51 protein-coding genes and 1 rRNA gene are annotated in these 57,671 nt (G+C 50.5%); 11 read left to right on the forward strand and 41 right to left on the reverse strand.

The annotated features are described in order from the left end of the window. Positions 1 to 84: ribosomal RNA gene (locus tag HFP08_RS22710) — 16S ribosomal RNA — on the reverse strand; the annotation flags it as partial. 366 nt (positions 85 to 450) lie between these two features. Here HFP08_RS22710 and glsA point away from each other — a divergent pair. After that, on the forward strand, positions 451 to 1,413 hold the full coding sequence (gene glsA / locus HFP08_RS22715; RefSeq protein WP_168122916.1) for a glutaminase A: 963 nt from the start codon (positions 451 to 453) through the stop codon (positions 1,411 to 1,413). On the opposite strand, the gene HFP08_RS22720 is transcribed toward glsA, so the two are convergent. The 4 genes from HFP08_RS22720 to HFP08_RS22735 form a co-directional block, all read right to left on the reverse strand. Then, positions 1,410 to 2,327, reverse strand: a complete 918-nt coding sequence (locus HFP08_RS22720) for an ArsR/SmtB family transcription factor (protein ID WP_168122917.1) — start codon at positions 2,325 to 2,327, stop codon at positions 1,410 to 1,412. The two genes, glsA and HFP08_RS22720, sit on opposite strands and share 4 nt — an antisense overlap. Before the next feature lie 86 nt (positions 2,328 to 2,413). After that, complete coding sequence (gene arfA / locus HFP08_RS22725; protein WP_168122918.1) at positions 2,414 to 3,919, reverse strand: arabinosylfuranosidase ArfA; 1,506 nt, start codon at positions 3,917 to 3,919, stop codon at positions 2,414 to 2,416. A 179-nt stretch (positions 3,920 to 4,098) separates the two neighbouring features. Then, positions 4,099 to 5,466 (reverse strand): ATP-binding protein, encoded by a 1,368-nt coding sequence (locus tag HFP08_RS22730; RefSeq protein WP_168122919.1) that lies wholly within the window; start codon positions 5,464 to 5,466, stop codon positions 4,099 to 4,101. 194 nt (positions 5,467 to 5,660) lie between these two features. Then, positions 5,661 to 6,719 (reverse strand): M42 family metallopeptidase, encoded by a 1,059-nt coding sequence (locus HFP08_RS22735; RefSeq protein ID WP_168122920.1) that lies wholly within the window; start codon positions 6,717 to 6,719, stop codon positions 5,661 to 5,663. Positions 6,720 to 6,898: 179 nt separating this feature from the next. On the opposite strand from HFP08_RS22735, the gene HFP08_RS22740 reads away from it, so the two are divergent. Then, entirely contained in the window at positions 6,899 to 8,350 is a 1,452-nt protein-coding gene (locus tag HFP08_RS22740; RefSeq protein WP_168122921.1) for a SpoVR family protein, read from the forward strand. A gap of 188 nt (positions 8,351 to 8,538) precedes the next feature. On the opposite strand, the gene HFP08_RS22745 is transcribed toward HFP08_RS22740, so the two are convergent. The 3 genes from HFP08_RS22745 to HFP08_RS22755 form a co-directional block, all read right to left on the reverse strand. Next, positions 8,539 to 9,864: an ABC transporter substrate-binding protein gene (locus HFP08_RS22745; RefSeq protein ID WP_240941761.1), complete on the reverse strand. Its 1,326-nt coding sequence runs from the start codon at positions 9,862 to 9,864 to the stop codon at positions 8,539 to 8,541. 137 nt (positions 9,865 to 10,001) lie between these two features. Continuing rightward, the gene (locus tag HFP08_RS22750; RefSeq protein WP_168122922.1) at positions 10,002 to 10,838 is read right to left on the reverse strand and encodes a carbohydrate ABC transporter permease; all 837 of its coding nucleotides are present in this window, start codon (positions 10,836 to 10,838) and stop codon (positions 10,002 to 10,004) included. Continuing rightward, on the reverse strand, positions 10,838 to 11,725 hold the full coding sequence (locus HFP08_RS22755; RefSeq protein WP_168122923.1) for a carbohydrate ABC transporter permease: 888 nt from the start codon (positions 11,723 to 11,725) through the stop codon (positions 10,838 to 10,840). The genes HFP08_RS22750 and HFP08_RS22755 overlap by 1 nt, the downstream gene beginning before the upstream one ends. Positions 11,726 to 11,860: 135 nt before the next feature. Here HFP08_RS22755 and HFP08_RS22760 point away from each other — a divergent pair, with 135 nt between their 5' ends. After that, positions 11,861 to 13,687: a cache domain-containing sensor histidine kinase gene (locus tag HFP08_RS22760; RefSeq protein WP_168122924.1), complete on the forward strand. Its 1,827-nt coding sequence runs from the start codon at positions 11,861 to 11,863 to the stop codon at positions 13,685 to 13,687. Beyond that, positions 13,687 to 14,958 carry a response regulator transcription factor gene (locus tag HFP08_RS22765; protein ID WP_168122925.1) on the forward strand — a complete coding sequence of 424 codons (1,272 nt, stop codon included), beginning with the start codon at positions 13,687 to 13,689 and terminating at the stop codon, positions 14,956 to 14,958. The genes HFP08_RS22760 and HFP08_RS22765 overlap by 1 nt, the downstream gene beginning before the upstream one ends. Positions 14,959 to 15,017: 59 nt before the next feature. Here HFP08_RS22765 and HFP08_RS22770 read toward each other — a convergent pair whose 3' ends face one another. From HFP08_RS22770 to HFP08_RS22780, 3 genes are read right to left on the reverse strand one after another with little or no spacing between them, the layout of a single operon-like run. Next, on the reverse strand, positions 15,018 to 15,467 hold the full coding sequence (locus tag HFP08_RS22770) for a lipid-A-disaccharide synthase N-terminal domain-containing protein (protein WP_168122926.1): 450 nt from the start codon (positions 15,465 to 15,467) through the stop codon (positions 15,018 to 15,020). Between the two features lie 3 nt (positions 15,468 to 15,470). Beyond that, positions 15,471 to 16,175, reverse strand: coding sequence for a glycosyltransferase family 2 protein (locus tag HFP08_RS22775; protein ID WP_168122927.1), 705 nt, complete (start codon positions 16,173 to 16,175; stop codon positions 15,471 to 15,473). Continuing rightward, entirely contained in the window at positions 16,144 to 17,205 is a 1,062-nt protein-coding gene (locus HFP08_RS22780; protein ID WP_168122928.1) for a GDP-mannose 4,6-dehydratase, read from the reverse strand. Before HFP08_RS22780 ends, HFP08_RS22775 begins: the two co-directional genes overlap by 32 nt. A gap of 330 nt (positions 17,206 to 17,535) precedes the next feature. On the opposite strand from HFP08_RS22780, the gene HFP08_RS22785 reads away from it, so the two are divergent. Then, a complete protein-coding gene (locus HFP08_RS22785; protein ID WP_168122929.1) occupies positions 17,536 to 18,123 on the forward strand; it encodes a TetR/AcrR family transcriptional regulator in 588 nt (195 codons plus the stop codon). Positions 18,124 to 18,267: 144 nt separating this feature from the next. Further along, positions 18,268 to 18,720 carry a WGxxGxxG family protein gene (locus HFP08_RS29375; RefSeq protein WP_240941763.1) on the forward strand — a complete coding sequence of 151 codons (453 nt, stop codon included), beginning with the start codon at positions 18,268 to 18,270 and terminating at the stop codon, positions 18,718 to 18,720. Between the two features lie 67 nt (positions 18,721 to 18,787). Here HFP08_RS29375 and HFP08_RS22795 read toward each other — a convergent pair whose 3' ends face one another. The 5 genes from HFP08_RS22795 to HFP08_RS22815 all read right to left on the reverse strand — a co-directional run bounded on the left by HFP08_RS22795 (position 18,788) and on the right by HFP08_RS22815 (position 24,839). Then, positions 18,788 to 19,228 carry a hypothetical protein gene (locus HFP08_RS22795; protein ID WP_168122930.1) on the reverse strand — a complete coding sequence of 147 codons (441 nt, stop codon included), beginning with the start codon at positions 19,226 to 19,228 and terminating at the stop codon, positions 18,788 to 18,790. A gap of 86 nt (positions 19,229 to 19,314) precedes the next feature. After that, positions 19,315 to 20,223 carry a transglutaminase family protein gene (locus HFP08_RS22800; RefSeq protein WP_168122931.1) on the reverse strand — a complete coding sequence of 303 codons (909 nt, stop codon included), beginning with the start codon at positions 20,221 to 20,223 and terminating at the stop codon, positions 19,315 to 19,317. Then, positions 20,220 to 21,212, reverse strand: a complete 993-nt coding sequence (locus tag HFP08_RS22805) for an alpha-E domain-containing protein (RefSeq protein WP_168122932.1) — start codon at positions 21,210 to 21,212, stop codon at positions 20,220 to 20,222. Before HFP08_RS22805 ends, HFP08_RS22800 begins: the two co-directional genes overlap by 4 nt. 16 nt (positions 21,213 to 21,228) lie before the next feature. Then, positions 21,229 to 22,686: a circularly permuted type 2 ATP-grasp protein gene (locus tag HFP08_RS22810; RefSeq protein WP_168122933.1), complete on the reverse strand. Its 1,458-nt coding sequence runs from the start codon at positions 22,684 to 22,686 to the stop codon at positions 21,229 to 21,231. Positions 22,687 to 22,943: 257 nt separating this feature from the next. Next, the gene (locus HFP08_RS22815) at positions 22,944 to 24,839 is read right to left on the reverse strand and encodes a PrkA family serine protein kinase (protein ID WP_168122934.1); all 1,896 of its coding nucleotides are present in this window, start codon (positions 24,837 to 24,839) and stop codon (positions 22,944 to 22,946) included. A 245-nt stretch (positions 24,840 to 25,084) separates the two neighbouring features. Between HFP08_RS22815 and HFP08_RS22820 the strand changes: the two genes are divergently transcribed. After that, on the forward strand, positions 25,085 to 25,804 hold the full coding sequence (locus HFP08_RS22820) for a DUF2161 family putative PD-(D/E)XK-type phosphodiesterase (RefSeq protein ID WP_168122935.1): 720 nt from the start codon (positions 25,085 to 25,087) through the stop codon (positions 25,802 to 25,804). Here HFP08_RS22820 and HFP08_RS22825 read toward each other — a convergent pair. The 3 genes from HFP08_RS22825 to trmL all read right to left on the reverse strand — a co-directional run bounded on the left by HFP08_RS22825 (position 25,788) and on the right by trmL (position 28,184). Further along, complete coding sequence (locus HFP08_RS22825) at positions 25,788 to 26,984, reverse strand: aminotransferase-like domain-containing protein (protein ID WP_168122936.1); 1,197 nt, start codon at positions 26,982 to 26,984, stop codon at positions 25,788 to 25,790. The genes HFP08_RS22820 and HFP08_RS22825 overlap by 17 nt on opposite strands. Before the next feature lie 359 nt (positions 26,985 to 27,343). After that, entirely contained in the window at positions 27,344 to 27,592 is a 249-nt protein-coding gene (locus tag HFP08_RS22830) for an AbrB/MazE/SpoVT family DNA-binding domain-containing protein (protein ID WP_206109308.1), read from the reverse strand. Positions 27,593 to 27,719: 127 nt separating this feature from the next. Next, entirely contained in the window at positions 27,720 to 28,184 is a 465-nt protein-coding gene (trmL, locus tag HFP08_RS22835) for a tRNA (uridine(34)/cytosine(34)/5-carboxymethylaminomethyluridine(34)-2'-O)-methyltransferase TrmL (RefSeq protein ID WP_168122938.1), read from the reverse strand. A gap of 118 nt (positions 28,185 to 28,302) precedes the next feature. Here trmL and HFP08_RS22840 point away from each other — a divergent pair, with 118 nt between their 5' ends. After that, on the forward strand, positions 28,303 to 29,019 hold the full coding sequence (locus HFP08_RS22840; RefSeq protein WP_168122939.1) for a response regulator transcription factor: 717 nt from the start codon (positions 28,303 to 28,305) through the stop codon (positions 29,017 to 29,019). Between the two features lie 57 nt (positions 29,020 to 29,076). Here HFP08_RS22840 and serC read toward each other — a convergent pair whose 3' ends face one another. From serC to thrS, 15 genes are all read right to left on the reverse strand, one after another. Beyond that, positions 29,077 to 30,162 carry a 3-phosphoserine/phosphohydroxythreonine transaminase gene (gene serC / locus HFP08_RS22845; protein WP_168122940.1) on the reverse strand — a complete coding sequence of 362 codons (1,086 nt, stop codon included), beginning with the start codon at positions 30,160 to 30,162 and terminating at the stop codon, positions 29,077 to 29,079. Between the two features lie 204 nt (positions 30,163 to 30,366). Further along, the gene (gene glnA / locus HFP08_RS22850; RefSeq protein ID WP_168122941.1) at positions 30,367 to 31,791 is read right to left on the reverse strand and encodes a type I glutamate--ammonia ligase; all 1,425 of its coding nucleotides are present in this window, start codon (positions 31,789 to 31,791) and stop codon (positions 30,367 to 30,369) included. Positions 31,792 to 32,067: 276 nt separating this feature from the next. Continuing rightward, entirely contained in the window at positions 32,068 to 33,129 is a 1,062-nt protein-coding gene (aroF, locus tag HFP08_RS22855; RefSeq protein ID WP_168122942.1) for a 3-deoxy-7-phosphoheptulonate synthase, read from the reverse strand. Positions 33,130 to 33,334: 205 nt separating this feature from the next. Then, entirely contained in the window at positions 33,335 to 34,315 is a 981-nt protein-coding gene (locus HFP08_RS22860) for a 4-hydroxy-3-methylbut-2-enyl diphosphate reductase (RefSeq protein WP_168122943.1), read from the reverse strand. 29 nt (positions 34,316 to 34,344) lie between these two features. Then, positions 34,345 to 35,865: a sensor histidine kinase gene (locus HFP08_RS22865; protein ID WP_168122944.1), complete on the reverse strand. Its 1,521-nt coding sequence runs from the start codon at positions 35,863 to 35,865 to the stop codon at positions 34,345 to 34,347. Between the two features lie 6 nt (positions 35,866 to 35,871). Then, a complete protein-coding gene (locus HFP08_RS22870) occupies positions 35,872 to 36,564 on the reverse strand; it encodes a response regulator transcription factor (RefSeq protein WP_168122945.1) in 693 nt (230 codons plus the stop codon). A gap of 72 nt (positions 36,565 to 36,636) precedes the next feature. Further along, positions 36,637 to 38,244 (reverse strand): S1C family serine protease, encoded by a 1,608-nt coding sequence (locus HFP08_RS22875; RefSeq protein ID WP_168122946.1) that lies wholly within the window; start codon positions 38,242 to 38,244, stop codon positions 36,637 to 36,639. A 222-nt stretch (positions 38,245 to 38,466) separates the two neighbouring features. Then, the gene (locus HFP08_RS22880; RefSeq protein ID WP_168122947.1) at positions 38,467 to 38,877 is read right to left on the reverse strand and encodes a YugN family protein; all 411 of its coding nucleotides are present in this window, start codon (positions 38,875 to 38,877) and stop codon (positions 38,467 to 38,469) included. Positions 38,878 to 38,970: 93 nt separating this feature from the next. Then, the gene (locus tag HFP08_RS22885; protein ID WP_168122948.1) at positions 38,971 to 39,633 is read right to left on the reverse strand and encodes a response regulator; all 663 of its coding nucleotides are present in this window, start codon (positions 39,631 to 39,633) and stop codon (positions 38,971 to 38,973) included. Next, positions 39,630 to 40,664, reverse strand: a complete 1,035-nt coding sequence (locus HFP08_RS22890) for a sensor histidine kinase (protein ID WP_168122949.1) — start codon at positions 40,662 to 40,664, stop codon at positions 39,630 to 39,632. The genes HFP08_RS22885 and HFP08_RS22890 overlap by 4 nt, the downstream gene beginning before the upstream one ends. Positions 40,665 to 40,671: 7 nt before the next feature. Next, complete coding sequence (gene liaF, locus HFP08_RS22895; RefSeq protein ID WP_168122950.1) at positions 40,672 to 41,742, reverse strand: cell wall-active antibiotics response protein LiaF; 1,071 nt, start codon at positions 41,740 to 41,742, stop codon at positions 40,672 to 40,674. 209 nt (positions 41,743 to 41,951) lie between these two features. Beyond that, on the reverse strand, positions 41,952 to 43,337 hold the full coding sequence (locus HFP08_RS22900) for a methyl-accepting chemotaxis protein (RefSeq protein WP_168122951.1): 1,386 nt from the start codon (positions 43,335 to 43,337) through the stop codon (positions 41,952 to 41,954). 139 nt (positions 43,338 to 43,476) lie between these two features. Beyond that, the gene (locus HFP08_RS22905; protein ID WP_168122952.1) at positions 43,477 to 43,662 is read right to left on the reverse strand and encodes a hypothetical protein; all 186 of its coding nucleotides are present in this window, start codon (positions 43,660 to 43,662) and stop codon (positions 43,477 to 43,479) included. Positions 43,663 to 43,723: 61 nt separating this feature from the next. Further along, positions 43,724 to 44,242 carry a 3D domain-containing protein gene (locus HFP08_RS22910; RefSeq protein WP_168122953.1) on the reverse strand — a complete coding sequence of 173 codons (519 nt, stop codon included), beginning with the start codon at positions 44,240 to 44,242 and terminating at the stop codon, positions 43,724 to 43,726. A 95-nt stretch (positions 44,243 to 44,337) separates the two neighbouring features. Further along, positions 44,338 to 46,272, reverse strand: a complete 1,935-nt coding sequence (gene thrS, locus HFP08_RS22915; RefSeq protein WP_168122954.1) for a threonine--tRNA ligase — start codon at positions 46,270 to 46,272, stop codon at positions 44,338 to 44,340. Between the two features lie 513 nt (positions 46,273 to 46,785). On the opposite strand from thrS, the gene HFP08_RS22920 reads away from it, so the two are divergent. Beyond that, a complete protein-coding gene (locus HFP08_RS22920; protein WP_168122955.1) occupies positions 46,786 to 47,559 on the forward strand; it encodes a glucosamine-6-phosphate deaminase in 774 nt (257 codons plus the stop codon). Positions 47,560 to 47,561: 2 nt separating this feature from the next. Continuing rightward, positions 47,562 to 48,725, forward strand: coding sequence for an N-acetylglucosamine-6-phosphate deacetylase (locus tag HFP08_RS22925; protein ID WP_168122956.1), 1,164 nt, complete (start codon positions 47,562 to 47,564; stop codon positions 48,723 to 48,725). On the opposite strand, the gene HFP08_RS22930 is transcribed toward HFP08_RS22925, so the two are convergent. From HFP08_RS22930 to HFP08_RS22940, 3 genes are all read right to left on the reverse strand, one after another. Further along, on the reverse strand, positions 48,707 to 49,909 hold the full coding sequence (locus HFP08_RS22930; RefSeq protein ID WP_168122957.1) for an ROK family transcriptional regulator: 1,203 nt from the start codon (positions 49,907 to 49,909) through the stop codon (positions 48,707 to 48,709). The genes HFP08_RS22925 and HFP08_RS22930 overlap by 19 nt on opposite strands. Before the next feature lie 115 nt (positions 49,910 to 50,024). Continuing rightward, on the reverse strand, positions 50,025 to 50,879 hold the full coding sequence (gene fba, locus HFP08_RS22935) for a class II fructose-1,6-bisphosphate aldolase (RefSeq protein ID WP_206109306.1): 855 nt from the start codon (positions 50,877 to 50,879) through the stop codon (positions 50,025 to 50,027). Positions 50,880 to 50,881: 2 nt separating this feature from the next. Further along, the gene (locus tag HFP08_RS22940; RefSeq protein ID WP_168122958.1) at positions 50,882 to 51,694 is read right to left on the reverse strand and encodes a DeoR/GlpR family DNA-binding transcription regulator; all 813 of its coding nucleotides are present in this window, start codon (positions 51,692 to 51,694) and stop codon (positions 50,882 to 50,884) included. 158 nt (positions 51,695 to 51,852) lie between these two features. Between HFP08_RS22940 and HFP08_RS22945 the strand changes: the two genes are divergently transcribed. After that, on the forward strand, positions 51,853 to 52,902 hold the full coding sequence (locus tag HFP08_RS22945; protein WP_168122959.1) for an SIS domain-containing protein: 1,050 nt from the start codon (positions 51,853 to 51,855) through the stop codon (positions 52,900 to 52,902). 150 nt (positions 52,903 to 53,052) lie between these two features. Here the strand turns inward: HFP08_RS22945 and ytxC are convergent, their stop codons facing one another. The 4 genes from ytxC to metA all read right to left on the reverse strand — a co-directional run bounded on the left by ytxC (position 53,053) and on the right by metA (position 57,611). Then, positions 53,053 to 53,988: a putative sporulation protein YtxC gene (ytxC, locus tag HFP08_RS22950; protein ID WP_168122960.1), complete on the reverse strand. Its 936-nt coding sequence runs from the start codon at positions 53,986 to 53,988 to the stop codon at positions 53,053 to 53,055. Between the two features lie 206 nt (positions 53,989 to 54,194). Next, entirely contained in the window at positions 54,195 to 55,331 is a 1,137-nt protein-coding gene (mqnC, locus tag HFP08_RS22955) for a cyclic dehypoxanthinyl futalosine synthase (RefSeq protein ID WP_168122961.1), read from the reverse strand. A 154-nt stretch (positions 55,332 to 55,485) separates the two neighbouring features. Then, positions 55,486 to 56,643 (reverse strand): PLP-dependent transferase, encoded by a 1,158-nt coding sequence (locus HFP08_RS22960; protein WP_168122962.1) that lies wholly within the window; start codon positions 56,641 to 56,643, stop codon positions 55,486 to 55,488. Positions 56,644 to 56,693: 50 nt separating this feature from the next. Then, positions 56,694 to 57,611: a homoserine O-acetyltransferase MetA gene (gene metA / locus HFP08_RS22965; protein ID WP_168122963.1), complete on the reverse strand. Its 918-nt coding sequence runs from the start codon at positions 57,609 to 57,611 to the stop codon at positions 56,694 to 56,696. Positions 57,612 to 57,671: the final 60 nt, after the last annotated feature.

Consider the following 57,671-nt stretch of genomic DNA (forward strand, 5'->3'; position numbering starts at 1 on the left):
CCCGAAGGCATAACTCCGCTCGACTTGCATGTATTAGGCACGCCGCCAGCGTTCGTCCTGAGCCAGGATCAAACTCTCCATAAAGGGAGTTTTCGTACTTGGCAAAGCCAATGCGAAAAGCTCCAAGGGTAGTTCGACTTGCTCATTTTTTTTCGCTTTTTCATTATCTCAACGAAGCAAGCTTCGTTCATGTAATGAGGCAGTTTCACTCGTTGTTCAGTTTTCAAAGAACAATCACATTCTCACCCGAGCCTTGTTTATCTCTCGGCCGGAATTAGAATATACCACGGATGTATTTAAATGGTCAAGCTTTTATCAAAAAAAATTAATTTCTATTGATTTAGTTGAAAATCATCATCATGTTTGTTGAAGCAGGCTCTAACCATTATAATTTAAATCGAGGTGGTAACAGTATCGCAGCTGTTAAACTCTATGAAAGGCGGTGCGCCCATGAACAACCATAGCCATAAAAACAACAATGATGAAATCAATCTTATAAAACAGCAACTGCCTGACTGGTTGGCAAATAGCCGTAAACGATGCGCAGACGGCAAGGTCGCGGGATATATACCGGAATTGGCGAAAGCGAACTCCGATTCGCTGGGCATTCACATTATAGACGCCGCAGGCAATTCCATAACCGCAGGCGATTGCGGAATTCCCTTCACCATGCAGAGTATCTCGAAGGTATTCACCCTGTTGCTTGCCTTGATGGATAACGGCGAAGACCTTGTGTTCGACAAAGTAGGAATGGAGCCGACAGGAGATCATTTCAACTCCATGCTGAAGCTGGAGCTCGTTCAACCAAGCATCCCCTTCAACCCTCTCATTAACGCAGGAGCCATTGCCATCTCGTCTCTTATTAAAGGCGAAAATGCCGGTGAGAAAAACAATCGAATTCTCGATTTTTTCAAACAGTTAGCGAATAACGATTCCCTCGCATACAACGACGCCGTCTTTCAATCCGAATCCCATACGGCAGACTTGAACCGTTCCATGGCATATTTTCTGAAAGATAAAGGGATTCTTAGGGGCAATGTGGACGACATTCTTAACGTATACTTTCGACATTGCTCGATCGATGTCACCTGTGCAGATCTCGCTCGAATGGCTCTTGTGCTGGCATTCGACGGAAAAGATCCGTTGAGCGGCATCCAACACATCCCGCGCAGATATGTTCAAATTGCCAAAACGTTCATGGTTACATGCGGCATGTACAATGCGTCTGGACAATTCGCCATTCAGGTCGGATTGCCCGCCAAAAGCGGCGTAGCCGGGGGCATTCTCACCTTGGTGCCGGGCAAATTCGGCATCGGAGTTGCCGGCCCTGCTCTGAACGCAAAGGGGAACAGCATTGCCGGCGTTCATTTGCTCGAAACACTCTCTCAAAATCTGAAATGGAGTTTATTCTAGACACGCGCCGTTTCATAATAGACTTTAAACAAAATATCATGATTGTAATTGCCGAATCCTTTGCCGTACAGCGTCAAGCCGCCGATATGCTCCGCATCGGGTTTGACGCCGAGACGGAATGTCCAATAATTCCTTTCCAGCGCGATATCGTGAATCGTCGAGGCGGATAAGGGCTGTCCATCGAGGTATGTGCCGTCCTCCTGAATTCGAATTCGCTTAAGCAATCCGTATTGATTAATATAGTCCGGCCACCAATTAGGAGAAAATCTGCCGCGATGCTTCCCATAATCTCCGGGACTTGTCCACGATCCGATTTCACAGCCATTGATCTCGAAGCTGATGTCGGAAGGCCAGTTATCGCTAATACCGGGAGCCTCGGAGCCAATCTCGAGCGTAATTTCCAAAGCTGAGGGCCGTTGACCCGTCAGCAGATAGTTGGGGAGCTTGTATTCCACATAGCCTCGGCCAAACCACAATATACCGGCGTTCATCCGCTCCGGTTCCATGAAATAGCGCGGATCGTCATACTGGCCGATAAGATGCTCGGATGTTGCGATTCCGCAGGTCGGAAAAATTTCATATTCGGTATAATGGCCGACAGGCACACTTGTTTCGTGGTATTTCGACTTGTCAGAGTCCTTCTGCGGCAGCTCTATCGTTATGGAACGTTCGGCGAGCTCGCACATTTTGTGGGTTCCGCCGTCTTTGCGGACCTTTGCGGTTTTCACCAAACCGGCTTCTTCCAGTTTGCGAATATGCATCGTAACGATAGCGCTGCTAAGTCCCAAAGCGCTAGCAATATCCTTCACATTCATCGTAGCGTTCGCAAGAAGCTTTACGATTGCGAGCCTGACCTCGCTGGCCAACGCTTCATAAAGCGGCAGCCACCTCGAATCCGTATTTGCCTCTATCATTATGCCACTCCTTCATAATTCCGCCCTATTTTATGAAATAAGGATGTCGCAAAGGCTGCCGGAGCAGCAATTGGACATCCTTGCTGTTAAACCTTAATGCGGATAACATTCCATGAAGCTTTGCCGAGCGACGCGGTAATCTTACCCTCCTGGGTCATTGCCGCGTTGCCCGAGGAATGCGGCTGTACCCGATTCGGCATTTCGGCGGTGTTCGTTGCTTTCAGATCCTCATGCTCCAGCACGATATGTTCCATTATACGACCCCCTCCGAAGCTGCGCAAATCAATTTCGAAGAGCATCGCTTCCTCAAGATGACGATTGACAGCGAATACGACAACCTCCGATTTCTCTTCACTATGAATCGCAACGGTCTCCACGTAAGGAACATCAGTGAACTCGGAGCTGTCATACTTCGGCGACTTTACAAGCGGCACGAGGACCTCTCCTCTACCGAAAACACTGGCGTGCATGTAAGGGTAATAGATCGTTTGCTTCCAGGCAGATCCGCCGTTCTCCGTCATAATCGGAGCAATGACATTGACAAGCTGCGCGATGCAAGCCATCTTCACGCGATCCGCCCGCTTCAGCATACTAATCAACATACAGCCGACCAGCAGCGCATCTTCATGCGTATAGATGTCCTCAAGCTGCGGCGGAGCAATCGTCCATGGCTCGAGCTGTTTATCCTGCTCGTGAGAGTGGAACCAAACATTCCATTCGTCAAAGGAGAGATGAATTTTTTTCTTGCCCCTCTTCTTCGCCTGGATATAATCGCAGGTCGAAATAACCGTATGAATATAATCGTCCATGCCGACCGATTGCGCCAAGAAATTCGGCGTATCGTTCTTCTGGTTGCCATAGTATTGGTGTATGGACAAATAATCGACCGTTTCATAAGCCAGGTCCAGCACCGCAGCTTCCCATTCCGGGAACGTGGCCATTCCCCTGTTAGAGCTTCCGCAAGCTACCAGCTCAATCGTCGGATCCACCCACTTCATCACTTTGCCTGCTTCGTTCGCAATCCGCCCATACTCCGTTGCAGTCTTATGGCCAATCTGCCAAGGTCCGTCCATCTCATTGCCAAGACACCATGTTTTCACGGCATGCGGATCCTTGTAGCCGTGAGACACTCTCAGATCGCTCCAATAGCTTCCTGAAGGATGATTGCTGTATTCGACCAAATTGCGAGCTTCGTCTACACCTCTTGTCCCTAAATTTACGGCCATCATCGCTTCTGTATTCGCTTTCTTGCACCAATCGATAAATTCATTGAATCCGATCCAATTCGGTTCAATTGTGCGCCAAGCGAGTTCGAGCCTTCTTGGCCTTTCGTTAAGCGGGCCAACACCGTCCTCCCAATTGTATCCGGAAACAAAGTTCCCTCCAGGATAACGAACAATCGGAACTTGAAGTCCCTTTACCAGCTCCAGCACATCGGCACGAAAGCCTTGTTCGTCCGCGGTCGGATGATTCGATTCATAGATACCTCCGTAAACGGCCCTGCCTAAATGTTCGATAAAAGAACCATAAATGCGTTCATCCACTTTCCCCACAACAAAATCCTTATCCACAATCATTGAAGCCTTATTCATTAGGAAGGCACCTCGCAGCACGTATTTGGAAACCAATATGCAATTATTCCATAGCATAATTAAACAATAGTTATTGAATTAATTCAATAGCAATTTTAAAATGTTAGAATTAATATTTATATTAATCTAATAAACATTAAAAAAGCCAGCAATTGCTGCTTGGCTTAATCGATTACGATTTAATTCGAATTCGTTGTCCCTGTAAGTCCGGAGGGCGCAGCAGGTTTCGATTCTTCATTCCAATCCTTCTTATCTGCCGTTTCCTTGTCTTTTATTTCAGACGCATCAACTCTATGAAAATGCAATTCGCAGATTGTGCCTTGATTCAGCTTGCTTCGAAAGAAGATTTTGCCGTCCATCGCCTTCACCAGGTTCATGACGACCATTAGTCCAAGCCCTGTTCCCTTGTCCTTCATTGAGAAATAAGGCGTGCCAATCTGCTTCAATTGTTCGCTGCTCATCCCAATACCCGTATCTCTGATCAGAATTTGAATCTGGCCTTGCTCCAGCCTTGAGTGAACTGTCAACAATCCTCCGTCAGCCATTGATTCGATCGCATTCTTCATAATATTAAGCATGCACTGCTGAAATTGCTTTGGCTGCGCATGAATATACAACGCTTCATGGGACAAATGATGAGTGACGATTGACACATTTTTCTGTGCAGAAAACGGCTGCAGCCATAACACCACGCTTTCCAGCTCCTCCTTCACATTCAACGCTCTTGGAGTTTCTATACTGGGCTTCGAGAAATTCAGGTAATCGGTAATAATATTATTCGCATGGTCCAAGCCTTCGAATGCATACTTCCTGTATCGCTCGAAATTTTCTTTGCTGAGCTTGTCCACATTCATCAACTGCAAAAAACCGCGAGTCGTCGTAAGCGGATTCCTAATCTCATGCGAGATAGAAGCCGCAAGCTGAGCGACACTTTGATATTTCTCCGAGAGCACGAGATCACGTTGCAGCCGCAATTGATTTTTGATGAAAAAATAGACAAATGTAATCGATTGCGAAGCAAGAAGCGTTGACCATACCAACCATATATGAAGATCGAGAGGCAATTTCTTGCCGTAGAAATAGTAATCCATCTGCATATACACAATGAGGTAGACGGCCGACATGGATATGGAAAAAAGGGAAAGCCGCCACTTCGATTGAATCGGATAGTTTCTATGGAACAGACAGCTGACTGCAAAAGCAAACAGACAGCTTGCCATAATCGCTATCCAATCTCCCTTAAGCTCATATATGCCAATACCTGCAAGAAAGATAAAGTTAATAACCGTTGATGTTCGCTTGTTATGCAACAATGTAGCTGTCCATACGACCGGCAGCATAAAGAGCGCATATACTTCGGGCTGAGCGAATTCCAGCCCAAGATAAAGCGCGGCGGTTACAATGGCGATGCCGCTGAATTGAAACTCCCGCCATCTCTGGCGGGCAAGACTGGCAGGCGACACGATCAGGAAGAGCAGGCTGGCTGCAAGCAAATATAAGAACCCATGCAGAATAGGTGACCATACCGTAGGGAACAAGTTCTTCAATCCCTTCGCATCTTCTTAGTCAAGATACAATATTATCCATTGTTAGACTTTATTCGACAAGAACCCCCTTTCTCCTTCTTCCATAAATAATATTGAATAAAAAAATAGACGAGATTGACTCTCGTCGCTATTATTGTAAACCAATATATTCATATTCAATTCGATCTATCACTCCAACCATAAACGCTGGCTTCTTAATGAATCGGCGTCATCACATAGGCGAGCAGCAAAGCCGCGGTGTTCACTACCGCATCCTTGTGCGTTCGCTCCATGCCGTGCGAAGCGTGCACGCCCGGTCCGAGCAAAGCTGCGCGGATATTGCTTCCGCCTCTTAGAGCCGCAGAAGCATCGGAGCCGTAATACGGATAGATATCGACTGCGTACGGCAGCTCTTCGCGCTTTGCAAGCTCGATCAATTTGGTCGTCATCCCATAATCATAAGGACCTGACGAATCCTTGGCACAGATCGACACGTTCTGCTCGGAACCGGACAAATCGTCGCCAAGCGCGCCCATATCCACCGCCAGCAGCTCCGTTATATCAGCTGGAAGATAAGAGCTGCCGTGACCTACTTCTTCATAGGTGGAGATGATGATTTTCAGCGTGTGGGCCGGCGTTTTATTTTCCCGTTTCAGCCATTCCATCAATCCAAGCACGGACGCTACGCAAGCTTTGTCATCCAGATGGCGCGATTTGATCCAGCCGTTATCCAGCATCCGGGTCCTTGGGTCCCATGAGATGAAGTCGCCGACCGATATGCCCAGCTTCTCTGTATCCTCCTTCGAGCTTACCATCTCGTCAATGCGAATTTCCATATTAGCTTCCTCGCGCTTCATATCTCTGGCATCGCTGTATACATGGACGGATGGATGAGTCGTTAATACCGTTCCTTCATACTCGTGCCCGTCTCGCGTATGAATCATACAATATTCTCCTTCAACCGTAGCCATGGCATACCCGCCAATCGGGGTAAAGCGCAGCATCCCATTCCCTTTGATCGAACGCACCATCGCTCCGAGCGTGTCCACATGAGCGGAAATGCCGATGGTTTGCGAATCATCCTGACCTGGAATTGTGATGATTCCTGTTCCTTTGGGCGTTTGCTCCAGTGAATAACCAAGCTTTTCCGCTTCCTCTTCCATATAACCCATAATCCTCATGCAAAAGCCGCTTGGACTCGGAATGGCAAGGAGCGATTGCAGTTGAGCCATCATATAAGCAGCGTCGAGCTCCGGATTACATTTTTTTGACATGAGTCTCGCTTCCTTTCGCTAATTCGTCTATTCAAGCTATATAAGGAATCTTCTATCCATTGTATAGCCTTCCCAAAGCATATTCAACGATATCCGGAATGTCTCTCCCTTATCATAAGTTGCCCCGTGTCCACATACATATGGTATGAATCGTACTTATTCGCACGGAGGGATGAAGGATGAATCAGGATGACATACGCGAACTGGAGAGATCCATTGATGAAATCACGGAAATCGCCAGCGGCTTCGGGCTCGACTTCTATCAAATGCGATACGAGATCTGCCCCGCCGATATTATCTACACCTTCGGTGCCTACGGCATGCCGACCCGCTTCAGCCATTGGAGCTTCGGCAAGACCTTCAACAAGATGAAGATGCAATACGACTTCGGGCTTAGCAAAATTTACGAGCTCGTCATTAATTCGAATCCGTGCTACGCCTTCTTGCTCGAAGGCAACTCGCTCATTCAGAACAAGCTGATTGTCGCCCATGTGCTCGCCCACTGCGATTTCTTCAAGAATAACGCTCGCTTCGGCGTATCCAATCGGAATATGGTCGAGAGCATGTCCGCCACGGCTGACCGCATTCATCAATACGAGATGGAGCATGGCACGGAAGCAGTCGAGAAATTCATCGACGCGATTCTTGCTATTCAAGAGCATGTCGATCCAACCCTGATCAAGCCTTACCAGTTGGATAAGAAGCGGTATATCGAGATGAGCAGCAAGGAGCTCGAACGAAACAAAGGTATTCATCAGGCAAGCAAGTATGATGAACTATGGGATCTCGATACGGAGGTTCGGGCCGAAGAGAAAGCGGCAGCCGAGGCCAAGGCGGAAGAAGCCAAGCGCTTCCCCCCGCGTCCCGAGAAGGATATTATTTGGTTCATCGAAGAATACTCGCCTATACTGAAGGACTGGCAGCGGGATATTCTGTCGATGCTGCGGGACGAGATGCTCTACTTCTGGCCGCAGATCGAGACGAAGATTATGAACGAGGGCTGGGCTTCCTACTGGCATCAGCGCATCATTCGGGAGCTGGACCTGACCAGCGACGAGACGATCGAATTCGCCAAACTGAATTCTTCCGTCGTCGTGCCGTCGCGCAACAGCCTCAATCCGTATTACCTCGGTTTGAAGATCTTCGAGGATATCGAGAAGCGCTGGGACAATCCGACGATGGAGGAACAAGAAAGATTCGGGCGGGTGCCCGGCAAAGGTCGCGAGAAGATCTTCGAGGTCCGCGAATTCGATTCGGACATCTCGTTTCTGCGTAATTATTTGACCAAGCAGCTTGTAGACGATCTGGATCTGTATATTTTCGAGAAGAAGGGGCCCGAATGGAAAATTACCGACAAAGGCTGGGAAAATATTCGAGACCAGCTCGTCTATTCGAAGGTTAACGGCGGCTTCCCGACCTTGCTCGTGAAGGACGGCGACTTCAATAGGATGGGAGATCTGTATCTGCTTCATCAATACGAGGGCGTGGAGCTGGATCTGAAGTATGTCGAACGCACGCTGCCGTATGTCGTCCGGCTATGGGGCAAGAACGTGCATCTTGAAACGATGGTCGAGGACAAAAAAATCGTGTTCAGCTGCGACGGTAAGAAGACGAGCCGGAAGTTTGTTTGATGACCTTGTGAAAGGCAATATGTTGAAAAGCACGTGGGAGCTCCTGGCGGGGCTCCTTTTGTCTACTTTCGCCCACTATATTGTTCATTTAGCTGGAAATCCCTCACCGCCCACTATAAGCCAAAAACCGCCAAACGGCGGTCTTTGCGGTGTTATGAGGAAGCACAATTTCTGCTCTTTCCTCCGGCTTACTTCTTCGCCAAATTCTGAACCGTCTTGTCGAAGGAAGCCAGCAGCTCTTCCTTGTTCATCTTGCCAGCCGCGTATGCCTGCATGGAAGCGCCGATTTCTTGAGGAGCGCCGTCCGGCAGCATCGCCCATACCCATGGAAGCGTCTTGCCCGCGCTGCTGTACTCGGAGATCGAAGCCGCAATATCGCCAAGCTGCTCGTTCGTGAACGGAATATTAGTCATCGCCGGGATGAACTTGAACTCATCGACCAGATAATGCTGTCCTGTCTCCGAGGAAACCATCCAGTTCAAGAAGTCCTTCGCTTCTTGCTTCACAGCGGATTTCTTGTTGATGACCCAGTTGTTCGGCACGCCTACGAAGATATTGTCGTTAAGCGACGCGTCGTCGTTGATCGGCATTGGCAGCACGGCCAGATTCGCATCCGGATTCACGCCGTCGATCTGCACCTGCGTCCAGTTGCCCTGCTGTGTCATTGCAGCGCCGCCGGCAGCGAATTCGGTGACTTGCGTATTGTAGTCCGTTGTTACCGGATTTTTCTGCCCGAATTCAATCGTCGTGTCCAGCAGGTTCACCCAATCCTTGAATACCGCGTTATCCGCGAAGCTCTGGGAGCCGTCCTTCACGCCGTTGATGAAGGCAACCGGATCCGGCTGCTTCGCAAGCGCAACGTTGAACGTATGATTGCCAAGCACCCACCACTCGCCATAGCCGTTCTCGAAAGGCGTCACGCCGGAATCCTTCAGCTTCTGGGCCGCGTCGCGCAGACCGCTGAGCGTCGTCGGCACTTCTGTCACGCCCGCTTTGTCGAACAGATCCTTGTTGTAGATAAAGCCGTAGCCTTCGGTATTCATCGGCATGCCAAGCAGCTTGCCGTCGATTGTAATTTGCTGCTTGGTGGATTCGATCAGATTCGCCACCCATGGTTCGCCCGACAGATCCTCGAGCTTATCCTGCCACACCACTGCGTCGTTCCAGCCGCCGTTGTTGAAGATATCCGGCTCATCGCCGGAAGCGAATTTCGCCTTCAAAGCCGCGCCGTAATCCGCGCCGCCGCCAACGGTCTCAATTTGCAAATCGATGTTCGGGAATTCCTTCTCATATTCCTTCTCCATCTTCGCCATCGCATCCGCGATCTCAACCTTGAATTGGAAAATCTTCACGACCTTCTTCTCGCCGTTCGAAGCTGGCGTCTGCTCAGCCGTATTCGTGCCGCCTTCATTGTTCTTGTTGCCTGTATTCGAATTGTTATTTCCGCAAGCCGTTAGTACTGAGAATGCCATAACCGAGCTTAGCAGCACTGCCGATACCTTTTTGTTCATCATGTTTGACCCTCCAAATATAATGTTTTTTTAATCCAATTCCTTGTGAACTATCTGATATGAAAACCTTTGCAACGTCTATTATATCGTTCGTCGCATAAGGGCAACACCAACGTTATTGATCTCTTGGGTGGATTATATTAACCTTTCACCGAGCCAGCCGTAATGCCTTCTATGATATGACGTTGCATGATCAAGAAGAAGATAACGATTGGCGTGACGCCCAGCACAAGCCCTGCGAGCGCAAGATCCCACTGCTTCGTATATTGCGCGAAGAAGGAACTCGTTGCAAGCGGTATGGTGCGGAGGCCCGCGTCGGACAACATGAGCGACGGCAGCAGAAAGTCATTCCATATCCATAGGCTGTTGAGCAATATGATCGTTACCGTCATCGGCTTCAGAAGCGGGAAGACGATTCTCCAGAAGACGCCGTATGGCGACGCTCCATCCACGATCGCCGCTTCCTCGATTTCAAGCGGAATCGATTTCACGAAGCCGTGTACGAGGAAGGTGGCAAGCGAGACGCCAAAGCCGAAATAGCAGACGATTAATCCAATCAGCGAATTGAACAAGCCGGTGAAGGAAGCGACCTTCACGAGCGGAATCATTATGGATTGGAACGGAATAACCATTGCCGCCACGAACAAACCGAATATAACGTTGTTGAGCTTGGTCGGACGTCGCACCAGACGATAAGCCGCCATGGCGCTGAAGAGCGCAATTCCCGCATTGGCAGCCAAAGTCACGATCAAGGAATTCAGGAACACCTTCGGATACTGAATGATATCCCAGACGCGCGTGTAGTTCGACCAGACGAAGGCTCTTGGCCAATCCGCCGAATGCATGAGCAGATCGGCGAAGCTCTTCACCGAATTCACGAGCACGAAATAGAACGGAACCAGAAAGAGCAGAGCAAGCAAAATCGCAATGATCTCGATAAGCAATATCCGCCATGTGTAGCTGCGCGTAGTTTCCATTACGACTGCACCTCCTTGCGCTTCGTAATCGTCACTTGAATCAGCGTAATCGTTGCGACGATCAAGAAGAAGATCAGCGCCTTCGCGGCGCCAAGACCCATGCGGTTGTTCGTGAAAGCCTCGAAATAAATATTCATCGTGACGGGCTCCGTTGATTTGTACGGACCGCCTCGAGTCAGCGAGTAGACCACATCGAATATTTTGAACGAATTGGAGATCGTCAGGAACAAGCATACGGTTACCGCCGGCATAATGAGCGGCACGATAATGCTCTTCAGCTTCTGAAGAAAGTTCGCTCCGTCAATCGACGCCGCTTCCATCAGCTCATTCGGGATATTGATTAATCCCGCGATATAAATAATCATGAGATAACCCGCTCCCTGCCAGACACTGACGATGACGACGCCCCAGAAGCCGGTGCTTGCGTCGCCGAGCCATGGCAGATTGAAGAAAGCAAGCCCGGTTGCGGATCCGACAGCCGCAAAGCCTTTGATGAAGATGAATTGCCAGATGAAGCCCAGAAGCAGCCCTCCGATGACATTCGGCAGGAAGAAGATTGTCCGAAGCGCGTTCTTCGTGCGAATCGGTCTGGTCAACAAGAGCGCCAGCCCGAAGCCGACCAGATTGGTCAGAATAACGGCTGTTACCGTGAATTTCATCGTGAATACGAATGAATTTCTGAAATTATCATCATTCATGAAGATCGTTTTGAAATTATCAAGGCCTATCCATTTCACTTCATTCGATACGCCGTTCCAGTCCGTAAACGCATAATACATGCCCATTGCAAACGGAATAAGCACAATCAGAACAAAGAATACTAGGGAAGGTCCGATGAAATAAAGCTGCTGCAGCCACTCGCTGAATTGCTTTCTTCTCGTTGTCATTGACTTACTCTCCTCTCGCCTTGCAGAAACCGTTTCATTGATTTGAAGTATACAAGGCATGGAATTGACTGTACACTGAGAGAAATGACGCATAAGGTGGATTATATTGATGTGCAAAAAACGATGTGACAGCCTGTGAAAACAAGCCTTCGCAAAAAGCTTATGATTGTTCTGCTCGCGGCGACGATCCTTCCCATCTCTATCTCGATGTTCATTACGTATCAGCGGACAACCTCGTCGATCACCAAGCAAGCCATGGCGGAGAACTCCAAATTGCTGTTCCAAGGGGAGTCCAATCTTGCCAATTACTTCGAGCTCTTTAATAAACTGTTCAATTCAGTGTATTATGATGCAAATGCCGGCGATGCCATATTCCGGCTGCTGCGCGACGGCGAACTGCCGCAAGGCAGCACTCAAGACGGACAATCCTTGATCAGCTCTACGCTGCGCAGCATGGCGATGACGAATCCGGATATTTTCCAAATAAGACTAAGCGTGAACAAAACCGATACGACATACCTGCTGGCGAATGATCTGATCAGATCCTCCAGCGGCTCCGCAGCGCCCGAGGACTCCGCGATTGATTGGAAGCCGGAAGGCTACGTAGAGGCCACGCATGCCAGTCATCCTTACGGACTTGACGAGCGCAAGAAATTCACCTTCTATTTCTCCAAGCCCGTTGTGTCCTTCCATCGTCCGGTTCTCGATATTCCTTCCGAGCATGAAATCGGCAGGCTTTCCATTGATTTATCGCTCGATTATATTCGTTCAATCAGTGAAATGCTGTATACGCCCGGCAAGGAGGAGCTATGGATTGTTAACGCTTCCGGCGATGTCGTCTACAGCTCTTCCGAGGATTTGATCGGCACGAATATACGCAACGAAGAGTGGGTAGATCTGCTGCTGAAAGAGCCCGTGAACAGCGGGAATTTCAATCTCCGTTCCTCGCGATTCGACGGGCTTATCGCCTACCAGAAGCTGACAGCCGGCTATATGGATTGGACAATCGTCAAGCGAATCCCTTATGATCATCTATACAGCGGAGCCAGGCAGATTACCCGCATCAATATGCTCGTGCTTGGATGCTTCCTGCTCGTTACCGTCATAGCAACCATCCTGATTTCTTATCGAATGACAGAGGGGATCAAGCGGCTCATCGGATCCATTAACGCCATGCAGGCAGGAAATCTTCAGGTAGAAATACCCATTCAATCCAAAGATGAAATCGGCGTACTGGCGAGGCGATTTCGTCAATTGATGGCGCAGATTAACCATCTTATACTGCGGGAGTACAAGCTTGAGATCGCGAACAAAACCTATCAGCTTAAGGCGCTGCAGGCTCAGGTTCATCCCCATTTCCTCTATAACGCCTTACAGTCCATCGGCACGCTTGCTCTCAAAAATCAGGATCGAAATTTGTACAAGCTTATCGCCTCTCTCGGCAAGCTGATGCGCTATCATATGAACACGGAAGAAACGGTTGTCCCGCTGAAGAAGGAAATCGAGCATGTGAAGGCTTACCTGGAGCTTCAGAAGCAGCGGTTCGGAGAGCAGCTTCACATTCGCATAGAGACCGAGCCAAGCGTTGAGAATATTGAAGTGCCGAAAATGATCATACAGCCTCTCGCGGAGAACATCTTCAAGCATGGCATGAACAGCTCCGACAAATCGATTGTCATTGCCATTCAATGCCGGGTTACTTCTGACGGAGGGCTTGCCCTGTTGGTAGAGGATAACGGACAAGGCATCGCGCTCGAGACCGTTTTGCAACTGCAAGCGCAGCTTGAGCGGCCGGATTCGGCAGAATCGCTCTCCAGAGACGAACATATCGGACTTGCGAATGTGCTCATGCGGCTTCGGCTATTCTTCAATACGAACACCACTATGACTTTGCGAAGCGCACCGGGCGAAGGCTTTGCGGTTCGCATTCATATTGGGATAGAGAAAGGAGATGTGCAGTGATGAAGGCGCTTATTGTAGATGACGAGAAGCATGTAAGAGAAGCTATTCATTTGCTCGTGGATTGGGAGTCGCTTGGCATCGGAGAAATCAGGGAGGCTTCGGAAGGAGCGGCGGCCATCGCAATCATCAAGGAATGGCGGCCCGAAATTATCTTCACGGACATTATGATGCCCGGAGTCGACGGCTGCGAGCTGTTAAGCTGGATTCAACAGCATGCCCCCGAGAGCAAATCCATCGTGATAAGCGGACATGACGACTTCAGATTCGTACGGCATTCCATGACAACAGGGGGAATCGATTATATTCTGAAGCCGATTGACGCCGATCAGTTGGAAGCGGCCGTTAAGCAGGCCGTTGCCATGCGGCGCGAGGAAGATTTGGCAAGAGAAGAGCAGCAATCCCGCAATATTGAGGTCAATTTGCTGAAGCCCGTCTATCGGGAGAAGATGTTTACGGAGCTCATTCAGCATGGAACCTCAAACGGAGGCAAGCTGATGGATCTGCAGCGCGAATTCCCAGAACTTGAGACGGCGGAGCACTGCTCCTGCTCACTCATAATTCTAAGCGGAATGGATGATGCGGTGCGACGGAAATATGAGAAGCATCGCGACCTCCTGTTCTTCACGTTGACGAATATTTGCAATGATTTTCTTCTGGAAGAGAGAATTGGCTTTGCATTCCGCTATTGGGCGAATGACGAGGAAGTCGCTCTGCTTCATTGGGATGACTTGCATCGATTGGACGAGCTGCTCCCGGCAATTAACGCCGCCTTCCTCTCGACGTTATCGACCCGCTTTGATATCGGGGTAAGCTCGGTAAAAGCATTTCCCGCAGAGGTTCAAGCCGCTTATCACGAAGCGAAAACGGCTCTGCTTCAGCGCAATATCGCTTCCTCCGAGCATCGCGTATATCTGTTCGGCGGCTCTCAACAGACAAAAGCGAATCCTGAGCGCGATGTTATGGAGGAGATACAAGCTTATATCGATTCGCACTATAATGCCGAGCTGTCGCTTCAGCATATCTCAGACAAATTTTTCTTAAGCCGTGAATATATTTCTCGTCGGTTCAAACAGAAGACAGGCGTCAACCTATCCGAGTATGTGGAGCAGCTTCGCATCAATTATGCCAAAAGCTATGTGCTTAATCCCCAGCTCAAAATTTCGCAAGTCGCGCAAATTGTAGGTTATCAGGATGACAAATATTTCAGCAGAGTATTCAAGAAGCTCACGGGTTGCTCTCCTAATGACTACCGGCAAGCGCATCGCAAATGAAAAAAGAGTCCTCCAGTCAGAACCCTTCCGGCTGTCCGAGAGCTATCTCGGCAGTCTATTCATTTGGCGCCTTCCCTTATTCGTCCGGTTAATGCTTCCCGTTTCTCATAGGACTCATTTTCTTCGCGCATGACCATCTCCGCGCCTACCGCTGTCTCTTGAACGGTGGACTTAGATTGAGCTTCCGTGCTTACGGCGGATTCTTCTATCGTCGCTTCTTCATGCTCTTCCTTCTTCATAATCATTAAATTCCGCGCATAAATAAATAATCCGGGCACTTGGCCCAATATGAAGACCGGGTCTTTGCGGTAGATGGCATAAATGGACAAAACGCTGCTTCCGAGAATACTGAACATCCAGAAGGATCGCGTCACTACGCTTTTCTTCGCCTTCTCGCTGGCGATCCACTGTACGACAAAGCGTCCAGTGAACATGATTTGTCCAATCAAGCCGAACAGAATCCACCAATGCTCCCTCTTCGAAAATAAATCCTGCATCCATTCCCTCATAGGTTACTCACCTCTAATGGAGTATCGAATCACTCGCTTCCGCAGCCAGCCAATGACAATTGCATCCATCAAACCGACAAACGCGCGGTTAAGCACGCCATACTTGGAAGTGCCGAACTCACGCTCGCGGTGGCGAACGGGGACTTCAATGACCTGGAAACCATTCATTCTGGCCAGCGTCGGCAAGAAACGGTGAAAGCCTTCGTACAAGGCATAGCTTTCCCCAACTTGCCGTTTAAACACCTTCATCGGACAGCCTGTATCGTAAATTTGATCGCCTGTTATAAAGTTCCTCACACCGTTTCCGACTCTGGATGAAATTTTCTTCACGAAAGTATCATGGCGTCTTGTGCGCATGCCGTTCGCAAAGTCATATTCGTCCATATAAGCCAGAAGCGTCAAAATATCCTCGGGATCGGTCTGAAGATCGCCGTCCATCGTAGCGATAAATTCTCCTGACGCATGCTTGATGCCCGCATAGATTGCCGCAGTTTGACCGCAATTTTCCACAAAATGAAGCGGCTTTACATGAGGATCTTCCTCTGCAATACGCTCCATCTCACGCTCGCTTCCATCCTTGCTGCCGTCATTCACCAAAACGATTTCATAGCTTTCAACTTTGTCCTGCAACGCGTCCGTTATGGCCTTGTGCAGATGGGAAATATTCAGTTCTTCATTATAAATGGGTACGACGACGGATAGTTTCACCTTTTCGCTCTCCTTTATACCAGGTTACAAATCTATGAATGCCCTCTTCAAAGGAAGTGGATGGGGAGAAGCCGATTAATCGCCTTGCTTTGTCGATATTGGCGCAGGTTCTGTTGACATCGCCGGCTTGCATCCCAAGACGGTTCAGCTTCGCTTTCATTCCCGTTTCCTTCTCGATGGTCTCCACAAGCGATTTCAGCGTAATCGTTCGATCTCCGCCCAAATTCAAAATTTCATACACATTGGAATGCTCCTCCACATAACGAAGAGATCCGACAACTCCCGCAACAATATCCTCGATGTACGTATAATCGCGCATCGTCGTGCCATCGCCATAGAAGGGAATTTCCTTGCCTTGGAAGATCATGTCCGTAAATTTGTGAATGGCCAAATCCGGTCTTTGCCTCTCTCCGTAAACGGTGAAGAAACGAAGCATCATCGCATCAATTCCGTACAAATGCTGATAAGTCGCTCCGATAAGCTCGCAGCTCCTTTTGGTTGCGGCATACAATGAAATGGGGAAATCAACAGGATCCCCTTCCTCGAAAGGCGTTTTCTCATTATTGCCATAGACGGAAGAGGAAGAAGCACATACCCATTTCTTCACTCCATGTTCCTTCATGCATTCGAGCAAATTAAGCGTGCCTCTTACATTGACTTCCTCGAACTCAAGCGGTTGATCGATGGAGGCGCGTACGCCCGGCAAAGCGGCCAAATGCACGACCGCATCAATTGGCTCAGATTGAAATACCTCATCCAGCCGCGATTTATCCCGTATATCCACGATTTCAAGTCGATAATTCGGCTCGCTGATAGAAGCAGGCAAAGCTCTAAGCGTCTCTGCCTTGGATGAGTCATCCTTGAATGCGTCATTCCTCAGGAATGGACGGATGTTGTCGAGCTTGATTCTGTAATCGTACATATCGTTGAACGCGTCTACATTAATGACGCGGTGGCCTCCCTTGACCAGCAGCTCGCATACATGAGAGCCAATAAATCCGGATCCTCCGGTTATCACGTAAGTCGACATTTTATCTCCCCCTTTTCTATTTACCCTGTTAGAGAAGGATTTGAACCGAGTTTTAATCGCTGTTTAACACATGCGCTAATCTTATCAAATATCCTTTGGATGTCAATCCTTAAATTATAGAATTTTAATAATTAAATGTCATTAGGCGATGGAAATTAACTTGACATATTTCTTTCAAGCTGTTTATATTTAATCAACGTTTAAAACAAGATTTAGTTTGAATAGCACTGTAGTACAAGCTTATGTTTCGTAAGCAAAGGGTATGTTAATACAATCGAAATATTTCAAAGCCTGCATGCATTGCAAATTCGAAGAGGTGACATATATATTATGCCTTATGAGCAAGAGGCTTCTACAAGAAACAATATTTTGAATGTTACCATAGAGGTTATAAAAAACGAGGGCTTCGAGGAAGTGACTATTCGCAAGATTGCCGCTCTTGCCGATGTTAATGTGGCGCTTGTCAATTATCACTTCGGATCCAAGGAAAAGCTGTTGAACGAGGTGGTGCAATCCATTCTTGATTCATTCCGCGATTGCTTCCATATCTTCGAGCGGCTCGATTTGACTCCGAAACATAGATTGGCCCAATTTTTCACGGATTATATGACGGTATTCAAGCAATATCCGCAATTGCTCAGACGCTTGATCGCCGCTAACCGCAAGCATAAATTCGACACCCAGTACGATTATATCTCATTCATAAAAAGCACGGGCATTGAGCTGGTTCTGAATGCGATTAAAGAAATAACCTCAGAAACGGATACTCAACAAGTCTATTCCATTATGACGCAGATTATGGGAGCTATCCTGTTTCCGTTATTAATGGCTCCTTCCGTCATGCAGTTATCCGGGTTTCGCGAGCCTGATATCGCATCGCATGTCGAATCCGTGCTCGATGTCTATTTTAGAGACTAATATTCCTCCTTCGATTGAAGACGGCTTCGCCCTGAATTGGCGAAGCCGTCTTCTTTTGGCGGTTAATGGATTGCATAGGCAGAGGCGCGTTTGCTTAAGCTAAGCTCGAAACACAAACTACACTCGAAGGGATGATCGATCTACATGAAGAAAGCAGGAATAATCGCAGTCATTTTCGCATGCTTTACGTTTATCTTTGCGTTGCCGGCTGCACACGCGAATAACATGAAGGGAACGTACACCGATAACTCAGTGACGAATGACATGAATCGCGGCTATCAGAACATGAAGAACGATATTAACCGGACAACCCATTCCATGAAGTACGATATGAATCGCGCTACGAACAGGGTCGAGAATGGCGTCAACCGTGCTGCCACCAACGTCGAGAATGGTGTTAATCGCGTTCTGGACGTGAACGACAACAACTATGATTACAACAGAACGAACATGATGAACCGCACCAATTACAAAGCGGCAAACTACAGAACGATGGCAGATACGACAAATAACAATAATTTCAATTGGGGCTGGCTTGGACTGCTGGGTCTGATCGGTCTTGCCGGTCTTCGGAACCGCGATCGCGGCCGCGCTTAACTCCATCATCTACAACAATCAAGAAACCTTCAACCCCGCAATCGGGGATTGAAGGTTTCTGTGTTTGTCAACGGCGAATGAATTGACGATCGATCGTATCGAGCAAGGGCGTTATGTCCCCGCCTTCCTGCAGCTTGGCATACAATTGTTTGTCGGCCGTCACATGATAGCGATATTCCGGAAATTGCCACAGTAAAGCGGAATATACCTGCTGCTCAAGCACTCTCCGCTTCGCCGCGTTATCGATTGTGATCCCCACCGCTACATCCATGTCCTGCATGACGACGACAGCGCCTTCCACGCCGCTCACCCCATCGGCGATTCGTGCAAGATGCTTCTCGCTTAGTTGCCCTTGCATGGGTCCGCTGCTTAGCCGGCGGACAGGCTCGTTCTCGCTTAACGGCTTCATATCGCCGTTATTGCTGCGGCCCCATGCGCCGCAGCCCGAGGCTGAGGCAATCACCGCCGCCAACAGCAAAACAGCGCAAATCCGCTTCTGTATGTTCATCTCTACACCTCCGTTTTCTTTCCTTTAACATTTACAGAGGAGGATGAAATATACATTATCGTTTGCGCTATTTTCAAGAAGCATAATCAATTCGACTCATCCAGGCTCTGCACATCGACTGTCACCTGCAAAACCTGTTCGCCGCTGCCGCGGTAAACGCCCTTGACCGGCACGATATCCGCATAATCCCTGCCGTGGCCAAGCTTCACATAACGCTCTCCCACGGGATCCTGATTCGTCGGGTCGAAGCTGCACCAGCCAAGCGATGGCACATAAGCTTCGACCCACGCATGTGACGCTTGCTCGAAATCCGCGCTTCCGCCTTGCAGATCGCCAACAAAATGATAGCCGCTCACATATCTCGCAGGAATGCCGATCGAGCGCGAGCATGCAATCATCAAATGAGCGAAATCCTGACACACTCCGCGCTTGTTCGAGAAAATCTCCGAAGTTGTCGTCTTCACATTCGTCGCGTCGGGATCGTATAGGAATTGGTCGCGTATCAGATTGCTCAGCGCGTTGAGCCAGTCAAGCAAGTTGCAGTCTTCCCTGCTCTTGCCCGGAGCCGCGATGTCTTCCACCTCTTCTGTGAAAGAAATCACCTCTGACGTAACGGAGGTATACGCCGTCTCCAGCAGAAATTCCGCAAATCGATTCGCAGCCTCCTCCGTGCCAAGAAATTGCCATGCCTGCTGCGGCGCCCGCCCATTGCAATAACGTATTCGTTCCTCGTCGCTTAAGGAGCTCTTGGTCACTACAGTCATTTTCGAACGAATCGTCAGTCTTTGATGCGGTTGATTGACGGAGAAGGCATGCACGCGATTGCCGAAATAATCTTCATAGGTGAATAACGATGCATTCGGTTCTATTGCAATGGATTGATTATAGCAGGATTGTCTGTCGTTCGTGCTGGGAGTCAGACGAATTTCATTGACACTGTCCGTTACCGGCTCGGGATAATCGTACCTCGTGACATGGCTGATACAGAGCTTCATGCGCTTGCCTCCCCCATGCGAAAAAAGGTCTTTGCGAACATCACGCCCAATTGTCCGAATGACTTGAACAGATGCCCGATAATTGCGCCGTCTCTGTCGATGGCCAGGTCTTCCGTCTCGAGGATCGCCATATCTGCGCGCAGCTTGCCGACTTGCCGGATAATCTTCTCATGCTCGTTCCGCAGGCTCTTCTCCTGCAGATGAATATGACGCAGATGCTCATCTAAAGCTTGCAGACTGTATTGAAGCGAACGCGGGAAAATCGTGTTCAGAATAACAAATTCCATAATTGCTTCCACAGTAATGCCGTCCGCGTAATATCTTCGGAAAGCCTGATAGCCGCTAACCGACCGAAGCACGGCCTGTAGATACGGATACGCCGTCTGCTGATCCCACGGCTCCGAATTTGCCGTCTGGAGCGCGGAGCTCAGAATGCGCAGCGTATTCTCGCCCCGCTCCAAATGTCTGCCGCATTCGATGAAATGCCACTCATTCTCGCGCGGCATGACGGACTGCGCCACTCCCAGGAACATCGCCGTCCATTCCTTAATCTTGGCGTAGAAAAGATGCGGCGAATCCTGCAGAAGCTCTTCAGGCCGCTTCTCCCGCAGCCATAAATAGAAGCCGTTCGTATAGTCCCACATCTCGCTCGGAAGCTTCTCGCGCAGCGTGCGAACGTTATTCCGTGCATTGCATACGCAGGATACGATCGAATTGGGATTGTCGCGATCCAGCGATGCGTAATGCAGCACTTCCATCTCTGTATAGGTGCCGTATTGCTTCTCGTAAGCGTCGCGGCTTCCGAGCGCGTCGACTATCCTGATCCATTTGGAAATCTTGTCTTCGCCAGCTTCGCCTGAATCCTCGTAGATCGTTGCTTCTCTTTCCATCTGAAGATGATAATGCACGTCGATCAAACGCGCGTGATTCTCCACCCGTTCCATATATCTCCCAATCCAGAACAACGCTTCCGCATTACGGTTCAGCATGGCTTCTCCTCCTTCATTATCGGTTAAGCACCCATGTATCCTTCACTCCGCCGCCTTGCGAGGAATTCACCACGAGCGAACCCTGCTGCATCGCCACTCGGGTAAGTCCTCCCGGAATGACATGTGTGTCGGAGCCCATAAGAGCAAATGCTCTCAAATCGATATGGCGCGGCGTCATTTGACCGTCCACCATAACCGGAGCCTGCGACAGCTTCATCGTCGTCTGTGCAATATAGCGGGACGGTTCTTTCTTGATCGCCGCCGCGAAAGCCTCGATCTCTTTCGCCGTCGCGCTCTGTCCAATCAACATGCCGTATCCTCCCGAAAGCGAGGTCTCCTTCACGACAAGCTGATGAAGATGCTCCAGCACGTATTCGCGTTCCTCCTTACGCGTCAATATATACGTCGGAACATTGTGCAGAATCGGCTCTTCCCCCAAATAATAGCGGATCATATCCGGCACATAAGCGTATATCGCTTTGTCATCGGCAACCCCTGTTCCCGGAGCGTTCGCAATCGCCACATTTCCCGCTCGGTAAGCATTCATCAGGCCCGGCACGCCCAGCATGGAATCCGGCTGGAAGGTAAGCGGATCGAGAAATTGATCGTCTATACGCCGGTAGATCACGTCAACCTGCCGCAGTCCCCTCAGATCTCTCAAGTATATTTTGTGGTCCTTATACACGAGATCTCTTCCTTCAACCAGATGTATGCCCATCTGCTGCGCCAGGAAGGTGTGCTCATAATAGGCGGAATTGTAAGAGCCCGGCGTTAGCAGCACGATCAGCGGATTGGAATTGCCATTTGGAGCGAGAGAGCGAAGCGAGCTTAGGAAGCAATTCAAGCTGCGGTCAACGCTCTGCACGGAGCAAGAGAGATACAAGTCGTGGAACAGCTCGCTCATTAGCGTCCTGCCCTTGAAGAGATAGGAGAAGCCCGAGGGAGAGCGAAGATTATCCTCCAGAACATAGTAACGGCCCTTCTCGTCGCGAATAAGATCAATACCTGATGCTGTGATATATACATCTCCCGGCACTGTCAGACCGGCCATTTCGGGGCGGAAATATGTGTTGGCTACAATCATTCGTCTTGGTATTACTCCGTCGGCGACGATTTGCTGTTTATGGTAGATATCCTTAATGAACAGGTTCAAGGCTTTCGTTCGCTGCTTTACGCCTCGGTCGACGACCTCCCATTCATGCTTCGGTATGACCCGGGGAATATAATCGAATGGAATCGTCCGCTCAAGCGGCTCTTGCTGGGCCCCGTCATAGAGCGTGAAGGTGATGCCCTCCTCCATCATCCTCTGATTGATGGCTTGCTGTCTCATCCCGAGCTCCGCGGGCTTCATTCGATCGAACAGCCGGTGGACTTGACTATAATGAGGGCGAACGGAGGAGTCTTTGTCGAACATTTCATCATAAAATGATTGCGAATCGTAAAAGGGCGATTGCGACTGTTTGGCCGTCGACATTTCAGCTGCCTCCTTCTTGATGATTTTTCAATTGGTACGTGTTTTCACATATACTTCCCTTAATTTAGAAATTCCCAAGCAATAAACGTCATAAAACTTAACATTAAACACTTGATACTTCGATAATGTTAGGATTATCATACAAGAAAGCTAATTTGGTGTCAACTTATATAACACAAAAACAGAGGCATCCCAAATTGAGATCCTCCGTTTCTGCATATAGGCATCATTGCAATCTATTTCGCTTCTGCGTGGAATTATCGATTCAACAAGCTTCCCACATAGCGAAGCAGTTCATTGGCGCAAACCGGACAATATTGATGCTCGTCGATCAGTCGCTTCGTCACTTCGTTAATCCGCTTCAACTGGCTTTCATCCGGCGTTTTTGTCGAGGTCGTAATTTTCACAATATCCTTCAAATCCGTGAACAGCTTCTTTTCGACCGCTTCTCTCAGACGTTCATGGCTGGTGAAATCGAATTTCCTGCCTTTACGGGAATAAGAGGAAATACGAATAAGAATCTCCTCCCTGAACGCCTTCTTCGCATTCTCCGAAACGCCGATTTGTTCCTCGATCGACCTCATCAGCCGCTCATCCGGATCCATCTCCTCGCCTGTCAGCGGATCCTTGATTTTCGACCAGTTGCAATACGCTTCGATATTGTCGAGATAATTCTCGAACAAGGTTCGGGCCGATTCCTCGAAGGAGTACACGAAGGCTTTTTGGATTTCCTTCTTCGCCAAAGCGTCGTATTCCTTGCGCGCGATGGAGATGAAATTCAAATAACGCTCGCGTTCCTCCTTCGTAATGGATGGATGCTGGTCAAGACCGTCCTTCAGCGCCCGAAGCACGTCAAGCGCATTGATGCATTGCATATCATGCTTGATCAGCGCGCTCGATATGCGGTTAATAACATAGCGTGGATCGATTCCGGACATGCCTTCTTCCAGATATTCGTTCTGCATTTCCTTCAGATCCGCATCCTTGAAGCCTTCGACCTCTTGCCCATCGTAGAGACGCATTTTCTTCACGAGATCCATGCCCTGCTTCTTCGTTTCCTTCAATCTGGTCAGAATGGAGAAGATCGCTGCGGCGCGGAGCGCGTGCGGCGCGATATGGATATGCTTCATATCGCTTTGCGAAATCAGCTTCGTATAGATTTTCTCCTCTTCCGACACCTTCAGATTGTAAGGAATGGGCATAACAATCATCCTGGATTGCAGCGCTTCGTTCTTCTTATTGGCTATAAACGCCTTGTACTCCGATTCATTCGTATGCGCGATAATGAGCTCATCGGCGCTGATCAACGCAAACCTGCCGGCTTTGAAATTGCCCTCTTGTGTCAGCGAGAGCAAGTTCCATAAGAACTTCTCATCGCATTTCAGCATTTCCTGAAATTCCATCAGTCCGCGGTTTGCTTTATTAAGCTCGCCGTCGAATCGATAGGCCCGCGGATCGGATTCCGAGCCGTATTCCGTAATGGTCGAGAAATCAATGCTTCCCGTCAAATCGGCGATATCCTGCGACTTCGGATCCGATGGACTGAAGGTTCCGATGCCAACCCTGTTGTCCTCCGAGATGAACACCCGTTCAACCATTACATTCTCGATATCTCCGCCATATTCCGTTTGAAGCCTCATCTGACAAGAAGGACATAGATTGCCTTCGATTCTTACATTCAACTCTTTCTCGATTTCTTCTCTAAGCTCGCGGGGAATCAAGTGCAGCGGATCTTCGTGCATCGGACAGCCTTTAATCGCGTAGACCGCTCCCCGTTCTGTTCTGGAAAATTTCTCAAGCCCCTTCTTGAGCATCGTCACAATCGTTGATTTTCCTCCGCTGACAGGTCCCATCAGCAGCAGAATGCGTTTGCGCACATCCAATCTTCGTGCAGCCGAATGGAAGTATTCCTCCACCAACTTCTCCACCGCCCGATCCAGGCCGAAGATTTCTTGCTCGAAAAATGTATAGGATTTGTTCCCATTCTCATCCTGGACCCCGTAGGATTCGATCATTTCATACACACGTGCATGCGCGGTCATAGCCGAGGATGGATTCCGCCTCAGCAACTCAATGTATTCCTTGAAGCTTCCCGTCCACGCAAGTCTTTCATACTCCGTCTGATATTCCGTTATTCGCTTGAATATGTCCATGCCCAAGTCTCCTCCCATCGCTTCCGCTATCCGCCATTCATCCTCCGCTCGGGATCGAATCAACCCTATTGCCCTGTAGCGCCAACTTTTTTTGAAGTATTACATTTCTATGCTTATTCGCCCAAGAAATTGACCACTATTTTATAAGGCATTCCCGCATTTATCGACAAGGCTTGTTATAATGAGAATATACGACCACGGGATATGCCGCGTGAACAATGGCGGAAGGAGTTGCGATAGCGAATATGGCAGTCAATCGGGAAGAAGAGTTGTACAAGCCCATTAAAGCTTATTACGAAGAACGGGGATACTCGGTCAAGGCCGAGGTCATGCATTGCGATTTGGTCGCCGTTCACGAGGAGAGCAATCATACCATCATTGTCGAAATGAAAAAAACGTTCAATCTCGCCCTTCTGCTGCAAGGCGTTGAACGTCTTCGGTTGAATGGAGATGTTATTCTTGCCGTAGAACGAAATCGCAAGAAAAGCGGCTCCCATAATCAACGCTTCGGCGATTTGACCGAGCTGTGCCGAAGACTCGGCATCGGCTTCATGACCATAACCTTCTACAAGACCAAAGCTCCTCTTATCGAGCTGTTATGCGAGCCGGGCGAGCCGCCCAGACGGGGAATGCGAGTGAAGAAGCAGAATCGGCTCGCAATGGAATTCAAGGAAAGAAGCGGCGATTATAATGTCGGAGGCAGCACCGGTCGAAAGCTTGTCACCGCCTATTTCGAGAAAGCGCTGCGATGCGCCTATATCCTCCAGCAGCGGGGACCAAGCGCTCCCAAAGAGGTGGCGGCAGCGATTGGCTTCAGCAAGAGCGGCCAGATGCTCAGAGATAATTATTACGGATGGTTCGAGCGCATCGAGAGAGGCAAGTACGCCTTGCTCTCTCCCGGAGTTGACGCGCTCGCCGATTACAAGCATGTAATCGGAGAGTGGGCTGCTAGCTTCGAACCGTGAACTCGCCGATCGCCTCCATGAGTCTCGCAACCCCTTGCTCCATTCGAGACGCTTCGTTATAGGTGAAGTTGAGCCTCGCCGTATTGCGCTGCGGCTGATCGCCGTAGAAAGAGCTCCCGGGCACGAAGGCTACGCCCTTCTGAACCGCGCAGCGCAAGAGCGTCTCCGCGTCCAAGCCGTCAGGAAGCTCCATCCAAAGGAACATGCCTCCTTGCGGCTTCACCCACCGCAATTGGCCGCCTCCCGCTCGCCTAAGAGCGGCGTCCATCTCCGACATCCGCTTGCCGTATTCCATGGAAATAACGGCGATATGTCCCTCCAAATCGAAGCCTTTCAGAAGCTGATGCAGAATTTGTTGATCGATGGTGCTGGAGTGCAGATCGGCCGCCTGCTTCGCTTTAGCCATCATGCGGATAATTCGGCTGTCGCCGATCGCCCATCCGGTGCGCAAAGCGGGAGCCACAATTTTGGAAAAGGTGCTTGTATAGATCACGCAGCCGTTTTGAGCCTCGCCGTTCAGCGAGAACAGAGTTGGAAAGGTTTCGTTCGCATTGAATTTAATCGCTCCATACGGATCGTCTTCAATGATCAGCATACCGCCGGCTTTGCACAGCTCAAGCATCTTGATGCGCCGCTCCAAGCTCCACACCCGGCCCGTCGGATTGCCGAATGTTGGAACGGCGTACATCAGCTTTGGCTTATGCTCCCTGATTAACTCGGCCGCGGATTCGGGAATCATCCCGAACTCGTCGCTCTCTGCGGCTATCACCTTCAAGCCGTGAAGCGCGAATACCTGCAAACTGGCCAGATACGTCGGCCTCTCGACCAATATGGTATCACCGGGCTCAGTCAGAACCGTTATGATCAGATCGATTGCTTGCTGCGAGCCGGTTGTCAAAATCATCTCATCAGGCGCGACCCTCATGCCCTTATCCGCCATTCTTCCACATAATTGCTCTCTTAACGGCAAATAGCCCTCTGTCAGTCCGTATTGCAAGGCTCTCGGCCCCGCTTGGAAGATACGGTCTGCGGCTTGCTTCACGGCATCCAGCGGGAACAGTTCCTCGGCCGGCAGCCCGCCTGCGAACGATATCATCTCCTTGCCTTGCGTCAGCTTCAGAATGTCTCTGACCGCCGATGATTTCAAACCTGCAATCCTTGACGAAAATCGGTACTCCATATTGACTTCCTCCTCGAAATATACCTGTTGTTGTAACTTTAATGCTAACTCGATCATTAGTAAAGCGTTATTCATATTTAGCGTTTTCTTTTTTGAATGGGTTGGTTATAATATAAATAGTTAATTGGAGGTGTCGAGATGAATTTTTTGATCGTAATGACTGTTCTTGTATTGTTTTTGACAGCGATTTTCACAAGCTCCTATAATGATGACAAGACAAGCGGCTTGTAGTTCATTATATGCCGCTGCAATAGGAAAGCATCTGAGGGTAATCGCTCGCAGATGAGAAAAGAAGCTTTCGAAGCTAAGCTGCGCTTAGCCCCGGAAGCTTCTTTTCGTTGCACCGTGTCCCAATTCTCTTATTTCTTCAAAAATTCCATCTCAACCATACATTCCGAGCACACATAGCGCTCTTTGAATTCCTTCACCTCAGTCATCGTTCCGCAGAACACGCACTTCGGACGATATCTTTCCAAAATGATTTGATCACCTTGTACGAATATTTCAACGGGGTCTCCCTCGTTCATCAGATATCGTTTGCGCAATGATTTCGGCAGGACAATTCTACCTAATTGGTCCACCTTTCTTACGACTCCGGCTGGTTTCATCATATTCACCTCTTTTATGTCTGGATTTGTCAGCAGTTTTTGAGAAACCTTCATATTGCAATATTACATTTTCGACGTATAATCAATAATTCCTTCAAGACTATTTAAATTTTAATTTTCAAACGATTTAGAATAACCCATAAAATCCCAATTGACGAAATCCTTCATAAACGACAATCGCAGCCGAATTCGACAAGTTCAGCGATCTTACCGAATCGGTCATCGGAATACGAATGCAGGTTGACAAATTCTCATCGATAAGCGACTGCGGCAAACCTTTCGTTTCCTTGCCGAATACGAAGAAATCCTCATCCTTGTACTGGAATTCGGAGTAAACCTTAGTCGCTCTGGTGCTCGCATAGAAGAACCTGCTCTCCTGATAGAGGCTTTTCACCTCATCAAAGGAATCATGATAATGGATATTTACGGAATGCCAATAATCCAAACCCGCTCGTTTCAGCGTGCGATCGTCCGTATCGAAGCCAAGGGGCCTCACCAGATGGAGATGCGTGCCGGTCGCAGCGCAGGTTCTTGCAATATTCCCGGTATTCGCCGGAATTTCCGGTTCGACCAGTACAATATGAAATGCCATTGTGGATTCTCTCTCCTCACAAGCAAGTTTTTACACTCTCTTTACGTACCGTTAATCCCTAGCGTAAGTTATCCCTTCATAATGAAACTAAACTTAGGTGACAAAGGAGATAAATGGGATGCGAAAAAAAGTTTTGGTTGTGGATGACGAACCATCCATCTCCATGTTAATCGAATTCAACTTAAAGCTGGCAGGCTACGATGTCAGATGCGTTAGCGATGGCGAAGCTGTATTCGACATGCTTAAGCCGTTCCGGCCCGATCTCATCGTGCTTGACCTTATGCTGCCCAAGATGGACGGTTTGCAGGTTTGCCGGGAACTGCGCAACCAGAACAACGCAGTGCCTATTATCATGCTGACAGCCTTGCAGGATGTTACGGACAAAATCGCCGGACTCGATAACGGCGCCGATGATTATATGACCAAGCCGTTCAGCCCTCAGGAGCTCGTCTCCCGCATTGGCGCATTATTCAGAAGGCTGCAGTCGCTTCCGGGCGTTCTTGACGACACAGCCTATTCCATCGGCAGACTGCAGGTGCTCGTGGAACAGCGCGAGGTGCTCGTCGACGGCCAGCCGATTGAGCTGACTCCGAAGGAATTCGAGCTGCTGCTCTTCCTGTGCCAGCACAAAGGCAAGGTGCTCAGTCGTCAGCAGTTGCTTCATGGCGTATGGGATTATCATTTTCTCGGGGACACGCGCATCGTCGATGTGCATATCAGCCATCTTCGGGACAAGATTGAGAAGAACGCTCGAACCCCGGAGTATATCCTTACTGTGCGCAATGTAGGCTACAAGATGCATGGCGTCAGCCAGAACGAATCCTCATTAGCTTAATCAGACATAACAGCGCTCCTCCTTCAAGCGAAGGAGGAGCGTTTCTATTCTTATCTATTAGCCGTTGCGCTTCTGAAAATCGGCCATAAACTCGGCAAGAGCTTGACAGCTTGACAGCGGCACAGCGTTATAGGTCGAAGCCCTTAAGCCGCCTACGTCTCTATGCCCCTTCAATCCCACGAAGCCTTGCAATTCCGATTCCTTGACGAACAGCTTCTCCAGTTCCTCGGTTTCCATGCGAAATGTTATGTTCATCAGAGATCTGCTGTTCGCCTGCGCGCAGCCTTTGTAGAAGCCGCCGCTTTGATCGATCCGGTCGTAAATCAACTTCGTCTTGTCTCGATTAAGCTGATCCATCTGGCTTACGCCGCCCTTGGACTTGATCCATTGAAGCATGAGGCTTACCATGTAGACGGAGAAGGAAGGCGGTGTATTGTAGAGTGAATTGCTTTTCGCATGCGTAGCGTATTGGAACATCGCCGGAATGGATTTCGAACCTGCTTTCACGAGCTCGTCACGAATGATGACGACAGTTACCCCGGACGGTCCCAAATTTTTCTGAGCGCCGGCATAGATCATACCGAACTTGGAAACATCGAGTGGTCGGCTTAAAATATCGCTGGACATATCAGCGATGAGCGGAATATCTCCGGTCACAGGAAATTCGTGAAATTGCGTGCCCCCGATGGTTTCATTCGATGTCAGATGGAGGTAAGAAGCATTCGAAGGAATTTCAATTTCCGACAAATTAGGAGTTCTCATGTAATGATCTTCTTTTGTCGAAGCGGCAATGGTCACATCGCCGACATTTTTCGCTTCCTTAATCGCTTTATCCGCCCATGCCCCAGTCTGCACATAAGCCGCCGGCCGGCCTTCCTGAAGCAGATTCAGCGGAAGCATCGCAAATTGCGTGCTTGCTCCGCCTTGCAAGAATAACACATGATAGTTTTCCGGAACGCCGAACAGCTCGCGAAGCAAAGCTTGCGCACTATTGTTGACTTCCTCATATAACGCGCTGCGATGGGACATCTCCATAATGGACATGCCTGCGCCTTGATAATTCACGAATTGCTCTTGCGCCTGCTCCAGCACTTCAAGAGGAATTGCTGCGGGACCCGCGTTAAAGTTATAAGCTCTGGTCATACTTCATTCTCCACCCCTTCTAGTTTGTACACGATATCGCTATGATAGCAATTTTGAACCGTTGCTTCAAGTAAAATTGCAACAAACAACCTAAATAGTCGAACATCTTAATGGAATTTTCATTGAACATTCGGATTTTCTTTATTTCTATTCAAAATAAAAACGAGCCTTTGCAGGCTCGTTTCGTATACATCGTTATACTGATTAGCAGCTGAAGTACAAGCTGTACTCATGCGGATGAACACGGATGGAAACAGCTTTCGCTTCTTGACGCTTGAATGCAACATAGTTATCGATAAAGTCTTGTGTAAATACGCCGCCTTCAGTAAGGAACTCGGAATCTGCTTCAAGAGCGTCAAGCGCTTCATCCAAAGTGCCAGGAACGCTGCGAATTTCTTTCTTCTCTTCTTCAGGAAGCTCATAGATGTTTTTGTCGAACGGACCATAACCTAGAGCCACTGGATCAAGATTGCGCTTGATGCCGTCAAGACCCGCAAGAAGCATAGCCGCGAACGCAAGGTAAGGGTTCGCTGTGGAGTCCGGTGTACGGAATTCCACTCGGCAGCCTTTCGGTGTAACAGCTGCAATCGGAATACGAACGGCTGCGGAACGGTTTCCTTTGGAGAATACAAGGTTAACCGGCGCTTCGTAGCCTGGAACGAGACGCTTGAAGGAGTTCGTGCTCGGGTTCGTGATTGCGATAAGAGCAGGCGCATGGTACAGAATACCCGCGATATAGCTCATAGCTGTTTTGCTCAGGTTCGCGTATTGGGAATTGTCATAGAACAAAGGCGTGTCCCCATTGAAGATCGAGGAGTGAACATGCATACCGCTTCCGTTGTCGCCGAACAGCGGTTTTGGCATGAAGGTTGCAACTTTGCCCCATTGGCGCGCAACGTTATGCACGATATATTTGTATTTCAGAAGGTTGTCGGCTGTTTTTGTAAGCGTATCGAAGCGGAAGTTGATTTCAGCTTGACCGGCTGTAGCAACCTCGTGGTGATGACGCTCTACGCGAAGACCGGATTCTTGCATCAAACGAACCATTTCGCTGCGGATATCTTGCTGCGCATCGATTGGAGCTACAGGAACATAGCCGCCTTTAACCGGAATCTTGAAGCCAAGGTTTCCGCCTTCTTCTTTGCGCGCTGTATTCCAGTTCGCTTCTTCGGAATCTACGGAATAGAACGAAGTGTTCATCGAGCTTTCATAACGCACATCGTCGAATACGAAAAATTCGGATTCAGGAGCGAAGAACGCAGCCGTACCGATACCGGTCGTTTGCAGATATTCTTCGGCTTTCTGAGCGATGCTGCGCGGATCGCGCTCATAGCGGGAGCCGTCAGGCGTATGGATATTACACATTACGTTCAATGTTGGATGGCTGGTGAAAGCATCTACGAATACGGATTCTGTATCCGGCATCATGACCATATCGGATTCTTCGATACCGCGGAAGCCAGGGATCGATGAACCATCGAAGGCTACGCCGTTAACGAAAGTGTCTGCGTCTACCTCTGTAGCAGGCAGCGTGATGTGGTGGGCACCACCCGACAGACTTACAAAACGGAAATCAACGAACTGGATATTATTTTCCTTAATTAGTTCCAAAACTTTTTCAACTGACATCTAAACTTCCTCCATTTCCGAACGTTTGCTAATAATCGAACGACTAATGTTCAATAATTGCTCCAAACCATGACGTTATTATAAAACTACCCTTTCACGTCGTCAATAGCTATGTTAGGTTTTTTTTATGAGTATGTGAGGTATACTTACAACTTTGAACAACTCATGACAATCTCTCCAAAGGCACGCCCAAAACCTTCCATATCAGCCATTTCCACTCTTCAAATGAAATAAATAAAGCCCGGACGCTAAGCCGTCCGGGCCAAACTTTCAAATCTATTTCTTCCACTCAACGAAGGCTGAAGGGGGCTGCTTCTCGGTGTTGAATTGCTTGCCGAGCAACGGCGCAAGCTGTTCAAGCTCTCTGAGAAGCTTCGCGAATTGATCCGGGAACAAGGATTGAACGCCGTCGCCGGTCATCGAGTTGTCGGGATCGGTGTGCATTTCGATGATCATGCCGTTGGCTCCCGCCGCGAGCGACGCTTTCGACATCGGCTCTACCAATTCCCTGCGGCCCGTGCCATGGCTCGGATCGGAGATGACAGGCAGATGACTGAGCGATTGCAGTACCGGTATGGCGGCCAGATCCAAAGTGTTGCGCGTGTAGGCTTCGAAGGTGCGAATGCCCCTCTCGCAAAGCATAACATTCGGATTTCCGCCCGCAAGAATGTATTCGGCGGCATTGAGAAATTCGTCATAGGTTGAGCTGAAGCCGCGTTTCAGCAGGACTGGGGTCTGGACGGTGCCGAGCTTCCGGAGAAGATCGAAATTCTGCATGTTTCGGGTTCCGACCTGCAAGATATCCGCGTATTCGGAGCAAATGTCCACATATTCCGGCGTCATGACTTCCGTAATCGTCAGCAAGCCATGCTTCTTGCCCGCTTCGGTCATCATCGCGAGACCTTCGACGCCCACGCCTTGGAAGCTGTACGGACCGGTTCTCGGCTTGAACGCTCCGCCGCGCAGCACCTGCCCTCCGGCCGCCTTCACCAGCCTTGCAATCTCGTCGATCTGCTCGGGAGATTCCACCGCGCAAGGACCGCCCATAATAACCAGGTTGTCGCCGCCGATCTTCACGCCCTTGATGTCGATAATCGTATCATCCGGATGGAAGTCTCGACTGGCTAATTTGTACGATTTCGAAATCTTGATCACGTTCTCAACGCCCTTCATTTGGCGAAGATGCTCCGCAAGGGTCGGCGCCGCGCTGCCGATAATGCCGATTACAGTGCGATCCGTTCCCCTTGACACATGCGCTTGAACGCCGGCTTTCTCTATATGAATAGTAATTTCCTTAATTCTTTCATCGGTAATATTTGGTTCTGTGATTACGATCATCGCGATCTCTCCCTATGTGTGTATTTAATTGCTTAAATTCCTCGATAACACTTTATCGCTGTTAGGCTTTTAAGCTTTTATGCTTTGTGGCTTTTATGCTTTTAATCACTAAAGTAAATATACATGATGAATGGCATTTCGTCAACAACCAATTTTAGGGCGGCAGAAGGAAAGGAGCTCTCTCGCTTCTGCTGCCCGCCAGGTTTTATGACGATTTCGACGTTGCTGGTTTTGCTTCCTCCGGCGACTTCACCCGTACATTCGGAAGCAGCTTATTCATATTAACGGTTCGGTTCAGCTTCCAGGTGGAAGGATTGCGATAGTCATACTGCTCAAGATACGCAATAACCTCTTTCGTAAGCGCCGTAGGCGTCGAAGCTCCCGATGTGACCGCAACGCGGTCAATACCTTGGAGCCACGCTTGCTTGATCTCCGTTACATCCGCTACGCGATAAGCCGTTACCCCCGCAATCTCCTCGGAAACCTGCGCTAGCCGATTCGAATTATTGCTGCGCGGATCGCCTACCACGATGCATAGCTGCGCGGTGCCAGCTTGCTCCGCCACAGCCTCTTGACGCACCTGGGTTGCAAGACAGATTTCGTTATGCACCTCAGCGTTCGGATATTTCTCTTGGAGCTTCTGAATAATGTGGCGAATATCCCATTGCGACATCGTTGTTTGATTCGTGATAATAATGCGTTCATCCCCAATATCCAAATCAGCAATCTCCGATTCGTGTTCGATCAAGTGCACGAGCTCGGGAGCGACCCCGATTGCCCCTTCCGGCTCGGGATGCCCCTTCTTCCCGATATAAATAATATGATAGCCTTGCCCTGTTTTTTCCTTAATAAGATCATGAGTCTTTGTGACATCCGGGCATGTCGCGTCGATAACGGACAGCCCTTTCTCACTGGCGCGTCTGCGCACCTCGGGCGACACGCCGTGAGCCGTGAAGATCACCGTTCCCGCTTCGATCTGCTCCAGAATCTCCAGTCTATTCGCCCCGTCCAGCGTTATGACGCCTTCCTTCTCGAACGCTTCCGTCACATGCGCGTTATGCACAATCATGCCCAGAATATAAATGGGTCTTGGCAGCTCCAGATTTTTGGCGGTTTGGAGCGCCAGTACCATCGCATCGACAACGCCGTAGCAATACCCTCTTGGCGATATTTTCACAATTTGCAATTGCTGCACCTGCTTTCTGACGAACCCGCTTAGATCTCCTCGCGATTCGTTTCTTCCATTATAGACGAATCCTCACGCTGGGAAAAGTCTATGGGAAGCCAAATCGTGAACGTAGAGCCCTCATTCTCGCGCGTCGTAACCTCGACAGAGCCGTTATGTTCATCGAGAATCCATTTGGCTATCGACAGACCCAGCCCCGTGCCAACCGTAACGCCGCGGGACTCATCGGCGCGATAGAAGCGATCGAAGATGTGCGGAATTTCATCGGGATTCATGCCGATCCCGGTATCCTGAATGCGCCACCCGATGTAATCATCCCTTCGCACCGCGCTAATCTCTACATAACCGTCCGGCGTGTATTTGAACGCGTTCTCGATGAAGATGAAGAGAAGCTGCTGCAAGTAGTCTTGATTGCCGAAAGCCCAAATATTGCGAAGCGCGGTCAAATCGCCCACCTTCCATTCCGCCGTTCTAGGAAGCAACTGCGCTCTTCGAATAACGGTCTGGGTGAGCGGCAACAGCTCTTGCTGCGTCATCTCCATCGTATAGCCGGCATCGGCCCTCGCCAATGCCAGCAGGTCGCCGACCAACGTGCTCATTCGCTTCGCTTCGGCGGAAATATCCGACATCGCTTCATTCGACATCGTCCAATGATCCGAGCTAAGCTGAAGCTCTCCGGCATGCGGAGCGTCTCTTCCTTCCTCGCTAGCCTTGCTCCACATTTTCTCCAGCAGATCGATATTGCCCCGTATCGTCGTTAGCGGGGTTCGAAGCTCATGCGAGGCGTCGGAGACGAATCTGCGCTGCGCCTTGAATGCTTCATCGAGCTCATTGTACGCTGTCTCTAGTCTCGAGAGCATGCTGTTGAGTGTATTAACCAGCATGCCAATCTCATCATTCGTGCGTTCAATCGGAATCCGAAGCCTTAAATCCGAGCCTTTCTCAATCAGCCTTGTCGATTGAATTACCCTGCCGATTGGGCGAAGCGCCTGCCTTGCAATAAACATCCCCACAGTAAAAGCAATTAGTACAACAACAATGGAGAAGAAGATCAATGTTGTTCGAAGACCGGACAAATACTTGTCCTCGTTGTATGTTAAGGTGCCTACCTGTAAAAGCCCTACCAACTGTCCTTTATAAGGAATGGCATATTGATAGGTCATCATATTATACTTCTTACTGTTGATCTCAAGCTGAACCGTTTTAAACTCGGTTTGAGGTTTTGTTTCCGCATCTGGATATGGGATGAGTAAACTCTGCTGTCTTAAATTTGATGTCTGTAAGATTAAGCCTTCCTTGTAATTAATAAGCTGAACGTACATATCTTTGCCGTCAATCTGTGACTGGGACTGACGATCCAAATTAATATCGAACGAATTCGGAAAGTTCGTGAGGACTATGCCTAAATTATCTGTTTGCTCCTTTAATTGATTTCTCACATCATTATAAGTATTCCAGTTGATGAACAGATAGATGCTTACCCCAAACACAAGCAGCGTCGCCGCGAGCAGACCCGAATACCATAATGTCAGACGAAGCCGAATGGTCATGATGAATTAACCCGCCTCTCCTCTAAGCACATAGCCCGTTCCTCGGACCGTCTGAATGAGCCGCTTGCCGCCGCCGTCCTCGACCTTCTGCCTGAGCATGGCGATATAGACTTCAAGCACATTGGATTCTCCGCTAAAGTCGTAGCCCCAGATCTTCTCCATAATCGCATCTCGAGTCAAAACTCTGCGCGGATTCTGCATGAAGAGCAAGAGCAGATCGTATTCCTTCGAAGTCAGATCGATTCGGCGGTCACCGCGGATCGCTTCTCTTGCATCCATGTCGAGAACGAGATCCTCGAACTGCAGCTGGCTGTTCGATTCTTCAAGCTTGTCGCTCTTGCGACGAAGCAGCGCGCGGGCTCTCGCCAGCAATTCCTCCAGCGCGAACGGCTTCACCACATAATCGTCGGCTCCGAGATCAAGCCCCTTCACCCGGTCGATAACCTCATCCTTGGCCGTCAGCATCAGAATCGGCACGGTGCTGCCGCTCTCCCTTACTCTGCGGCATACCTCCCAGCCGTCAATCTGCGGCATCATTACATCGAGGATGAGCAGATCAGGCTCTTTCGTCAGCAGTGTTTTCAAACCTTCCGCTCCGTTGGATGCCGTGGTTACTTCATAGCCTTCGAAGGCCAAGCTGCGGCGAAGCATCGATATAATTTTCTCATCATCATCTACAACAACAATATGCGATCTCATTTTTTTGCTCCCCCTTATCTTGCGGCAAAAAAGCGCAGAGCAGCATGCCCTGCGCTTTCCCACGCTTCTCGTCTATTCCGTAATGCCAAATGTGTTCTTATCTCCGATCTCGACTTCAATATTCATCTTCTGGCCGTTGCGATAAATATTAAGCTCTACCTTGTCGCCTACCTTATGCTCCTGAATCGCGGCAATCAAAGCATCGGTCGTTTTCATCTCTTTGCCGTCGATGCCTGTAATAACATCATATTGCTTCAGATCAGCCAGATAAGCCGGCGAATTATAGTAGACGCCCTTCACAAGCGAACCATCCGCGCTGTCAAGACCAAGCTGCTTCGCGTAATCCTCCGTCATGGCGTACAGTTCCGCGCCGATGAACGGCGCCGGCTCTTTCGGAATTTCCGTATTGTTCGTCAAGCTGTCGAGCACTTCATTGATCGTGCTGGTCGGAATCGCAAATCCGATGCCTTGCGCTTGCGAGCTTACCGCCGTATTAATGCCCACAACCTCGCCGTTCACATTCAAGAGCGGACCGCCGGAGTTGCCCGGGTTGATGGAAGCATCCGTTTGCAGCAAATGCTTGTATTGACGCTCGCCGTCCGAATCCTGAATATCAATCGGACGCTCTTTTGCACTTAGCACGCCGGCTGTGATCGTATGGTCAAAGCCGTATGGATTGCCGATGGCTACAACCCAATCCCCGATATTAATATCATCCGAGGAGCCAAGCGGCAAGGTCGGGAATGCTTGATCGCCTTCCACCTTCAGGACAGCCAAGTCAAGGTCATAGCTCGATCCGAGCAGCTTCGCAACGATTGGCTCGTCATAGCCTTGCACGACAACTTTGATCTGATCCGCATTGGCGATAACATGTTGGTTCGTTAGAATATAACCATCTGATTTGTAGAAAAAGCCGGATCCGATGCCAAGCTCCTGCATCTGGCTGTCGTCGCCGTTATTTGGCTGTTGCTGCTGTCCGGTTCCAGGATAATTATCGCCGAAGAACTGGCGGAAGAACGGATCATCCAGAATGCTGCCGGAATTTTGTCTGGATTGCGCGTTCACGTATGTTTCGATCTTCACAACTGCCGGACTCGATTTCTCGAACAAATCCGCCAGATTATCCGGCCTGTCCGCCACCAGCGCGTTCGTCGAGCTGTTCGCGCCGGAGGCGGTCGATGCGGAAACGCTTCCGCCGTCGTTTTTGGTTTGCGTTGCGACTGAATCCCCATGCGTGAACCAATTTTGATAATCTGCCGTATACATCAAGCCTCCGACTACCAGAACCCCAACCAGGAAGGATAGGAACATGGCTCGGAAAGAGGTTCTGCGTTGCTCGCGCACCTTGAAATTCGGCTTTGACACCGCTTGCGCGCTTGCGTAATTTCTTGGTTCGGACGAAGCTGCCTCTATCGATGGCGCCGGCACCGCAGAAGGATAGCCGCTGTCATAAGAAGATTGCGAGCCAGACTGGGACGCAACCGTTTGGTTAGGCTGCTGGGACATTGGTCCGTAAGAATAATAATAAGAAGGTTTCGCGTGCTGCTCCTGTTGATTCTGCCGAGCTTCCTCTACCCCGTCGGAACGTCTCTCTTCCTCAGAGCGATCCCCCTCTTGCGAACGATTCGAGCCCTCCGAAGAGAAAAATTCATCATACCCTTTTTTGTCTTGATCATCCATTTGCGTTCTCCTCCGTTCGTCATGCTATATTAGAAATTCATCATTTATTGATTAGTTCTATCATGCACATTCTACCTTAAAACAAACTTAAAAGGAATTTAATCTAACATAAAAAACTCCTCGAATGTCTATTCGGGGAGTGAAATACAGCGTTATGCAAGGTGAAACGGCTACGCGTACTTTGGCGGGGCGCTTTTCATTCCCGCAGCATTTCCAAGTCGATTATCCTCTGATTAGAAACTCTACTTCCCGCATCAGCGCTTGGCCTCTCTCTATCCATTCGGGCGAGATGTCCGCATCGGGGTCAACAGGAGCCTGAAATTGGTCGAACATCGCGCCAAGCACGCGCACGGAGCCTTCAGGATCTGTCCCTTCATTGTAGAGATGTCTAAGGAGATAGGGAGTGCCGAGTCGAATGACCGCTTCATTATTATGCTCGGAATCAATCTCCCCGCTGGACGCTTCGAACGGAATGCGGAGCCAGACTTTATGCTCCTGATCCAGCGCATGATCGAAGGAGCCGGACTTATAATCCCAATTGCCTCCCAGAGTAAATTGCTTCAGCTCGAGCAAATCGCGAGCCTCGGTGAACAGTATCTCGCTTCCTGCGACAGACGAAGAAATTGAAATCATAAATAAATACCTCCATCCCTATTATCCTGAAGGATAGTATGTCCCTATGAAGGCATCCTTATGTGCTCTTGGCATTTCCCCCCACAATTGCTCTTACGCGCGGTTTGCCCAGCCCTTGCGATGAGCGAGCACCGCAAGCTGTGTCCGGTCTTCCAGCTCGCATTTCATCAATAGGTTGCTGACATGCGTTTTCACCGTTTTCACGCTAATATGCAGCTCTTCCGCTATCTCCTTGTTCGATTGTCCGTCTGCGATAAGAAGCAGCACCTCTTTCTCGCGTTCGGTCAAATCCTCGTCTCCGGCTTGCGCCGTTCTCTGTCTAAGCCCTCTCGTCAACGCTTGAGACACATCCGCCGTCATGACCGGCATTCCTTTGAACGCGCCTTGAATCGCATAGATTAACTCTTCGGCAGATACGGTCTTCAGAACATAGCTGACAGCACCGGCTTCAATAGCCGCATATACCTTGTCATCCTCAAGGAAGCTCGTCAACATCACGATTTTGACAGCCGGAAATTTGGCCATCACCGCTTTGGTCGTCTCCACGCCATCCATTTCCGGCATCATCAGATCCATGAGAATGACATGAGGGCGTTCTTCCTCGGAGCTTTCTTCCAATACTCTAAGCGCTTCAGCGCCGTTGCCGGCTTCCGCCGTTATGGCAAGCTTCGGCTCCAGCATCAGATAGGTTCGCAAACCGATTCTTACCATATCATGGTCATCTACGATCATTACTTTAATCTGCTCAACGTTCATGTCTCCTGCTCTCCTTTATAAATCTTAGGAATCGTCACTTTCACTCTGGTTCCGCTGCCTACCTTGCTTACAATATCCGCTCCGCCGCCAAGCTTCTGAGCTCTCTCTTGCATCGTGGACAAGCCGTACGAGCCGGATTTCACTTCATCCGCCTTGAAGCCCGCTCCGTCGTCAATCAGCATCATAACCAGTTGCCGTTCGTTCTCGGTCAGCGTGAGCGTGCAATTCTGAGCTTTCGCATGCTTCACGACATTCGCCATCGCCTCCTGGATAATGAGGAACAACTGATGCTCCTTCGCCTCGCTCAATTGATCGCGGAGCCTCCATTCCAGCATACCTTGAATTTGATTCTGCCTGCAGAAATCCGGAAACCACTTGTCCAGCGCTTCCTGCAGCGTGCGTCCCTCCAGCTCCATCGGCCTTAGCTGCGCGATGAAATTCCTCATCTGCTTCTGCGCCAGATTCGACATGTCAATCAATTGATTCATGACGGAGGCCGCCTGCGGCGGATTTGCTTCGCTTAGCTTCGGCAGCGAGGAAGCGCACATATGAATGGCGAACAGCTGCTGACTTACCGTATCATGCAAATCTCTGGCAAGCCGTTTCCGCTCTTCCAGCACGGCCGCTTCATTAGAGGCGGACTCTATGAGAATCTTCTCTTCTCCCATCCGCTGCAGAAGCTTCATCTTCGTTTCCATATCCTGAACAAGCGTGTTGAACTCCTGGTAGATTTCCGAGAAGGAGCTATGTCCCTCTCCATTAATTCTCATTTCGTAATTGCCGTTCACCACCTGCTTCAATGCCAAATGAAGCGTGTCCAGGCGCCTGCCGATTCGCTGCGCCGCCCAATAGCCGAACGCTCCGCTGACCAGAAGCAGCACGATGCCGGACAGCAGCTTCAAATTCGCGGTGCTGAATTGATTGGATAGCGCAACCCACATGAAAGCCGCAAGCAAAGAAGCGGCAACGGCGGAGATAACGAATATCCCGACCAGCTCCCACTTCCCGCTGCGCAAGAACCGAACCATCATGCCTTCCTCACCCTACCTTCGTTACGCGCGTATCGCCGATAAAGGTGCTGACGACAAGCTTGATTTTCTTATCGGCCTCCGAGAACATCGGCGATTTCGTGTTTACGCTCGTGAACAGGCCGCCTTCCTTCTGTCCAAGCACCTTCACATCGCCGATAAACGCGCTTGATACAACCTGAATGCCGATTTCGTAATCATTCGGAACGTAAACCTTCACGTCCCCGATGAAAGAGGAGATGCAGATCTTCGTTTCTCCGTATGGAATTTGTGCTTTGGTAAGATCAAGCACAGTATCCCCAATGAAATGGGAGATGTTGAGCGGCTTCAGCTCCCAATAATCATGACCCATATGAATATCGCCGATGAACCCGGAACGGCTCTGCACATTCGCGTCATGATTCCACCACTCCACATGCTCTCTGCCGCCGTGATGACCCCAAGAGCGATGACCTCTTTCCCGATAAGAATGGCTCGATTCATTCCGCCACTCCCTATGATGTCGGCTATGCCGCTCGCGCCGCTCTCTCGGCTCTTCCTCATAAGAATAATCAGGTTCCTTGCGCGATTCCTGTTCCTGATACTCATTCGAACTCGAATCCGCGTCAGTATTCGAATCCGCGGTGCGTTTCGTGGGATCTGGATGAAGCGGAGGCGCAGGCGGCACTTCCACGTTCGAGTCATAAGGTCTATACGATTTCCACTCGTCAGTTGGAGGCGTTTGATGATAAGACTTGCGTGTTTGCGGCTTCAGAATCATTCGCAACCCGACGATTATAATAATGAACGGAATCGCATAGGGAACAACATCGCCAATCGTCCAGGTCATCCAACCCAGATTATTGCCGAGAAATACGATTCCGACGAACAAGACGATAGCCCCCCACAGGCCCGAACCGTCCCGGAACCGATTCCCGATCAGTTTGGACAAACCAAGCAAGATGGGAAATACGGGCCAGTAGGTGGAGAACAGCTCGCCAATGCTGATAGTTACGATTCCAAGCTGCCTGAGCAGAAATCCTACTCCCACAGCGATAATAACAAGACCAGTGAACAGCCTTCCAGCGAAATTTCCATTCATTCCGCACAACTCCTTAAGGGAATAACAATTTTGATGCTCTAAGTATAGCGAACTTCCTCCTTAAGAGACAGGTACGTCCGATTGATCCTGATCTCAGCCTCTGGACGGAGAAGAAATGCTGGACCTCTATTTCCTGACGCTGCGCTGAAAATACGCAAAAAGGGCCGCCGCGGCTAAAGCTTGCTGGCGACCCGAAAACAATCTCAAAGCTAAATTGACATATCCGCTCCGATAACGCCTATAATTTCGCCTGTGTCGGCTTTGATCGGCACGGCTATGGTCATGCACAACTGTTTCGTAATCGCGGAGATGTACGGTTGGGATAGAAAGGCTCGCCCGGCAATCGCTTGCTTCCACCATTCTCTGCCCTTTGCATTAAGGAGACCTGCCGCTGGATAGGAATAAAGAAAGGAGCCCTCGGAGTCATTCGACCATATGGCTTCAATATCCGGTTTCGAATCCAGCATCGCCTTCAATTTCTGCTGATGCCGACTCTCGTCGAGAGAAATCAATTCAGGCAACAATGCCGACTGCATCAACCCGTCACGCAATGCGGCAGCGCTGCCCTTCGCTTCATGAATCGTCTGTTTGATTCCGACGGCATCAACCGCTTTGGCAAGCTCAGAGGAGGATTGGCCCAACTTTGCGCTGATCAGGCTCAGCTTGGAGATCTGCTCGCGCTGCCGGGTTGTCATTTTCAAGGTATCATCAACGCTTCTGAGCGTTTCGTCGACCGAGCCAACGACTTCCTTCAGCATCAGAGCGGATTGCGAAGTCAATTCGGATTGCTGTCCACTCGACTGGTTCATTTGTCCTGCCAGCTCGTCAACCTGGGTTATTCGGGAGAAGATGACATCCATCCGTTCCTTATTGACGGCCATCTCCGCGACCCCCCGCTTTACGGATTCTCTCTCGAGTGCGACTGCCTGCACGACGGACTCCACTCCGCTTTCAATTTGCTCCACCATTTCGGTTGAACGCTTGACCGCCTCTCCGCTCTGCTCGGCCAGCTTCTTGATCTGATTCGCCACCACAGAGAACCCTCTGCCGTATTCGCCGGCATGAGCCGCTTCTATAGAAGCGTTAAGCGCAAGCAGCGAGGTCTGCGATACGATTTCATGAATAAGCACATTCATTTCAGTAATAAGCGACGTATGCTGGATTAACTCGTGAACATGCTTTTCCATCGATTGATTTTGATGGCTGAGCTCGTTCATTACTTCATCCGTATTGAGCAGCGATCGGCACACATCCAGCACGATCTCCTTCGTCTCCTTGCTCTTCTTGTTCAACTGGGTGGAAGCACCGCTAATCTGTTCGGCCGCCGAAGCGACTTCCTGCAAGGAAGAGAAGGCTTCTTCGATCCGGTCCATAGCCAGCGCACTTGAGCTGCGCAGAGTTTGCTCCTGCTTGGCCGTCTGATCGGCTATTTCGCTCAAATGTTCAATCGTCCGATCCACCTCGTCGACAGCCGCGTTCAATTGATCGGAAATGACAACGGATTCATTCATCAACCGGGTCAAGCCTTTATGTTCGTTCGTCTTTTCCTCTTCCACTTCCGAATTCCCCTTAAACCATCGAACGGTTGCACGCATGTCCGGCCTCGCCCTCCTTATAAACCTTGCGAATATGCATGGAATGATGTCAAATATGCCTACATTATATCCCTGACGTCATCAAATGAAAAGAGGAACCTCACGGTTCCTCGATTTTGCTTAGAGTAATCTTCATTGATTACTGTTGATTTTGTTGATTTTGCTGGCTTGGGCTTTTCTTCATCGCTTGATGAGAAGCTTGGTTGGCCGCTTTCGCGTTTTGCAAGCTTTGATCAGAAGCGAATTCATTATTGAACGTGCTTTGGTTGGCTTGCTGCATTTGCTTTTGTTTGTTCTGCTGCATCTGGTTCTTGTTCTTTGCCATGATTGTCACCTCCCGTACAGGGATTAGTATGGCAATTGACTTTGTTCTTATTCAGTCAAATTCAAGATTCCAGATAAGCTTGAGGAATCGGCTTTCCCACCTCGACGGCTTGATTGATTTGATTAAGCCAAGCCTGGGTAAGCTTGCCGTTTCCAAATCTAAGCACCTCGACCTGCACGCTTCGTTTGCCCCATTCGTCGTATACTTGCTTGATCGTTTCGAAATAGAGGTCGATGTGCTTGCCCTTGATCGCCGACCCCGTATCCGCCACAATGCCGTAGCCGTAGCCTGGAATATAGAGCAGCGTGCCGATCGGGAACAGCTTCGTATCGGCGGCGATGGTCGACACTTGATCGCGCCTTACCTTGACGCCGGAATAGGTTATGCCGTAACCGCTCTGACCCGGATGCTTGCCCGTCGACTCGAAGCCTGCCGTATAACCGGTTGCCAGCACCTCGACAAGCTTGGGTCCCGCAGCCTCGGCATATATCTGACCTGGAGAGACAAGAATCGCCACAGCGGCAATTCCGAAAATCCCGGAAATCATCCATGCTCTCCATAACAAAAAGCTTGTTATCATTTGGATGTATCCTCCTCAGAAGAATAATACCCAAGTGAAACAAGCTTTATGCAAACTGGCCATCGATGATCAGGCGCTCGAATTATTCCCTCGTTTTATTCCTTCGCTTCAACCTGAGCCCTCAATAGCGCGACAACTTCGCCGGTCGGCATCGCGCCAAGATCGCCTTCGCCGCGTTTGCGAACGGAGACCGCTCCGGCCTGCATTTCATTCTCGCCTACAACGAGCATGTACGGCGTCTTCTCCAGCTGCGCTTCGCGAATCTTGTAGCCCAGCTTCTCGTTGCGGAGATCGCTCTCGACTCGAATGCCCCCGGCTTGCATCTCCTCGGCCACTTGACGGGCATAAGCTTCATAAGCGGTCGAAACCGGAATGACCTTCGCCTGAACGGGAGAGAGCCACAGCGGCAGCGCCCCTGCGAAATTCTCCAGCAGGAACGCGGTCATGCGCTCCATCGTCGAGATAATGCCCCGATGAATAACGACCGGACGATGCTTCTTGCCGTCTTCACCCACATATTCGAGCTCGAACCGTTCAGGCAGCAAGAAATCAAGCTGAGCAGTTGACAGAGTCTCCTCTTTGCCGAGAGCCGTCTTGATCTGCACATCCAGCTTCGGTCCGTAGAAGGCCGCTTCCCCTTCCGCCTCGAAGAAAGGAAGCTCCAGCTCCTCGGCTACCTCGCGAAGCATGCGCTGCGACATCTCCCACATCTCGTCGTTCTGGAAATATTTCTCCGTATCCTTCGGATCGCGGTAGGACAGACGGAAGCGATAATCCTTGATGCCGAAGTCTTCGTAAACTTTGCGGATCAAATGCACGACGCGCGCAAATTCTTCCTTGATCTGATCCGGACGGCAGAAGATATGAGCGTCGTTCAGCGTCATCGCTCTCACGCGATGCAGCCCTGTCAGAGCGCCGGACATTTCGTAGCGATGCATCGTTCCAAGCTCGGCTATGCGAACCGGAAGATCACGATAGCTGCGCATGTCGCTCTTGAACACCATCATATGATGCGGACAGTTCATAGGACGAAGGACCAGTTCCTCGTTGTCCATGACCATCTTCGGGAACATATCCTCGCTGTAATGCTCCCAATGCCCCGAAGTTTTGTACAGCTCCACATTGGCCAGCACCGGCGTATACACATGCTCGTAACCGAGCCTCTCCTCAAGATCGACGATGTAACGCTCCATCGTTCTGCGCAGCTTCGCGCCGTTCGGCAGCCAGAGCGGCAGACCTTGGCCGACCTCGCGGGAGAAGGTGAACATCTTCAGCTCGCGGCCCAGTTTCCTGTGGTCGCGCTTCTTCGCTTCCTCTAAGAAGTGGAGATGCTCGTCAAGCTGCGCTTTCTTCGGGAACGCCGTGCCGTAGATGCGTTGCAGCATCTTATTCTTGGAATCGCCCCTCCAGTACGCGCCGGCCACATTCAGCAGCTTGAACGCTTTGATCTTGCCGGTCGAAGGCAGATGCGGGCCGCGGCACAGATCGAAGAATTCGCCTTGATCATACAGCGTAATCACCGAATCCTGGGGCAGATCGCGGATCAGCTCGAGCTTCAGCGGATCCTCCAGCTCCGTGAAGATGGCGATCGCTTCCTCGCGGCTTACTTCGCGCCTTCTGATCTCCAGATTCTCATTGGCGATCTTGGTCATCATCTTCTCGATTGCGTCCAAATCCTCCGATGAGAGGGATTGTTCCATATCGATGTCATAGTAGAAGCCGTCCTCGATGACGGGACCGATTCCCAGCTTCACGGCTTTGTCGCCGTATATACGCTTCAGCGCCTGCGCGAGAAGATGCGCGGTGCTGTGACGGTATACCTCCAGCCCGTCCGCGGAGTCAAGCGTTACGATTTCGATTGCCGCGTCTTGTTCGATCCCCGTATATACATCCACGACCTTTCCGTCGACCTTGCCCGCTACTGCGTTCTTCCGAAGTCCCGGCGAGATCGAACCCGCCACCTCTTCAATTGTTGTGCCCGAAGCGAATTCCTTCTTTGCGCCGTCCGGAAATGTTAATTGAATAGCCACTTTCGTTCATCCTCCTGATTTGTACAATTTGCAAGCCGAGAGCGCAAAAAAAAAGCACGCATCCCTGCCAAGGGACGAGTGCTTGTTCGCTCGTGGTTCCACCCTACTTCAACTGCGATGCCAGACCTTGTTCGGCCAAAGCATGTCATGCAGTTCTCGTATCATCTGGTAACGGAGATTTCCGGTACGGCATACAGCGGCTTCGCAAGAGCTTGTCCGTTTCAACCGTACAGCATAAGAAGGGGTATATCCGCCCGCGTCAGGTAAGGAAATTTCAGCCTCGTTTCCTCTCTCTTATCCAAGCGCGTCCGGCAGACACATGACTTCTGTCATAGCTGATCACATTCATTATGTGCATCATTATAGCGCCAACTCGGGGGGAGGTCAAGAGAGGTATGCGGGTAAAGTCAACTTTATCGCCGCCTTCGTCAAGAGACGCTTGCCAAAACCAAGGATTCGCGTCATAATTTAATTAGTATAATATTTATACCAATTATAGAGGAGTTGTTGGGAATGTCTTTCATAAACCCGATTTACAGCGGTAAAGTCGATGAATTGAAGGTCCGCATCTATGAGAATCGCCAAGCTATGGGAGCTGCGGCAGGAGAGGATATCGCTGCGAAAATGAAAGAACTGCTCGCCTCGAAGCCATCCATTCGAATGATATTCGCCGCCGCGCCTTCGCAGAACGAAGCGCTTGAGGCGCTGCTTCAAGCAGAAGGTATCGATTGGTCCAGAGTAACTGCCTTCCACATGGATGAGTATATCGGTCTGCCAGGGGATGCTCCGCAGCGCTTCAGCCAATTTCTTAAGGATCGGCTGTTCGGCAAAGCAAGCTTCGCCGAGGTGAATCTCATCGACAGCTCCGCCTCGATCGAAGAAGAATGCGAGCGCTATGCCGCCAAGCTGACGCAAGCTCCAATCGACATCGTCTGTCTGGGCATCGGGGAGAATGGACATATTGCGTTCAATGATCCCCCGGTAGCCGATTTCCGTGATCCTTTGCTGATGAAGCCGGTGGAGCTCGACATGGACTGCCGCGTGCAACAAGTCAATGACGGCTGCTTCCCCGAAGTGGACGCCGTGCCGACCCACGCGTTGACGCTTACGATTCCGGCGCTCATGGGCGGCGCGCATCTGTTCTGCGTCGTGCCCGGGAAGACGAAGCATGATGCTGTGCGGCGGACGCTTCACGACGCAATCTCCGAGCAATGTCCGGCAACGATTCTTCGCACTCATGGCGATTGCACGCTCTATGCCGATATTGACTCTTACGGGAAGGTGTAATTATGACCCAATATGTGACGGGAAAATGTCTGCGCGGCTCATCCCCCATTCGAATCGGGATCGAACAAAACCGGATAGCGACAATCGAGCCGTTAAAAGAGTCGTTGGATGAAACAAACGGCGCCGATCTGCCATGGATCGGCGCCGGCTTGATCGATCTGCAGATTAACGGATACGGGGGCATCGACTTTAATACGCATCCACTCTCCGAGGAAAGCGTTCATAGAGCCGCGCGCATGCTGTTGGCGCAAGGCATTACTTCTTTTTATCCAACCTTGATCACCAATTCGGATGAAGCGATAGAAGCTTCTCTGGATACGATAGCGAAGGCTTGCCGCGCCGACAATCTTACTTCGGCAAGCATCAAGGGCATTCATCTGGAGGGACCGTTTTTAACACCCGAGGATGGAGCGAGGGGGGCGCATAGCGCAGCTTTTGTTAAAGCGCCGGACTGGGAGCTCTTTCAACGCTGGCAGAGGATCGCCGAGGGCCGCATTGCCATTCTGACATTGTCGCCGGAATGGGATGGAGCTTGCGATTTCATTGCCAAGTGCGCAGGCAGCGGAGTTGTCGTCTCGATCGGGCATACATCTGCGACTCCCGAACAGATACGCGCGGCGGTTGAGGCGGGCGCAAGCATGAGCACGCATCTGGGCAACGGATCCCATCTCATGCTGCCAAGGCATTCGAATTACATTTGGGAGCAGCTTGCATCGGATGAGCTGGCTGCGGGCATTATTGCAGACGGCTTTCATCTGCCGGAAGCGCTGCTGAAAGTATTCCTTCGCGCGAAGCGCGATCAAATCTTTCTAGTCAGCGATGCCGTCTATCTGAGCGGCATGAAAGCCGGAAGATACAATAGTCATATCGGCGGGGATATTGTCCTGACCGAGGAGGGCAGACTTCATCTTGCTTCGAACGAGAAAATTCTTGCGGGTTCGGCTCAAATGCTGACTGCCGGCATTGACCATCTGGTTCGAAAGGGACTGCTCACGCTTGAGGAAAGCTGGGCTCTTGCATCGCAAAATCCGGCTCGTATCATGAAGCTTGGACGTCACGGAATTATCGAGCCTGACGCTGTTGCCGATCTTGTGCTGTTCCATAACAAAAACGACAAAATAGCGATTGAAGCCGTGTACAAAGAAGGTCAGAAGGTAATCCCCTGAAGGGCATTCGACTGCTGCTCCCATTCGCCGATCATCGCGGCGGCGGCTCCGATCGCTCCGGTATAGGGATAAAGATCGGAGACCGCCAGCTCCGCCTTTTCCCCGCTGAAACGAATCGTCTTCTCGCGCAGCTCCTGCTCAATAAACGGAAGCAAAAAGGATGAAAGCTTCATTAGAGGACCGTCGAACAGGATTAAGCCGGGATTCAATAAATTCACGGCGCTCGACAAGGCGTAGCCTATCGCTCTTCCCGCCCGCGACAGCTCCTCCAGAACGATTTCATTATTCGATTCGGCCTGAAGAACCAACCACTGAATCGTCATATTCTCATAAGCTGCTCCGAGCGCGGCGCTCAATCGCTCATACAACGCCGGCAACCCGACCACCGCTTCCAGACAACCGCAGCGGCCGCAGGCGCAGCGGGGACCGTTCGGCTCCACGACGATATGTCCGAGCTCTCCGGCCGCTCCATAGGCTCCGCGCAAAATTTCGCCATTCATAATCAAGCTGCAGCCCACTCCCGTGCCGAATGAGCAATAAATGAAATTGCGCAGCCCCGCCGCGCGGCCATGCCAGCGCTCGCCCAATGAAGCCAGCTTGACATTATTATCAATAATATAAGAGATGGGGCTGTCGGCTCGCAGCATTTCAAGCAACGGAACATCGCTCCAGCCCAAGTGGCTGGAGCCGACGACCGTAACTCTGGCCGCATCCAGCAACGCGGGAATGCCGAAGCCCGCGCCGACAATCGCATTTGCGCCGTATTGCTTCACTAGCTCCTTCGAGTGCTCTCGAACCCGTGCGACGATAGTCTGCGGATTATGCAAGTCATGCTTGCGAATCGGCATTTCGAAATATTCGAGCGGATTGGCGTACAGATCCGTAATGACGCCAAGAACGGATGAAGCGCCCAGTTGCATCCCGATTGCCAGCCGGTTCCTCGGTTCGAAGACGATGCCGACGGCTTTGCGGCCTGCTCCCGTTCGTCCGAGCAATCCCGTCTCGGTGATATAGCCGCCTGCGATCAGCTCGTCCACAATGACATTAACCGTGTTTTTGTTCAATTCCAGCATTGCCGCGAGCTCCGCCCTGGTCGAACGCCTGCGCTCCTTGAGCATACCGTATACAAGCTTGCGATTGATTTCCTTGACCAGCGTAGGTCCTCTTCCCTTTGAAACGGTCATTTCTCAGCCTCCAAACCGAAGAAGACGGCAAGCAGCCGTCTTCCTTGTCCAACTTGATAAGTCCATTATATCCGATTAAGGCAATCCCTTGCTGAGAAATTAACGTCGATGCCGCTTACGCTTTGCCGACTGCCCCGCATATACGCATCTTCTCCATGGCCGCTTCTTTCAAAGCCTGCTTGGCCGGCACCATATATTTGCGCGGATCATTCTCGTCGGGATTGTCCGCGAATACGCGTTTGATGGCATCCGTGAAAACGATGCGAAGCTCGGTAGCGACATTCACCTTCGCCATGCCCAGAGAGACGGCCCGTTTCACTTGCGCCTTTGGAATGCCGGAGCCTCCATGCAGAACAAGCGGCACGGACACAAGCCCGGCAATCCGCTCAATGCGGTCGAAATCGATTCTCGGCTCTCCTTTGTAAATGCCATGAGCGGTGCCAATGGCCGGCGCAAGCGTCGGAACCCCGCTCAACTCCACGAAGCTCGCGCATTCATCCGGATCTGCCATTAAAGCTTCATTCTCCGCAACGACGATATCATCCTCCACGCCTCCCACCTTGCCAAGCTCCGCTTCAACATTTACGCCTGCCGCTTTGGCGATTTCCACGACGCGCAACGTTTGACGCAGGTTCTCCTGGAAGGCATGCATCGAAGCATCGATCATGACCGATGTGTATCCCGCGCGGATGCATCGGACAACAATATCGAATTCCGTGCAATGATCGAGATGCAGGGCAATCGGCACGCCGGAACGATCTGCAGCGACGCGGGCCGCGGCGGCGACATACTCGGGACCGAGATGCTTCACGGTTCCTACCGTAGTCTGAAGAATGAGCGGCGAGCGGGTAGCCTCCGCGGCCTCCACCACCCCTTGCAGCATTTCCAGCGTATGCACGTTGAAAGCGGCAACCGCATAACCCTCTCTGCGAGCTTTCTGCAATAATGGCGTTGAAGATACTAATGACATAATTAAGACTCCTCTCCCGTTGTCTGCTTCTTCCGAACGAGATGCACGGTCAGCCCATGCTCCCGCAATTGCTGCAATTCCCGCTCACCCAGCTCCGCATCGGTAACGCAAGCCTGAACGGCCGATAACGGCGCAATCGTGAAAATTGACGCCTTGCCAACCTTCGATTGATCGAAAACGGCGATTGTTTGCGCCGATCTTGCAATCATCAGCTTGCCGATATGAGCCTCCAGCTCTGAATACGTTGTAAACCCCTGCGCAGCCGTGAACCCGTCAACGCCCAGGAACATCTTCGTAATATTAAGATCCTCCACCGTCTTCTCCGCAAGCGGCCCGCATAGCTCGAAGCTGTTCTTGCGCATGACGCCTCCTGTCAGTACGACCTGCACATCCTCGCTGTCGGACAACTCCATCGCAATATTGACGGCATTCGTCACAACCGTCAGATTACGCCGGTCCTTCAGCTTCCGGGCTATGAGGAAGGTGGTCGTTCCGCCAGTCAAGGCAATAATATCTCCGTCCGCGACAAGAGAAGCGGCTTTCTCCGCAATCGCCTCCTTCTCAGGCAGCAGTATATTCCTCTTCTCATGAAAGGTGGCTTCCTTCATGGCGGAATAGCTTTCGTATTGAACACCGCCAATCGTTCGAATGACGCCGTTTAATTCCGCCAATGCGTCCATATCTCTTCTTGCCGTCGCCTCGGATATATCGAATTTGAGCATCGCTTCCTGAATGGAGAGCCGTCCTTCCAGTTTCAGCTGGCGCAAGGCATCCTCCCGCCGCTTGCCGCTTTTGGACATCGTGAGCTTGTTCATATATCCATTCCTCCTGTCTTTAAAGCAAGTATACCGCAATTTAAAGATTTTTTAAATCATTATTTGATTGATTCGATCAAATAATTATTGATTCCGTCACATTAATACAGTACACTTTCCTTAACAACTGCTGTTAGGCAGGATGAGGAGGCAATAGAATGAGCTTAACTTATTCCGAAATCAAGCAGCAATACGAAGCGTTGCGGCTTACATTCGCGTACATGCTGTCCCAGCGCGACAGGCTCACTGCATTTATGAAGGAAAGTGAGGCATCATCCATCGCGTTCGTCGGCTGCGGCTCCAGCTACGCGCTGAGCGTCTCGGCCGCGCGATCGTTCCAATTGCGCGGCGGCATTCCGGCGTACGCGTTCGCAGGGGGAGATCTGATGCTGAACGCTTCGCGTTATAGGAGCACGCTAAGAGGCGCGCTGCTCGTACTGCCATCGCGTTCGGGCAGCACGACCGAGATCATGGAAGCGATTCCGCTGCTTCAACAAGACGAGCGGCGCCCGCTGCTTGCGCTGACCTGCGTGCAAGACTCGCCCTTATCGAAGGTTGCCGATTATGCGCTGGAGCTCCCATGGGCATTCGACAACAGCGTATGCCAGACGCGCACGGTGACGAATCTCTACGTCGCCAATCTGATGCTTGCCGCCTTCTACGGCAATGACGATGCTCTTATCGATTCAATTCGAGAGGCTGTCGCTCACGGCGAGACATTCATGTCCGGATCGGAGCAGGCTATACGGAGAACGGCGGGCTTTGCGTGGGAGAATGCCGTCGTGCTTGCTGACGGCGAGCTTAACGGCTTAGCCGCGGAAGGTGCGATCGCCATGACCGAAATCGCCAACGCTCAAGCGCATGCTCATCACTTGCTTGATGTGAGGCATGGTCCCATGGTTACGATCGGACGGGATACTTTGGTCCTGGCGGCGCTGAATGACGGCGGCTTTGAGTATCAGCTCAAGCTGCTCGCCGACCTGAAAGCGCGCGGCGCAACCGTCATCGCCTATATCGATCAGGATGAGGCTCGGCAGCTCTATCTCTCTGCTGCCGATCTGGTCGTTTCGTCGAACATGAAGCTCGATTTCGCCGTCCGAGGCATCCCTTTTATCTTCATAGCGCAAATCGCAGCCATTTGCGGGGCGGATCGACAAGGCATCAATCCCGATCAACCGGATGGCCTTGACGCCTGGGTTAAGCTGTAACCCTTAAGGGCAGACTGCCGAAAGAGAAAATTTTTCTCGAAGTCTTGCGAAGTTGGCAAAAAAAGCTGCGTTAAAGGACATCTTCATCCTTTGGCGCAGCTTTCTTGATTGGGTAATGTCATGTTGTTAGTTTGATTCATTCGCTATCGCTCAAGGCTTAATCAGCTCATCCAAGGTTTGCGAGCAAGAGCTGCAGTCGACGCAGACCGATACGCGATCATCGAAAATCGTTTGAATCGTTCGAATAACCTGCATTTCCGCTTGTCTCGTATGCACGACGATTTGCTTCGGAGAGACGGAGATGAGCGAAGAAATGACCATATCCTCGATATTCATCTCCGTCTCCAGCATTTCCGCCACGATTCGATCTGACGGCGGCTTCGGTTCAATCGGTTGGAAGCTGGAATTGTACAGCATAAATTCATGACCGCCCTTGTGAAGCAAGTGTACAATGGAAACCTTGGATTCCTGAAGCTGGACGAAATATTTCAACAACGAAATAAACTCCTGATATTGCTTATCCAGCACATATTCATCCATGGCATATTCCACAATGTCCTTCAGCTCGCTCCGATAGTTCTGCAATCGGAATCGAACAAAGCCTTGAAGCTGAAGCTGGGCATGCTCGGACAAATACAGTTCGACTTCATCCGCGATCTTCTTCTTCCTGCGATTTCGGTCCGCTTCTTGAAACCGGCTTCCGAGTTGATCCCATTCCATGCCTTTCAGCAAGCCTTCGCAATATTTCTCGATCGCCTCCGTCTCAAGCGCCGGAATATTGTGATGCTTTCGCCTGATCATCTTCAATACCAATTCCGCTTCAAGCTCGCTCAATATAAATTCGGCAATCGCGTTCGCAGCTCCCTGATACACGAGATGCCCGTGCTCCGCCAAACGAAAGCCGGGCAGAATCCCCTTGCATCGAATACCTCTATCTTCCAAAATATCATAATCCACCGCTGCCTGGAGTTGCACGCCGGGCTTCGCATTATGTAATGCATGATTGGTATGCTCTTTCAGCAACGCTTGTAATTTAACGGAAACAGCTTCCATATCCTTCGCAATGGCAATGGTAAACAGCTCCATACGCTCGCTCACTCCTTCCTTCCGTTTCAGTATATGGTCCGTGGACGCTGTATATACGAAGAAGAGATTGGCATTAGCCTGGAGGAGCGTACATGCATGAAAGACGGAAAAGGCATCCCGCCTCAAAGAGGAAGATGCCTTTCCCTGCAATCGGATGCTTATTCATGCGCCGGATTGCTATTTGATCATTTCATGGCCAGTTCTAATCAGTTCTGCATGACAAAATCCTTTTGGGCTTTGTCGGTCTCGTTGAAAATCCGCAAAATATTGTATTTCGTATCGCGCTGAGCCGGCACCTTGCCCGCTTCGCGAATCAATTGAAGAATAAGTTCAATATTCACCTTATGCGTCGTGCCGGCCGCCGACACGACATTCTCCTCGATCATCGTGCTGCCGAAGTCGTTGCAGCCATAGGACAAGCTAAGCTTGCCCATCTCCGGCCCCATGGTCACCCACGAGGATTGGAAATTATCAATATTATCAAGCATGATCCGGCTGACCGCAACGATGCGAAGATATTCTTCCGGCTTTGCCTTCTCCAGCTTCAAATTGGTGTTGTCCGGCTGGAACGGCCAGGAGATGAACGCTTTGAAGCCTTGTGTCGGATATCCGTTCGCCTTCACCTTATCCTGTTCGTCGCGAACGCGCGTCATATGCAGCGCCCGCTCCTCAATCGTCTCGCCAAGGCCGTATACCATCGTCGCCGTCGTGTTCATACCGTGGCGATGCGCCGAGTTCATTACAGCCATCCAGTCGGTCCATGAACCCTTCATGCGGCTGATCTTGCGTCTCGTGCGATCGTCGAGAATTTCCGCTCCGCCCCCCGGCAAGGAATCAAGCCCTGCGGCATGCAGCTGTTCGATGACCTCGTCCAGCGTCAACCCATCCGACACGACCTTCATTTTCTGTATTTCCGCAGGCGAGAAGGAATGCATCGTGATTTGCGGGAATCTTGCTTTAATCTTCCTCAGCAAATCGGTATAGTACGTAAACGGCAGATTCGGATTCGTGCCGCCTTGCATTAAAATCTCGGTGCCGCCGACATCAACCGTTTCCTGAATTTTGTTCAGAATGACCTCGTCGTCCAGCACGTAGCCTTCCTTCGAGCCCGGAGCGCGATAGAACGCGCAGAATCGGCAATACACATCGCATACATTCGTATAATTCACATTCCGTCCCACGACGAAGGTCGTTATCGGGTCCGGATGTCGTTTCAGCATGATTTGGTTCGCCGTATGCCCCAGCTTCTCAATCTGATCGGAAGCCAGCAGCTCCATGCCCTCTTCAAGCCCTACTCGCTCGCCGCGCAAAGCCTTGTCTAATATTCGGTCTATTTCGCTCATCCGCAATACCTCCTGCCTAAGCAATTCAATCGCTTGGATTCATTCGCAGCATCTATTCGCAACAACAGCGGCCAACCATTCTCTCTCATCGTATCATATTCCGCTGCGAGGCGTCATCCCGGAGAGGCTTTCCATTATGGCAAAATAGCGAAAGTTAACCTTCGAGCTCGCGTTTCGCAGCTGCGATCGCTTGATCCAGATCCTCGATCAAATCATCGATATGCTCGATGCCGACAGAGAAGCGCAGCAGACGATCATCCACGCCGATTGCTTGTCGAATGTCCTCCGGAATATCCGCATGCGTCTGAACCGCAGGATAGGTCATAAGCGATTCAACGCCGCCCAGGCTTTCGGCGAATGCGATCAGCTTGATATGACGAAGAATCGGCTCCACATAGCGGGCGTCCTTCAAGCGGAAGGAGAAGATGCCCGTATTGCCGGAGGATTGTCTGTTCTGCGTATCATGTCCGGGATGATGCGGCAGCGCCGGATAATAGACATCTTCGATCGCTTCATGCTCCATCAGGAATTCCGCAAGCTTCGTCGCGTTGAATTGATGGCGTTCCATGCGAAGCGCGAGCGTCTTCATGCCTCTCATCAGCAGCCAACAATCTTGAGGACCGAGAACCGCTCCGATTGAATTATGCAGGATCGCCATTTCCTGCGACAGCGCTTCACCCTTCGTCACGATCAAGCCGGCAAGCACATCGTTATGACCGCCGAGATATTTGGTCGCGCTATGTATAACGATGTCAGCCCCAAGCTCGAGCGGACGCTGAAGATATGGGGTAAGCAGCGTATTGTCGACAATGGTCAGCAGCCCCTTCGACTTCGCCCAGGAGCATACGCGCTCCAGGTCCGTAATCATCATCAGCGGATTCGTCGGCGTCTCGATCAGGATCGCCCTCGTATTCGGCGTCAGCAGCGAGGTCATGGCGTCAATGTCGTTCGTGTCCACATAGGAAGCCGTGACGCCGAATCTGGACATGATTCGCTCGAGCAAACGGTAGGTTCCGCCATAGAGATCAAGGGACACGATAAGATGATCGCCTTGGCTGAAATAAGCAAATATCGTTTGCAGCGCGGCCATGCCGGAGCTGCAGGCAAAGCCCGCATCGCCGGATTCGAGCTTGGCCGCCGCTTCCTCCAGCACAGCTCTGGTCGGGCTCTTCGTTCTTGCGTAATCGAAGCCAGTGCTTTCGCCAAGCTTCGGATGACGGAACGCGGTTGCTTGATAGACGGGAAAGCTCACCGCTCCCGTCACAGGCTCCTTCAAGGATCCGATTTGTGCCAATTCACTTTCGATTTTCATATCGTCATACACTCCTTAGGTAGAAATTAAGCTCCAAAATCTCGGCCTTATCAGATGCCTGCGCCGAGTTCATAGGGAGTCAACTGGTAGACATAATAGTTCAGCCAGTTCGAATACAGCAGGTTGGCATGCGCCCGCCAGGTGGACAGCGGCGCCTTGTCTGGATCGTCGCCCGGATAATAGTTGACCGGCAGCGCGATCGATAGCCCCTTCGCGACGTCGCGATCGTATTCGTATTTCAGCGAATTCGGATCATATTCCGAATGTCCCGTAACGAAGATCTGCCGACCGTCCTTGGACGCGACCAGATAGATGCCGGAGTCCTCCGATTCGGATAGAATCTCAAGCTCCTCAATGCCCTCGATGTCTTCTCGGCGAAACTCGGTATGCCTCGATTGCGGCACGAGGAACGACTCGTCGAAGCCCCGTAGCAGCGGCACGTTGCGCTTCTCGATCGTATGCGGGTAGATGCCGAAAATTTTGTGATCGAGATTATACTTGGGAACGCCGTAATGATAATAAAGCCCTGCCTGAGAGGCCCAACAAATATGGAACGTCGAGGTCACATGACGCTTGCTCCACTCCATGATGTCGGTAAGCTCTTCCCAATAGTTCACTTCCTCGAACGGAAAATGCTCAACGGGCGCTCCTGTAATAATGAGTCCGTCGAAATATTCTTGCTTGATTTCATCGAACGTCTTATAGAAGGACTCCAGATGCTCGGCGGATGTGTTCTTGGACGTATGCGTCTTCGGATGCAGCAGCACGGCCTCCACCTGAAGCGGCGTATTCCCGATTAATCTCAGCAACTGGGTTTCTGTCGTTTCCTTCGTCGGCATCAAATTCAATATCGCGATTCGCAATGGACGGATATCCTGATGGAAAGCAGTGCTTTCATCCATGACAAAAATGTTCTCGTTGTTCAATATTTCTTTTGCAGGCAAATTATCTGCGACTTTGATCGGCATGCCAATCACTCCTTTGACCGTTTGTGAGGCGAATCAGACAGATAACTAGAAAAAAGACCC

This window comes from Paenibacillus sp. HB172176, from assembly GCF_011947265.1.
In the GTDB taxonomy this organism is placed as follows: Bacteria; Bacillota; Bacilli; order Paenibacillales; family Paenibacillaceae; genus Pristimantibacillus.

Excerpts from the sequence above, each read along its gene's own strand:
- glsA (WP_168122916.1), top strand. The coding sequence starts at position 451 with ATGAACAACCATAGCCATAAAAACAACAATGATGAAATCAATCTTATA.
- HFP08_RS22720 (WP_168122917.1), bottom strand. The coding sequence starts at position 2,327 with ATGATAGAGGCAAATACGGATTCGAGGTGGCTGCCGCTTTATGAAGCG.
- arfA (WP_168122918.1), bottom strand. The coding sequence starts at position 3,919 with ATGAATAAGGCTTCAATGATTGTGGATAAGGATTTTGTTGTGGGGAAA.
- HFP08_RS22735 (WP_168122920.1), bottom strand. The coding sequence starts at position 6,719 with ATGTCAAAAAAATGTAATCCGGAGCTCGACGCTGCTTATATGATGGCT.
- HFP08_RS22740 (WP_168122921.1), top strand. The coding sequence starts at position 6,899 with ATGAATCAGGATGACATACGCGAACTGGAGAGATCCATTGATGAAATC.
- HFP08_RS22745 (WP_240941761.1), bottom strand. The coding sequence starts at position 9,864 with ATGATGAACAAAAAGGTATCGGCAGTGCTGCTAAGCTCGGTTATGGCA.
- HFP08_RS22750 (WP_168122922.1), bottom strand. The coding sequence starts at position 10,838 with ATGGAAACTACGCGCAGCTACACATGGCGGATATTGCTTATCGAGATC.
- HFP08_RS22755 (WP_168122923.1), bottom strand. The coding sequence starts at position 11,725 with ATGACAACGAGAAGAAAGCAATTCAGCGAGTGGCTGCAGCAGCTTTAT.
- HFP08_RS22765 (WP_168122925.1), top strand. The coding sequence starts at position 13,687 with ATGAAGGCGCTTATTGTAGATGACGAGAAGCATGTAAGAGAAGCTATT.
- HFP08_RS22770 (WP_168122926.1), bottom strand. The coding sequence starts at position 15,467 with ATGAGGGAATGGATGCAGGATTTATTTTCGAAGAGGGAGCATTGGTGG.
- HFP08_RS22780 (WP_168122928.1), bottom strand. The coding sequence starts at position 17,205 with ATGTCGACTTACGTGATAACCGGAGGATCCGGATTTATTGGCTCTCAT.
- HFP08_RS22785 (WP_168122929.1), top strand. The coding sequence starts at position 17,536 with ATGCCTTATGAGCAAGAGGCTTCTACAAGAAACAATATTTTGAATGTT.
- HFP08_RS29375 (WP_240941763.1), top strand. The coding sequence starts at position 18,268 with ATGAAGAAAGCAGGAATAATCGCAGTCATTTTCGCATGCTTTACGTTT.
- HFP08_RS22795 (WP_168122930.1), bottom strand. The coding sequence starts at position 19,228 with ATGAACATACAGAAGCGGATTTGCGCTGTTTTGCTGTTGGCGGCGGTG.
- HFP08_RS22800 (WP_168122931.1), bottom strand. The coding sequence starts at position 20,223 with ATGAAGCTCTGTATCAGCCATGTCACGAGGTACGATTATCCCGAGCCG.
- HFP08_RS22805 (WP_168122932.1), bottom strand. The coding sequence starts at position 21,212 with ATGCTGAACCGTAATGCGGAAGCGTTGTTCTGGATTGGGAGATATATG.
- HFP08_RS22810 (WP_168122933.1), bottom strand. The coding sequence starts at position 22,686 with ATGTCGACGGCCAAACAGTCGCAATCGCCCTTTTACGATTCGCAATCA.
- HFP08_RS22815 (WP_168122934.1), bottom strand. The coding sequence starts at position 24,839 with ATGGACATATTCAAGCGAATAACGGAATATCAGACGGAGTATGAAAGA.
- HFP08_RS22820 (WP_168122935.1), top strand. The coding sequence starts at position 25,085 with ATGGCAGTCAATCGGGAAGAAGAGTTGTACAAGCCCATTAAAGCTTAT.
- HFP08_RS22825 (WP_168122936.1), bottom strand. The coding sequence starts at position 26,984 with ATGGAGTACCGATTTTCGTCAAGGATTGCAGGTTTGAAATCATCGGCG.
- HFP08_RS22830 (WP_206109308.1), bottom strand. The coding sequence starts at position 27,592 with ATGAAACCAGCCGGAGTCGTAAGAAAGGTGGACCAATTAGGTAGAATT.
- trmL (WP_168122938.1), bottom strand. The coding sequence starts at position 28,184 with ATGGCATTTCATATTGTACTGGTCGAACCGGAAATTCCGGCGAATACC.
- HFP08_RS22840 (WP_168122939.1), top strand. The coding sequence starts at position 28,303 with ATGCGAAAAAAAGTTTTGGTTGTGGATGACGAACCATCCATCTCCATG.
- serC (WP_168122940.1), bottom strand. The coding sequence starts at position 30,162 with ATGACCAGAGCTTATAACTTTAACGCGGGTCCCGCAGCAATTCCTCTT.
- glnA (WP_168122941.1), bottom strand. The coding sequence starts at position 31,791 with ATGTCAGTTGAAAAAGTTTTGGAACTAATTAAGGAAAATAATATCCAG.
- aroF (WP_168122942.1), bottom strand. The coding sequence starts at position 33,129 with ATGATCGTAATCACAGAACCAAATATTACCGATGAAAGAATTAAGGAA.
- HFP08_RS22865 (WP_168122944.1), bottom strand. The coding sequence starts at position 35,865 with ATGACCATTCGGCTTCGTCTGACATTATGGTATTCGGGTCTGCTCGCG.
- HFP08_RS22870 (WP_168122945.1), bottom strand. The coding sequence starts at position 36,564 with ATGAGATCGCATATTGTTGTTGTAGATGATGATGAGAAAATTATATCG.
- HFP08_RS22875 (WP_168122946.1), bottom strand. The coding sequence starts at position 38,244 with ATGGATGATCAAGACAAAAAAGGGTATGATGAATTTTTCTCTTCGGAG.
- HFP08_RS22880 (WP_168122947.1), bottom strand. The coding sequence starts at position 38,877 with ATGATTTCAATTTCTTCGTCTGTCGCAGGAAGCGAGATACTGTTCACC.
- HFP08_RS22885 (WP_168122948.1), bottom strand. The coding sequence starts at position 39,633 with ATGAACGTTGAGCAGATTAAAGTAATGATCGTAGATGACCATGATATG.
- HFP08_RS22890 (WP_168122949.1), bottom strand. The coding sequence starts at position 40,664 with ATGATGGTTCGGTTCTTGCGCAGCGGGAAGTGGGAGCTGGTCGGGATA.
- liaF (WP_168122950.1), bottom strand. The coding sequence starts at position 41,742 with ATGAATGGAAATTTCGCTGGAAGGCTGTTCACTGGTCTTGTTATTATC.
- HFP08_RS22900 (WP_168122951.1), bottom strand. The coding sequence starts at position 43,337 with ATGCGTGCAACCGTTCGATGGTTTAAGGGGAATTCGGAAGTGGAAGAG.
- HFP08_RS22905 (WP_168122952.1), bottom strand. The coding sequence starts at position 43,662 with ATGGCAAAGAACAAGAACCAGATGCAGCAGAACAAACAAAAGCAAATG.
- HFP08_RS22910 (WP_168122953.1), bottom strand. The coding sequence starts at position 44,242 with ATGATAACAAGCTTTTTGTTATGGAGAGCATGGATGATTTCCGGGATT.
- HFP08_RS22920 (WP_168122955.1), top strand. The coding sequence starts at position 46,786 with ATGTCTTTCATAAACCCGATTTACAGCGGTAAAGTCGATGAATTGAAG.
- HFP08_RS22925 (WP_168122956.1), top strand. The coding sequence starts at position 47,562 with ATGACCCAATATGTGACGGGAAAATGTCTGCGCGGCTCATCCCCCATT.
- HFP08_RS22930 (WP_168122957.1), bottom strand. The coding sequence starts at position 49,909 with ATGACCGTTTCAAAGGGAAGAGGACCTACGCTGGTCAAGGAAATCAAT.
- fba (WP_206109306.1), bottom strand. The coding sequence starts at position 50,879 with ATGTCATTAGTATCTTCAACGCCATTATTGCAGAAAGCTCGCAGAGAG.
- HFP08_RS22940 (WP_168122958.1), bottom strand. The coding sequence starts at position 51,694 with ATGAACAAGCTCACGATGTCCAAAAGCGGCAAGCGGCGGGAGGATGCC.
- HFP08_RS22945 (WP_168122959.1), top strand. The coding sequence starts at position 51,853 with ATGAGCTTAACTTATTCCGAAATCAAGCAGCAATACGAAGCGTTGCGG.
- ytxC (WP_168122960.1), bottom strand. The coding sequence starts at position 53,988 with ATGGAGCTGTTTACCATTGCCATTGCGAAGGATATGGAAGCTGTTTCC.
- mqnC (WP_168122961.1), bottom strand. The coding sequence starts at position 55,331 with ATGAGCGAAATAGACCGAATATTAGACAAGGCTTTGCGCGGCGAGCGA.
- HFP08_RS22960 (WP_168122962.1), bottom strand. The coding sequence starts at position 56,643 with ATGAAAATCGAAAGTGAATTGGCACAAATCGGATCCTTGAAGGAGCCT.
- metA (WP_168122963.1), bottom strand. The coding sequence starts at position 57,611 with ATGCCGATCAAAGTCGCAGATAATTTGCCTGCAAAAGAAATATTGAAC.